Source organism: Paenibacillus sp. NPDC055715 (assembly GCF_053617595.1).
Map to the genome: position 1 here is coordinate 403,700 of NZ_JBSHGA010000001.1, position 56,697 is coordinate 460,396.

At 45.7% G+C, this 56,697-nt stretch carries 59 protein-coding genes, 3 tRNA genes and 4 pseudogenes (2 of these 66 only partly in view); 18 read left to right on the forward strand and 48 right to left on the reverse strand.

The window, feature by feature from the left end; genetic code table 11:
* From ACWGOO_RS01830 to hemE, 4 genes are all read right to left on the reverse strand, one after another.
* On the reverse strand, positions 1-173 hold the 5' portion of the coding sequence (locus ACWGOO_RS01830) for a CapA family protein (RefSeq protein ID WP_452480994.1). It extends 1,141 nt beyond the left edge of the window; 173 of the gene's 1,314 nt are visible here — the first part of the coding sequence; its start codon is at positions 171-173; its stop codon lies beyond the left edge, outside the window.
* 155 nt (positions 174-328) lie between these two features.
* On the reverse strand, positions 329-1,774 hold the full coding sequence (gene hemG, locus ACWGOO_RS01835; protein WP_452480996.1) for a protoporphyrinogen oxidase: 1,446 nt from the start codon (positions 1,772-1,774) through the stop codon (positions 329-331).
* Positions 1,775-1,781: 7 nt separating this feature from the next.
* Complete coding sequence (gene hemH, locus ACWGOO_RS01840) at positions 1,782-2,723, reverse strand: ferrochelatase (protein WP_452480998.1); 942 nt, start codon at positions 2,721-2,723, stop codon at positions 1,782-1,784.
* 31 nt (positions 2,724-2,754) lie between these two features.
* Entirely contained in the window at positions 2,755-3,801 is a 1,047-nt protein-coding gene (hemE, locus tag ACWGOO_RS01845) for a uroporphyrinogen decarboxylase (protein ID WP_452481000.1), read from the reverse strand.
* A 230-nt stretch (positions 3,802-4,031) separates the two neighbouring features.
* Between hemE and ACWGOO_RS01850 the strand changes: the two genes are divergently transcribed.
* On the forward strand, positions 4,032-5,252 hold the full coding sequence (locus tag ACWGOO_RS01850; RefSeq protein WP_452481002.1) for an MFS transporter: 1,221 nt from the start codon (positions 4,032-4,034) through the stop codon (positions 5,250-5,252).
* Positions 5,253-5,362: 110 nt separating this feature from the next.
* Here the strand turns inward: ACWGOO_RS01850 and ACWGOO_RS01855 are convergent, their stop codons facing one another.
* Complete coding sequence (locus ACWGOO_RS01855) at positions 5,363-6,007, reverse strand: O-methyltransferase (protein ID WP_452481004.1); 645 nt, start codon at positions 6,005-6,007, stop codon at positions 5,363-5,365.
* 156 nt (positions 6,008-6,163) lie between these two features.
* Between ACWGOO_RS01855 and ACWGOO_RS01860 the strand changes: the two genes are divergently transcribed.
* A complete protein-coding gene (locus ACWGOO_RS01860; RefSeq protein WP_452481006.1) occupies positions 6,164-7,318 on the forward strand; it encodes a THUMP domain-containing class I SAM-dependent RNA methyltransferase in 1,155 nt (384 codons plus the stop codon).
* A gap of 243 nt (positions 7,319-7,561) precedes the next feature.
* On the forward strand, positions 7,562-9,571 hold the full coding sequence (locus tag ACWGOO_RS01865) for an LTA synthase family protein (RefSeq protein WP_452481008.1): 2,010 nt from the start codon (positions 7,562-7,564) through the stop codon (positions 9,569-9,571).
* 154 nt (positions 9,572-9,725) lie between these two features.
* Here the strand turns inward: ACWGOO_RS01865 and ACWGOO_RS01870 are convergent, their stop codons facing one another.
* The 12 genes from ACWGOO_RS01870 to ACWGOO_RS01925 form a co-directional block, all read right to left on the reverse strand.
* Positions 9,726-9,995 carry a hypothetical protein gene (locus ACWGOO_RS01870; protein ID WP_452481010.1) on the reverse strand — a complete coding sequence of 90 codons (270 nt, stop codon included), beginning with the start codon at positions 9,993-9,995 and terminating at the stop codon, positions 9,726-9,728.
* A 92-nt stretch (positions 9,996-10,087) separates the two neighbouring features.
* A complete protein-coding gene (locus ACWGOO_RS01875; RefSeq protein ID WP_452481012.1) occupies positions 10,088-10,309 on the reverse strand; it encodes a DUF1450 domain-containing protein in 222 nt (73 codons plus the stop codon).
* A 23-nt stretch (positions 10,310-10,332) separates the two neighbouring features.
* Entirely contained in the window at positions 10,333-10,635 is a 303-nt protein-coding gene (locus ACWGOO_RS01880) for an iron-sulfur cluster assembly accessory protein (protein WP_452481014.1), read from the reverse strand.
* 379 nt (positions 10,636-11,014) lie between these two features.
* The gene (locus ACWGOO_RS01885) at positions 11,015-12,271 is read right to left on the reverse strand and encodes a M14 family zinc carboxypeptidase (protein WP_452481016.1); all 1,257 of its coding nucleotides are present in this window, start codon (positions 12,269-12,271) and stop codon (positions 11,015-11,017) included.
* Positions 12,272-12,388: 117 nt separating this feature from the next.
* Positions 12,389-13,198, reverse strand: a complete 810-nt coding sequence (gene racE / locus ACWGOO_RS01890; RefSeq protein ID WP_452481590.1) for a glutamate racemase — start codon at positions 13,196-13,198, stop codon at positions 12,389-12,391.
* Between the two features lie 204 nt (positions 13,199-13,402).
* Positions 13,403-13,726, reverse strand: coding sequence for a YtxH domain-containing protein (locus ACWGOO_RS01895; protein WP_452481018.1), 324 nt, complete (start codon positions 13,724-13,726; stop codon positions 13,403-13,405).
* Positions 13,727-13,823: 97 nt separating this feature from the next.
* Entirely contained in the window at positions 13,824-14,471 is a 648-nt protein-coding gene (locus ACWGOO_RS01900; protein WP_452481020.1) for a helix-turn-helix transcriptional regulator, read from the reverse strand.
* A gap of 8 nt (positions 14,472-14,479) precedes the next feature.
* Positions 14,480-14,920, reverse strand: a complete 441-nt coding sequence (locus tag ACWGOO_RS01905; RefSeq protein WP_452481022.1) for a DUF86 domain-containing protein — start codon at positions 14,918-14,920, stop codon at positions 14,480-14,482.
* A 24-nt stretch (positions 14,921-14,944) separates the two neighbouring features.
* Positions 14,945-15,232: a Dabb family protein gene (locus ACWGOO_RS01910; protein ID WP_452481024.1), complete on the reverse strand. Its 288-nt coding sequence runs from the start codon at positions 15,230-15,232 to the stop codon at positions 14,945-14,947.
* Between the two features lie 82 nt (positions 15,233-15,314).
* Positions 15,315-15,740 (reverse strand): phage holin family protein, encoded by a 426-nt coding sequence (locus ACWGOO_RS01915; RefSeq protein ID WP_452481026.1) that lies wholly within the window; start codon positions 15,738-15,740, stop codon positions 15,315-15,317.
* 323 nt (positions 15,741-16,063) lie between these two features.
* Entirely contained in the window at positions 16,064-17,200 is a 1,137-nt protein-coding gene (locus tag ACWGOO_RS01920; protein WP_452481028.1) for a polysaccharide deacetylase family protein, read from the reverse strand.
* 283 nt (positions 17,201-17,483) lie between these two features.
* A complete protein-coding gene (locus ACWGOO_RS01925; RefSeq protein WP_452481030.1) occupies positions 17,484-19,382 on the reverse strand; it encodes a 3'-5' exonuclease in 1,899 nt (632 codons plus the stop codon).
* A gap of 299 nt (positions 19,383-19,681) precedes the next feature.
* Here ACWGOO_RS01925 and ACWGOO_RS01930 point away from each other — a divergent pair, with 299 nt between their 5' ends.
* Positions 19,682-20,263 carry a helix-turn-helix domain-containing protein gene (locus tag ACWGOO_RS01930; protein ID WP_452481032.1) on the forward strand — a complete coding sequence of 194 codons (582 nt, stop codon included), beginning with the start codon at positions 19,682-19,684 and terminating at the stop codon, positions 20,261-20,263.
* Positions 20,264-20,439: 176 nt separating this feature from the next.
* Here ACWGOO_RS01930 and ACWGOO_RS01935 read toward each other — a convergent pair.
* From ACWGOO_RS01935 to ACWGOO_RS01950, 4 genes and pseudogenes are all read right to left on the reverse strand, one after another.
* A pseudogene (locus tag ACWGOO_RS01935) lies at positions 20,440-21,134 on the reverse strand (FGGY-family carbohydrate kinase); the annotation flags it as partial.
* Between the two features lie 313 nt (positions 21,135-21,447).
* On the reverse strand, positions 21,448-22,545 hold the full coding sequence (locus ACWGOO_RS01940; protein WP_452481034.1) for a substrate-binding domain-containing protein: 1,098 nt from the start codon (positions 22,543-22,545) through the stop codon (positions 21,448-21,450).
* Positions 22,546-22,607: 62 nt separating this feature from the next.
* A complete protein-coding gene (locus ACWGOO_RS01945; RefSeq protein WP_452481036.1) occupies positions 22,608-22,949 on the reverse strand; it encodes a hypothetical protein in 342 nt (113 codons plus the stop codon).
* Positions 22,949-23,089 carry a hypothetical protein gene (locus tag ACWGOO_RS01950; RefSeq protein ID WP_452481037.1) on the reverse strand — a complete coding sequence of 47 codons (141 nt, stop codon included), beginning with the start codon at positions 23,087-23,089 and terminating at the stop codon, positions 22,949-22,951. The genes ACWGOO_RS01945 and ACWGOO_RS01950 overlap by 1 nt, the downstream gene beginning before the upstream one ends.
* Positions 23,090-23,257: 168 nt before the next feature.
* Between ACWGOO_RS01950 and ACWGOO_RS01955 the strand changes: the two genes are divergently transcribed.
* Positions 23,258-23,461 (forward strand): hypothetical protein, encoded by a 204-nt coding sequence (locus ACWGOO_RS01955; protein WP_452481039.1) that lies wholly within the window; start codon positions 23,258-23,260, stop codon positions 23,459-23,461.
* A 131-nt stretch (positions 23,462-23,592) separates the two neighbouring features.
* On the opposite strand, the gene fabV is transcribed toward ACWGOO_RS01955, so the two are convergent.
* Together fabV and ACWGOO_RS01965 are read right to left on the reverse strand one after the other, a co-directional pair.
* Positions 23,593-24,765 carry an enoyl-ACP reductase FabV gene (gene fabV / locus ACWGOO_RS01960; protein ID WP_452481041.1) on the reverse strand — a complete coding sequence of 391 codons (1,173 nt, stop codon included), beginning with the start codon at positions 24,763-24,765 and terminating at the stop codon, positions 23,593-23,595.
* Between the two features lie 206 nt (positions 24,766-24,971).
* Positions 24,972-25,340: a hypothetical protein gene (locus ACWGOO_RS01965; protein ID WP_452481043.1), complete on the reverse strand. Its 369-nt coding sequence runs from the start codon at positions 25,338-25,340 to the stop codon at positions 24,972-24,974.
* Between the two features lies 1 nt (position 25,341).
* Between ACWGOO_RS01965 and ACWGOO_RS01970 the strand changes: the two genes are divergently transcribed.
* Positions 25,342-25,872, forward strand: coding sequence for a CGNR zinc finger domain-containing protein (locus ACWGOO_RS01970; RefSeq protein ID WP_452481591.1), 531 nt, complete (start codon positions 25,342-25,344; stop codon positions 25,870-25,872).
* A gap of 124 nt (positions 25,873-25,996) precedes the next feature.
* Here the strand turns inward: ACWGOO_RS01970 and ACWGOO_RS01975 are convergent.
* Positions 25,997-26,081: transfer RNA gene (locus ACWGOO_RS01975), tRNA-Leu, on the reverse strand.
* A gap of 179 nt (positions 26,082-26,260) precedes the next feature.
* Between ACWGOO_RS01975 and ACWGOO_RS01980 the strand changes: the two genes are divergently transcribed.
* Complete coding sequence (locus tag ACWGOO_RS01980; protein WP_452481592.1) at positions 26,261-26,404, forward strand: IS3 family transposase; 144 nt, start codon at positions 26,261-26,263, stop codon at positions 26,402-26,404.
* A 340-nt stretch (positions 26,405-26,744) separates the two neighbouring features.
* Here ACWGOO_RS01980 and ACWGOO_RS01985 read toward each other — a convergent pair whose 3' ends face one another.
* Both ACWGOO_RS01985 and ACWGOO_RS01990 read right to left on the reverse strand, forming a co-directional pair.
* Positions 26,745-27,248: a GNAT family N-acetyltransferase gene (locus ACWGOO_RS01985; protein ID WP_452481044.1), complete on the reverse strand. Its 504-nt coding sequence runs from the start codon at positions 27,246-27,248 to the stop codon at positions 26,745-26,747.
* An 85-nt stretch (positions 27,249-27,333) separates the two neighbouring features.
* Positions 27,334-27,849, reverse strand: a complete 516-nt coding sequence (locus ACWGOO_RS01990) for a hypothetical protein (RefSeq protein WP_452481593.1) — start codon at positions 27,847-27,849, stop codon at positions 27,334-27,336.
* Between the two features lie 340 nt (positions 27,850-28,189).
* Here ACWGOO_RS01990 and ACWGOO_RS01995 point away from each other — a divergent pair, with 340 nt between their 5' ends.
* The gene (locus ACWGOO_RS01995) at positions 28,190-28,468 is read left to right on the forward strand and encodes a hypothetical protein (RefSeq protein WP_452481046.1); all 279 of its coding nucleotides are present in this window, start codon (positions 28,190-28,192) and stop codon (positions 28,466-28,468) included.
* Here the strand turns inward: ACWGOO_RS01995 and nspC are convergent.
* From nspC to ACWGOO_RS02020, 5 genes are all read right to left on the reverse strand, one after another.
* Entirely contained in the window at positions 28,449-29,588 is a 1,140-nt protein-coding gene (gene nspC, locus ACWGOO_RS02000; protein WP_452481048.1) for a carboxynorspermidine decarboxylase, read from the reverse strand. The two genes, ACWGOO_RS01995 and nspC, sit on opposite strands and share 20 nt — an antisense overlap.
* A gap of 8 nt (positions 29,589-29,596) precedes the next feature.
* A complete protein-coding gene (locus ACWGOO_RS02005; RefSeq protein WP_452481050.1) occupies positions 29,597-30,796 on the reverse strand; it encodes a saccharopine dehydrogenase family protein in 1,200 nt (399 codons plus the stop codon).
* Between the two features lie 340 nt (positions 30,797-31,136).
* Positions 31,137-31,277 carry a hypothetical protein gene (locus tag ACWGOO_RS02010; RefSeq protein ID WP_452481052.1) on the reverse strand — a complete coding sequence of 47 codons (141 nt, stop codon included), beginning with the start codon at positions 31,275-31,277 and terminating at the stop codon, positions 31,137-31,139.
* 81 nt (positions 31,278-31,358) lie between these two features.
* Positions 31,359-33,239, reverse strand: coding sequence for a molecular chaperone HtpG (gene htpG, locus ACWGOO_RS02015; RefSeq protein ID WP_452481053.1), 1,881 nt, complete (start codon positions 33,237-33,239; stop codon positions 31,359-31,361).
* A gap of 176 nt (positions 33,240-33,415) precedes the next feature.
* On the reverse strand, positions 33,416-34,039 hold the full coding sequence (locus tag ACWGOO_RS02020; protein ID WP_452481055.1) for an SMI1/KNR4 family protein: 624 nt from the start codon (positions 34,037-34,039) through the stop codon (positions 33,416-33,418).
* 249 nt (positions 34,040-34,288) lie between these two features.
* Here ACWGOO_RS02020 and ACWGOO_RS02025 point away from each other — a divergent pair, with 249 nt between their 5' ends.
* Positions 34,289-35,419 carry a phosphodiester glycosidase family protein gene (locus ACWGOO_RS02025; protein WP_452481057.1) on the forward strand — a complete coding sequence of 377 codons (1,131 nt, stop codon included), beginning with the start codon at positions 34,289-34,291 and terminating at the stop codon, positions 35,417-35,419.
* A gap of 111 nt (positions 35,420-35,530) precedes the next feature.
* On the opposite strand, the gene ACWGOO_RS02030 is transcribed toward ACWGOO_RS02025, so the two are convergent.
* The 5 genes from ACWGOO_RS02030 to ACWGOO_RS02050 form a co-directional block, all read right to left on the reverse strand.
* The gene (locus ACWGOO_RS02030) at positions 35,531-35,635 is read right to left on the reverse strand and encodes a YjcZ family sporulation protein (protein ID WP_452481059.1); all 105 of its coding nucleotides are present in this window, start codon (positions 35,633-35,635) and stop codon (positions 35,531-35,533) included.
* Between the two features lie 288 nt (positions 35,636-35,923).
* Positions 35,924-37,063: a 5-methyltetrahydropteroyltriglutamate--homocysteine S-methyltransferase gene (locus ACWGOO_RS02035; protein WP_452481061.1), complete on the reverse strand. Its 1,140-nt coding sequence runs from the start codon at positions 37,061-37,063 to the stop codon at positions 35,924-35,926.
* A 122-nt stretch (positions 37,064-37,185) separates the two neighbouring features.
* Complete coding sequence (locus ACWGOO_RS02040) at positions 37,186-38,088, reverse strand: LysR family transcriptional regulator (protein WP_452481063.1); 903 nt, start codon at positions 38,086-38,088, stop codon at positions 37,186-37,188.
* A 159-nt stretch (positions 38,089-38,247) separates the two neighbouring features.
* Entirely contained in the window at positions 38,248-38,583 is a 336-nt protein-coding gene (locus ACWGOO_RS02045; protein WP_452481065.1) for a carboxymuconolactone decarboxylase family protein, read from the reverse strand.
* 49 nt (positions 38,584-38,632) lie between these two features.
* On the reverse strand, positions 38,633-39,019 hold the full coding sequence (locus ACWGOO_RS02050) for a tautomerase family protein (protein WP_452481067.1): 387 nt from the start codon (positions 39,017-39,019) through the stop codon (positions 38,633-38,635).
* 111 nt (positions 39,020-39,130) lie between these two features.
* Here ACWGOO_RS02050 and ACWGOO_RS02055 point away from each other — a divergent pair, with 111 nt between their 5' ends.
* Entirely contained in the window at positions 39,131-40,006 is an 876-nt protein-coding gene (locus tag ACWGOO_RS02055) for a LysR family transcriptional regulator (RefSeq protein ID WP_452481069.1), read from the forward strand.
* Positions 40,007-40,163: 157 nt separating this feature from the next.
* Here ACWGOO_RS02055 and ACWGOO_RS02060 read toward each other — a convergent pair whose 3' ends face one another.
* The 4 genes and pseudogenes from ACWGOO_RS02060 to ACWGOO_RS02075 form a co-directional block, all read right to left on the reverse strand.
* Entirely contained in the window at positions 40,164-42,080 is a 1,917-nt protein-coding gene (locus ACWGOO_RS02060) for a PTS fructose transporter subunit IIABC (protein WP_452481071.1), read from the reverse strand.
* Positions 42,081-42,148: 68 nt separating this feature from the next.
* Positions 42,149-43,060, reverse strand: a complete 912-nt coding sequence (pfkB, locus tag ACWGOO_RS02065) for a 1-phosphofructokinase (RefSeq protein ID WP_452481072.1) — start codon at positions 43,058-43,060, stop codon at positions 42,149-42,151.
* A 2-nt stretch (positions 43,061-43,062) separates the two neighbouring features.
* A complete protein-coding gene (locus ACWGOO_RS02070) occupies positions 43,063-43,809 on the reverse strand; it encodes a DeoR/GlpR family DNA-binding transcription regulator (protein ID WP_452481073.1) in 747 nt (248 codons plus the stop codon).
* 313 nt (positions 43,810-44,122) lie between these two features.
* A pseudogene (locus ACWGOO_RS02075) lies at positions 44,123-44,832 on the reverse strand (ankyrin repeat domain-containing protein); the annotation flags it as partial.
* Positions 44,833-45,034: 202 nt separating this feature from the next.
* Between ACWGOO_RS02075 and ACWGOO_RS02080 the strand changes: the two are divergent.
* The 4 genes from ACWGOO_RS02080 to ACWGOO_RS02095 all read left to right on the forward strand — a co-directional run bounded on the left by ACWGOO_RS02080 (position 45,035) and on the right by ACWGOO_RS02095 (position 47,679).
* The gene (locus ACWGOO_RS02080; protein WP_452481075.1) at positions 45,035-45,709 is read left to right on the forward strand and encodes a Crp/Fnr family transcriptional regulator; all 675 of its coding nucleotides are present in this window, start codon (positions 45,035-45,037) and stop codon (positions 45,707-45,709) included.
* Between the two features lie 76 nt (positions 45,710-45,785).
* The gene (locus tag ACWGOO_RS02085; RefSeq protein ID WP_452481076.1) at positions 45,786-46,436 is read left to right on the forward strand and encodes a peroxiredoxin-like family protein; all 651 of its coding nucleotides are present in this window, start codon (positions 45,786-45,788) and stop codon (positions 46,434-46,436) included.
* Positions 46,437-46,523: 87 nt separating this feature from the next.
* Complete coding sequence (locus ACWGOO_RS02090) at positions 46,524-47,336, forward strand: DNA alkylation repair protein (RefSeq protein ID WP_452481594.1); 813 nt, start codon at positions 46,524-46,526, stop codon at positions 47,334-47,336.
* A 130-nt stretch (positions 47,337-47,466) separates the two neighbouring features.
* The gene (locus ACWGOO_RS02095; protein WP_452481078.1) at positions 47,467-47,679 is read left to right on the forward strand and encodes a hypothetical protein; all 213 of its coding nucleotides are present in this window, start codon (positions 47,467-47,469) and stop codon (positions 47,677-47,679) included.
* 429 nt (positions 47,680-48,108) lie between these two features.
* Here the strand turns inward: ACWGOO_RS02095 and ACWGOO_RS02100 are convergent, their stop codons facing one another.
* Positions 48,109-49,803: a methyl-accepting chemotaxis protein gene (locus tag ACWGOO_RS02100; protein WP_452481080.1), complete on the reverse strand. Its 1,695-nt coding sequence runs from the start codon at positions 49,801-49,803 to the stop codon at positions 48,109-48,111.
* A gap of 761 nt (positions 49,804-50,564) precedes the next feature.
* Positions 50,565-51,950 carry a dihydrolipoyl dehydrogenase gene (gene lpdA / locus ACWGOO_RS02105; protein WP_452481082.1) on the reverse strand — a complete coding sequence of 462 codons (1,386 nt, stop codon included), beginning with the start codon at positions 51,948-51,950 and terminating at the stop codon, positions 50,565-50,567.
* A gap of 196 nt (positions 51,951-52,146) precedes the next feature.
* Between lpdA and ACWGOO_RS02110 the strand changes: the two genes are divergently transcribed.
* The gene (locus tag ACWGOO_RS02110) at positions 52,147-52,713 is read left to right on the forward strand and encodes a TetR/AcrR family transcriptional regulator (RefSeq protein ID WP_452481084.1); all 567 of its coding nucleotides are present in this window, start codon (positions 52,147-52,149) and stop codon (positions 52,711-52,713) included.
* Between the two features lie 144 nt (positions 52,714-52,857).
* Here ACWGOO_RS02110 and ACWGOO_RS02115 read toward each other — a convergent pair whose 3' ends face one another.
* A complete protein-coding gene (locus tag ACWGOO_RS02115; RefSeq protein ID WP_061828666.1) occupies positions 52,858-53,736 on the reverse strand; it encodes a radical SAM/SPASM domain-containing protein in 879 nt (292 codons plus the stop codon).
* Positions 53,737-53,936: 200 nt separating this feature from the next.
* Here ACWGOO_RS02115 and ACWGOO_RS02120 point away from each other — a divergent pair.
* Both ACWGOO_RS02120 and ACWGOO_RS02125 read left to right on the forward strand, forming a co-directional pair.
* Positions 53,937-54,158 (forward strand): annotated as a pseudogene (locus tag ACWGOO_RS02120) (MerR family transcriptional regulator); the annotation flags it as partial.
* Position 54,159: 1 nt separating this feature from the next.
* Positions 54,160-54,267: pseudogene (locus ACWGOO_RS02125) on the forward strand (Rpn family recombination-promoting nuclease/putative transposase); the annotation flags it as partial.
* Positions 54,268-54,363: 96 nt separating this feature from the next.
* Here ACWGOO_RS02125 and ACWGOO_RS02130 read toward each other — a convergent pair.
* The 3 genes from ACWGOO_RS02130 to nrdR all read right to left on the reverse strand — a co-directional run bounded on the left by ACWGOO_RS02130 (position 54,364) and on the right by nrdR (position 55,116).
* Positions 54,364-54,436 (reverse strand) — tRNA-Lys (locus ACWGOO_RS02130).
* A 9-nt stretch (positions 54,437-54,445) separates the two neighbouring features.
* Positions 54,446-54,521 (reverse strand) — tRNA-Ala (locus ACWGOO_RS02135).
* Between the two features lie 127 nt (positions 54,522-54,648).
* A complete protein-coding gene (gene nrdR / locus ACWGOO_RS02140; RefSeq protein WP_013309614.1) occupies positions 54,649-55,116 on the reverse strand; it encodes a transcriptional regulator NrdR in 468 nt (155 codons plus the stop codon).
* Positions 55,117-55,221: 105 nt separating this feature from the next.
* Here nrdR and ACWGOO_RS02145 point away from each other — a divergent pair, with 105 nt between their 5' ends.
* A complete protein-coding gene (locus ACWGOO_RS02145; protein WP_354453478.1) occupies positions 55,222-55,446 on the forward strand; it encodes an alpha/beta-type small acid-soluble spore protein in 225 nt (74 codons plus the stop codon).
* 132 nt (positions 55,447-55,578) lie between these two features.
* On the opposite strand, the gene ACWGOO_RS02150 is transcribed toward ACWGOO_RS02145, so the two are convergent.
* Both ACWGOO_RS02150 and coaE read right to left on the reverse strand, forming a co-directional pair.
* On the reverse strand, positions 55,579-56,142 hold the full coding sequence (locus ACWGOO_RS02150) for a lytic transglycosylase domain-containing protein (protein WP_452481089.1): 564 nt from the start codon (positions 56,140-56,142) through the stop codon (positions 55,579-55,581).
* On the reverse strand, positions 56,139-56,697 hold the 3' portion of the coding sequence (gene coaE, locus ACWGOO_RS02155) for a dephospho-CoA kinase (protein ID WP_452481091.1). 38 nt of this gene lie beyond the right edge of the window; 559 of the gene's 597 nt are visible here — the last part of the coding sequence; its start codon lies off the right edge, out of view; it ends in the stop codon at positions 56,139-56,141. Before coaE ends, ACWGOO_RS02150 begins: the two co-directional genes overlap by 4 nt.

Here is a 56,697-nt window from a genome sequence, read left to right on the forward strand (position 1 = left end):
CCATTGTTTTCTGCAAAAGAGCTACTCTTCCCGTGTTCAAATATGTAATAATAACCGAAAAGACCTGCGATCATAAGCAGCAGGACAAGATTCGTGATGATCCAAGCCTTGCCTATTTTTTGCTTCTTTGCTTTCTTTCGACCTTCATTTTTCTGTGATCTGGGAGGGTACATTCTTCACTCCTTCTATGCTGTTGCATATGCATTACTTTCTTAAATGATCCAACGGTTTTAACATCTTCTCCATTATATATTAAATTTCAGTATAAATAGAACCCCTCGCTTGGGATCGCGAAGGGTTCGTTACTCAACTTGCTCCAACCATTTAATTATGCCTGTACCTTAACCGCTTCCCGTTCCGCAGCTTGGACGGCGACAGAGGCCCATTCCTTAGCTTGACGGATACAATCCGGCAAGCCGATGGCATCATAGCCAACACCCAAAACATACACTCCCGGCATCGTTGTACGCAGTTCTTCTCGCAAATCGGCGATAGCCTGCGGGTGTCCTACCGGATATTGCGGCATGGAGTGGCGAAGACGGGTAATTTCCGTAAATAGCGGAGTCGCCGTAACGCCCATCATGTCCTGCAAATCCTTACGTACCAGCGCAGTCAGTTCATCATCGGGTAGCTCTACCGTTTCTTCGGCTCCGGCACGCCCCACATAACAGCGCAGCAGTACCTTATCGTCCGGGCTGGTATGCAGCCACTTGGCGGACGTCCACGTACATGCCGTTACACTGCGACCCTCTTTACGCGGAACCAGAAAACCGGAACCATCAAAGACATTCTTGATATCTTTTTTATTAAAAGCCATGACCACATTGGCCACGGACACATAATGAACGGCTTCCAGTGCTGCCACATTCACATATCCCCGCAACAGCGGCGCAGCGGCAAAATTCGGAGTCGTGACAAATAGATCGTCCGCCTTCAGCGTCTCCCCATTATCCAGTACAACATGGTAGACGCTTCCTTCACCGTCTGCTGTCTTTGTGAATTCTGTAACAGCAACGCCTGTGCGCAAATCACAGTCACGCAAGTCATTTAGTAACGCATGCACCAAACTTTGCAGCCCTTGACGAAAGGTCAAGAAGGCGCTTTTTTTCGTGCCTGTATGCGTCTCTGCCGGTTTTCTTCCGGTCATCATCCCGTGAATGAGGCTTCCATATTGCTGCTCTACTTCAGCAAATTGTGGAAAGGTCGCCTGCAAACTCAGCGCCTTCATATTGGCAGCATATATGCCAGCCAGCAGTGGCTCAGTTATATTTTCCAGCACTTCTTTGCCCAGTCGGCGCTCAATAAAATCTCCCAAGGCTTCATCACCCGATACGCGGCGGGGCGGAATGACAAAATCCATCATGGCCCGCAGCTTGCCGCCCAACGAGATCAGTCCGCTTCGCAGAAATGGTTTCAGCTCCGTCGGAATTCCCAGTACCAGACCGGGGGGCATCGGATGAAGCTGCCCTTCATGCAAAATGTATGTTTTTTTCGCCTCAGGATTCGTGCTTACCAGCTCGTGATCCAGCCCCAGCTCTTTCGCCAGGTCGATCATAGCCGTTTTACGGGCCAGAAAGGAATCCGGCCCTTTTTCAATCACAAACCCGTCTTTATGCAACGTTTCGATTTTCCCGCCCAGCACTGGGGCCTTTTCCACCAGCGTAATTCGTGGTGCGTAGCCCGCTTCTTTGTACATTTTATGTGTATAAAAAGCTGTGCTCAGTCCGGTCAATCCTCCACCTACAATCACAATGTTTCGTAGTTTTTGCTCCATTATGTCCTCATCCCTTTTTCCATCGGTCTATGACGACATCGCTAAGCGTTTCCATGTACAATGGATCACTGTTAAGCGAATCAATCCGCTGGAAACGCATATCCAATTCCTTCGCTAATGCTTGTGCCTCAATATCCAGATCGTACAGTACCTCTAGATGATCGGAAACGAAGCCGACTGGCGCAGCCAGTACATATTCAACCTGCTCTTCCTTGAGACTATGCATGGTATCCAGGATGTCAGGACCGAGCCAAGGCTCTGCTGTGCGGCCTGCGCTTTGCCACGTAAACTGCCAGTTGGTGATTCCTGCCTTGTCCGCAATAGCTTGCGATGTAGCCATCAATTGCTCTACATAAGGATCACCCATCACCAAAATCCGCTCAGGCAAACTATGCGCACTGAACAATACACGTACCTCGTTCCGATTCGCCCCTGCTTCTTCGAAAAGCGCCAGCTTTGCATTCACACGCTCGGTTAACGTCTTAATCAGCTTTGGATGAAGATGATAGCTTTCCACAAACGATATAGCCAGATCCAGTTCCTGTGCCTTGGCCTGCGCGCGCTTAATATAAGTGCCTACACTCATCACGGAATAATGCGGGGCCAGTATAACACCCACTGCGGTGTGGATACCGTCTTGAACCATGGCCTCCACGCCATCCTCAATGAACGGTTTGGCATGTTTGAGTCCCTGATAGCAGACAAATTCAATACCCGGGTTACGATTTTCCTGATTCAATGTTTCTTGCAGATTTTGAACCTGACGATCCGTATTTTGACGCAGCGGAAATACACCGCCCACAATGGCTTCATAACGGTCCTTTAATTCTTTCAATTGCTCCGGGGAAGGAGGGTTACCACGACGAATATGTGTATAGTAGGCCTCCACCTGATCCAAACTTTCCGGTGTCCCGTAGGACATAACCAGTACACCCACTTTGGTTTTCATCAGCACATCACCTCTTTACATTTCGGATTGATTACTTCTTTGTCAAAACGGAACGGGAATACTCATGTACATACTCCGTAAGTTCTCTCAGCTTATCTAACGAAGCTTCTGGAAATAAACCGTGACCCAGATTAAAAATATATCCCGGCTCCACAATTCCTTCATCCACAATCGTTTTCGCATACTGTTTGATTACATCCATCGGCGCTGTAAGCACGTAAGGATCCAGATTTCCCTGCACACCAAAACGATTACCTAAACGACGGCGTCCTTCAGGTATACTTACCCGCCAGTCCAGTCCGATCACATCGGCTTTTACCCCGCTCAGCAGCGGAAGCAACTCACCAGAGCTTACACCTGGAAAATAAATTTTGGGTACGTCCAGATCGGACAGCTCATGGAAAATACGTGTAATTGTCGGTAGCACAAACGTTTGAAAATCATGAGGCGCAAGCGCCCCTACCCAGCTGTCAAAGAGCTGAAATGCCTTGCCGCCGTTAGCGATATGAGCACGCATGTATGTAATAACCATGTCTCCAAGCTTGCCCATCAACCGATTCCATAATGCAGGCTCTCCGTACATCATGGCTTTGGTGCGGATATATCCTTTGGACGGTCTTCCTTCTATTAAATAACTCGCAATTGTAAAAGGAGCTCCAGCAAACGTAATCAGCGGTACCTCTAGCTCACGGTCCAAAATACGGATCGTTTCCAAAATGTGACCCAAATCTCGTTCTACATCAATCGGGCGCAGCTTGTCCACGTCCGCCGCTGTCCGGATCGGATTATCAATAACCGGACCGATATTTTTGACAATATCAAAATCAACCCCCAGCGAGGCTACCGGATTCATAATATCAGAATATAAAATAGCAGCGTCTACCCCGAGCTTGCGCACGGGCATTAAGGTCACTTCTGCCGCCAGCTCGGGCTGACGACAAATTTCCAGCAAGGTGTATTTCTCTTTAATTTTGCGATATTCAGGATCATACCTTCCAGCCTGCCGCATGTACCATACGGGAATATGATCCACAGCCTGCTTGCGGCAAGCGCGAATAAAAGTATCATTGTAGGTCATGACTTCAGCCTCCAGTTCGAATCATAAATAATATATTTTATTATGCCCTTTTTCAAGAGTTGTAACAACCGCCGCTCTCGAACAAACCATGACAAACCCATGACATTTGGATAAAGCTTCAATGAAGTGTGCTATACTAGAGAAATGGCTTTTTTAAAGCTCCGGGAAATTTTACATGGATAAGCATGATTACAACAGGATGAGAATGGCAGAAAGGAAGTGAAAGCACATTGAAAACGTGGGAGACGTGGAAAGTCAATCTCATTGTGCTTTGGTTCGGTCAGTTTCTGGTCAATGCGGGTATTACGATGATTACTCCGTTCCTCGCCCTGTATCTGGCTCAAGACCTTCATGTGAAGGGAGAGCACGATATTGGTCTATGGGCCGGGGGTATTTTTGCCGCTAACTTTTTGACCTCATTTATGTTCCAGCCTTTGTGGGGCAAGCTGGCTGACCGATATGGACGTAAAGTTATGCTGCTTCGCTCGGGCTTCGGTATGGCTCTGGTGGTCGGCTGCATGGGTTTGGTCACCCATCCGTGGCAACTGTTGGCGCTTCGTCTGCTGAACGGTACGATTTCAGGCTTCAATCCTGCTTCGATTTCTCTAGTGTCGGGTACTACACCCAAGGAACGGACCGGTTTCGCTATGGGGATGATGCAATCCGGCCAGATGGCGGGTACAATTCTTGGCCCTCTGCTCGGAGGATTTTTGGCTGACTGGATCGGATTCAGACCGATCTTTTATATTACAGGCGCTCTAATTTTTATAGCCTCACTCATCGCAATGTTTCTGGTTAAAGAAAATTTCAGCAAAGCCGAAGCTGCACGCATACCGCAAATTTCGGTTCTTGCCGGATTAAAGGAGCTAAGCCATACGCCCCAGCTTCCAGCTTTGTTCACCGTAACGTTCCTGCTCCAGTTTGCCATGATCAGTACGGTATCTTTGCTGCCGTTATATGTGCAAAAGCTGTATGGGTCGGCAGAAGGAATTGCGCTCATTGCCGGGTTTGTTACGGCCATTACCGGTGTGTCCAATATGGTCGCTGCGCCGCTGCTCGGAAGATTGAGTGACAAGATTGGGGCGCACCGCATTTTGACCATCGCGCTGCTCGGAACCGCGCTCATGCTCATTCCGCAGGCTTTTGTCAATCAGGTATGGCAGCTCGTCACGATCCGTTTTTTCATGGGCATATTTATGGGCGGACTGCTGCCGAGCGTAAACGCGCTGATTCGCACGTATACACCGGAAGGCATGGAAAGCCGTTCGTTCGGCTTCAATACCAGTTCGCTGGCGCTTGGTAATATGCTGGGCGCTGTTATTGGCGGGGTGCTGTCCGGGTTTATCGGCATCGAAGGACTGTTCATCATGTCAGGTGTCCTGCTGATCGTCAATATACTCTGGGTACGTATGAAGCTCTATGATCGTAAGCCTGCACCTGATTTCAGGTAAGATAACCTTTGGGTAAGATCAACCTTCCAGAGCAGACAAGAACCTCCACTCCACCATTTTGTGGACAAGGAGGTTCTTTTTGTATAGCTATATTTAAGTAGCATTACAGCCTATTTTACACGTGCCAATGCCAATCCGTCATAGGCTGGCAAAAGCGTACTGACTAGCCGCGGGTCCGTAGCTATCGTTTCGTTAAAGCGTCTCACGGCCTGTACGGCAGGACCGTTCTTGTCCGTATTGAGCGTCCGTCCGCGAAGGAAACAGTTATCTCCCGCAATAATGGCACCTGGATTCGCCAGAGCAATCGCATATTCCAGATACACCGGGTAATTTTCCTTATCGGCATCAATGAAGAAAAAATCGAAGGTCCTCCCCTCTTCCTGAAGCTCCTTCAGGCTGTCCGCTGCAGGTCCGATACGATATTCGACACGGTCACCGTAGCCGTTTTCCTCCATATGTCTGTGTGCCAATGCCGCATAGGCTTCTTTCAGCTCCAATGACACAATGCGTCCCTTTTCTCCCAGCCCACGGGCCAGACATAATCCGCTGTAACCGCCTAATGCGCCAATCTCCAATACCTGCTGTGCGCCAGAAACCTCAATCAGAAAGGTCAGTAGCTTCCCATAAGGATGAGCTACCGATACGTCAGGCATCCCCTCTGCAACAATGGCCTCCCTGATGCCGCGTAGCGCTTCATCCTCCTGTACCAGTTGGTCTACATATTGTTCAGGCGTCATATTGGGTGTAATTTCCACGTTTCATCTCTCCTTCTTACTTTATCATAACGCAGGTTGGACGCGGTGTCCTTCGTAAATTATTTACTTTAATTATTTGTCTCTTCGTATACAATAACCTATACTATAGGGATTGAACCAAGCTTATATGATTATGGGACGGAGTGAATACGTTTAATGACTCAACTGCAACTAATTGCAACTGCGCCGATGGGACTTGAAGCCGTCGTGGCTCGGGAGCTCAGAGAACTCGGATACGAGGACCTGACCGTCGAGAATGGCCGCGTCGTTTTTTCCGGTGATTATATGGATATATGCCGGTGTAACCTGTGGTTACGAACATCAGACCGCGTTCTTATTAAAATGGGTGAGTTTGCTGCAACCACCTTCGACGAGCTGTTCGAGGGCACCAAAGCTTTGCCATGGGAGGATTGGATTCCTATAGATGGTGAATTTCCTGTAGAGGGACGTTCGCACAAATCACAGCTTAGTAGCGTACCAGCCAGTCAGGGAATCGTCAAGAAGGCGATTGTGGAAAAGCTCAAGGAAACCTACCACACGGATTGGTTCGAGGAGGACGGCCCTCGTTACGTTATAGAGGTCATTCTCTTAAATGACCGTGCATTGCTAACGCTTGATACGACAGGTCCGGGGCTGCACAAGCGCGGCTACCGCAAGCTCGTGACGGAGGCTCCGCTCAAAGAGACGATGGCATCCGCTCTGATTCAGCTTAGCCGCTGGACCCCGGATCGACCGTTCTATGACCCTTGCTGCGGTTCCGGTACTCTGCTGGTAGAAGCAGCAATGCAGGCATGGAATATTGCCCCGGGATTGAGACGCACCTTTAACTCGGAAAACTGGCCTGTCATGGGTCGCGAGCTATGGGATCAAGCTCGCGATGAAGCGATGGATTTGACCCGCGATGACATTCCTTTCGAGATTGCAGGCAGCGATATTGATCCGGGCGCCATCGAAGTCGCTGAGGCTGCTGTAAAGGCAGCAGGCTTCGCTAAAGATATCTCATTAAAGGTAATGCCTGTAACGAAAGTCAGACTTGAAGGCCAGTATGGTGTGATGATAACCAATCCACCTTATGGTGAGAGATTGAGCGAACAATCCGAGGTGGAGAAGCTGATCCGGTCAATCGCACGCACGGCAGCGGAAATGAAGACATGGTCCTTCTTTGCCATCAGCTCTACCAAGCAATTCGAGCACCATTGGGGCCGTAAAGCCGATAAACGCCGCAAGCTGTTTAACGGCCGAATCGAATGCCAATACTATCAGTATCTGGGCCCTCTACCACCGCGCCGCAAGGATACCCCGCCGTCGTAGTCTTAAATAGATGATGCTCAGGCCAGAAAGCGAACCGTTCGTTCGTCTTCTGGCCTGATTTGTGCTGCCTGTAGAATAAAAATAGGTTGTACCTGCTGTACTGGAAGGGAAATGCTGTATTTCTCTACTTAATCATTGAAATGCGCGGGATGAGCGCTATAATAATTAAAGGCGATTTCGGTTTTAACATTACGTTAATATTTAGTTTATACTAGCCGAATATTTCTGCCGAAGGAGGATAAATTGTTGGTTATTCGCACGGCCAGTGCAAATCGCACTGGAAACATGTTCAGCAGAATGCTGCTGTCCCGATATTTCGGGTTTGGTCTGTTTATTGTACTTATGATTGGCAAGCTTGTTCTGATCCACTATAACCTCCATGCCCAAAATATTGACATGAATCCGCTAGATTATGTCATCGCTATCGGTTCGCTCTTGCTTGTGAGTTTTTGGACCTTATGGCTGTCACGGGGCGGGCGTTTGATCGCTCTTGTGGTGCTCGATATTTTGCTTACCGCACTCATTTATTCTGACATGGTTTATTATCGGTATTTTCAGGATTTCATTACGATTCCTGTCTTGCTTCAAGCCGGACAAGTTGGTTCCCTGGGTGGAAGTATCGTATCTCTGATGTACTGGTGGGATCTTTGCTTTTTTGCAGACTGGATTCTGTTCATTCCGTATGTGATGTTCGTAGCTTCCTTGCGGCGTCGGCATGCAACGAGTGATCCTTACATGGAAACGCCCCGCCGCTCATTCGCCAAAAGGTTTCTGCTTCGCTTCTCCAAAGGCGCGCTAGCCTTCCTGATCGGCTACATTTTCACCTTTGGACCGATTAAATATTATACGTCTACGTGGGCAACCGGCATTTTCGTCGGTAACTGGTGGTCGATGGCCCTGTACAATGTAACCGGACTGATCGGATTTCACGGGTACGACATTTACCGCTATAGCCAGGACCATCTGGGACTCCAGCCTACGCTGGCTCAGGCGGAGTCCGATAAGGATAAGGAATGGTTTAATCAGCATCAAAAGCTGCTCCAGGTGAAAAATGACCTGTCCGGTAAGTATAAAGGCAAAAATGTGATGGTCATTCAAGCTGAAGCATATATGAACTTTTTCATCGGCAAACAGATCAACGGTCAGGCCATTACGCCTAACTTTGACAAGCTGATGAAGGAAAGCATGTATTTTAACAATTATTATCACCAGACTGCGCAGGGCCGTACTTCGGACGCGGATTTCTCTACACATGCATCACTGCATCCGCTGCCTACAGGCTCAGTATTCATCCGTTATGCGGACCATAAATTCGATACGTTGCCTTCTATTCTAAAAGATACTGGCTACAGCCCTAATGCATTTCACGTATACGACAGCAGCTTCTGGAATCGCTACACGATGTATAAGGCGATGAACTATGACAAGTTCTACAGTAAAAAAGATTTTAAAATAGACGAGCCACTTGGTTGGTCGCTGGGAGACAAATCCTTTTTCCGGCAAACGCTCAATGATCTCACCACTGAGGTCAAACAGCCGTTCTACGCCTATATGGTCGGAATTTCGAGCCACCACCCGTACAATCTTTCACCTGACGCGGTGGATTTGAATGTTGGCGAGTTTGAAGGGACGATGTTCGGAGACTATCTGAAATCCGTGCATTATGTGGATGAAGCACTGGGCCAGCTGGTGGATCAGATGAAGAAAGACGGATTATGGGATAATACGATCCTCATGTTCTACGGGGATCACGACAACTCTATTAAAGATAAGGCACTGTATGAGAAATTTTTGGGTAAGCCACTCACAGATCTTGATATGCAGAAAATCATGAACCAGGTGCCTCTGCTTGTGCATCTTCCCGACGGAAGCCACGCGGGAACTTACACCGAACCGGCAGGACAGCTTGATCTGACACCTTCGGTGATGCATCTGCTTGGCATTTCAACGAAACCGTATCACTTTATGGGAAATGACCTGTTCAGCGGGAAGCCTCGTATGGTTGTGCTGCGCAGTGGTGCTTTCACTGATGGTCGTATGTACTACATCCCATCCGAGGATGGCACGTTCTCCAAAGGAACCTGTTACAACCTCACCACAGGCCAGCCTACGGATGTGAACGCCTGCGGACCGGGGTATACCGAAGCTCTCAATCGGTTGAACATTTCCGATCAGGTGATCACGTATGATCTCATTCGCCAATGGGAATCGCAAACCAAAGAAGTGACTACGACTCCTTCGACCTCCAAATAGTCTTTATAAAGGAAGGATGCTTACACGACACCCCTTCCGCATTCCCAGAAAGATGAATACAACAAGAAAAGCCCGATCAAGCAGCAATATGCTGATGATCGGGCTTTTTGTATTCTTGAGCTAGTAAACCGCGCTCATTTACATTTACGAATGCTTATGGGCGCAATACTTTTTTGGCCTGCTCCAGCCGTTGTGTCTCTTCACCAAGCATTTCCTCGGCAGCCTCTACCGCATCGTCGCCAAGGCTGTCCTTCGCCTGCTCTATGGCATGCTCCGCATGAGTACGAGACTGCTCCGCCTGCTCAATCAGTTGCTCAGCCGGATGTGACAATGCCTGAGAAACGGCATGGTGAAGCTTGTCCACCGAGTTTTGCGTTTGGGCCTCGACACTGTGATTGTCCAGATTAGAATCATATTGGGCCATGAATCACTCCTCCTTCTGGGCAGTGGTCTGCTCCATTAGCATGGATCAGAAGAAGGGGAACTATACAAAGCTGTGAATGCTGCATACTGGAATTATTTTATAAAACGCGCAACCTTCTCCAATACTTCGTCCTCTGTAGCTGCACTTATATAACGTCCGTTCACATATACAAACGCCCGCTTTCCACAAGGACCGCAATACGATTTGCAACCGATTTTGATCTCCGCATCCGGTGCCATCTTTTGCAGCTTGGGTAAGATTGTTTTCAAGCGAATATGATTGCATTCATCACATACGCGAATATCGTTGGCCATCTATCGTCCCTCCGTGCTCCGGCTTAGTGGTCGCCGTGATTACCTTGGGAAGGGTTAGTAATGACAAATCCTTCTTCGGGGAAGTATAAGTAATCAATTTTCACACCATCCAACAGCGGCTGGTCGTTTTCCAAAATAACATCAATACCTTTATCTGTAGATACGACGGTATCTGTTTCTTTAGGCGTGTCCAAATCCAGCCCGTAATGAGCATGGTCTCCATGGGAATGAGTAATAACAACGCGCAGGCTCTTCCCTTGGTTTTCTTCTTTATCCAATTCAAGCTTCAATACTTTAGCTGCATTGCGAGTAATTTTGCAATTCATCAGCTTCATCTCCTTCATATTAATCAAATGAAGTGTGGTCCATCGGAGTATGAATATCCATACCACACCATTTAACAGGTAAGTTCAACAACTATAAATACTAATAGCCTCTATACTAGAAAGGCAATATTCCTATTGTAAAGAAAATCGCGGAAAATCGCAATCACGAAATTCATAGCTTATATTCCTAACGGACACGTACGTGCTGCTTCTCAAGCGCATCGGGATATTTACGTTCAGCGCGGGTCACAAACCAGTTCATCAGCAGCAACGTTACCCCAATTTAACCCATTGAAAGGACATGTAAGAGGAACACTTGTAAAAACACGTGCTCCTCCTAATACGTGCTGATAAACCATGGCGTTTCAGGCTGACCCTTTTACCACGACAACACCGTTGCCATTAACATGCCCACCTCTGCCGCAATATCGTCATAATCATGCATAGGCAGCGGATTTACGCCTAGCCCGACTTCAACGGTAAAACCCGGTTTTCCAAATCGCTGTATAAACCAGTCCTTATATCCTGCATCGCTGCCCCCCAGCTTTACCGCCCGGTATCCTGTTGCAGCCGCCAGCCGTGATGCCCAGTCCCGGCTCTCCTTTGGCTCCAAATCCCGGTAATTCCAATAGATTTCCTGTCCCTGACTGTGTATGGACAACACCATATCAAACCGTTCCCGCTCCGTCAGATCGACAAGCGCTTTAGCCTCTGGCTCAGACAAAGGTGCAGGACCCGCATAATCTCTTCTGGATGGGCCTGTTTTACCGCGTCTGCGTACCTCTTCCTCCCAATAGGCCGGAAACTGATCGTTAAGGTCCACACCGCGAATATTCGCCTTCCATCCACGATAATCAGCGCGACCTTCATTCCACTTTCTTAAGTCATGATACAGGGGATGAGAGGGAAGGATACCTTGTTGAACCAGTTCCACCCCATCCGGATTAACCATGGGCACTACCCATAAGGAAGTACGGTTTAGCCAAGTGTGTGCAGAAACTCCATATATCCATGGAGGAGCCTCGCCTTGATCCTCTCGCTCATCGTGATGCTCCCCCCCTTCATCTCCATTCATACTGTCGACTCCTTGCGCATATCGCTCTACAAAACGCAGCAAACATGGTGTCGTCAGCCACTCATTAGCATGTACGGAGGCGTTGGCATGAATTTTCAGCGGTCCCCGTCCAATGTGTACATAGGGGATATCCTTCCCCATGACACTGGTGCCGATGCTGCCAACTTCAATAAACGGATACCTTTGAGCCAGTGCCGCAAGATCTTCTCTCAAGTCCTCGTACCCATACTCTCCACGCAAGCGTACAATCTGATCCTCATGGTTATCAGGGATAATAATTGTTTTTCCTCCCACAAAATCATGCTCCGCAAGTTCGGGATTGGCCTTCCGCAGTTCATCAAGCTCCACACCAAACTGCTTGGCAATCTGTCTGGCATGCTCAGCGGGCTGAATAACGTATTTACGATCCGTTGACGGACGAATGTACAGCACTTGACCACAAATCAGATAGGGCTGCGCGGCAGTCCATGGATTGTCCACCATCAATGTATCTGTCGATAATTTAAAAGCCGAGGCGACCCGATGCAAAGTATCTCCTTTTTGTACGATATATTCCCTCATCTTCTACGCCCCTTCCATCTGTCTTACTGCATGTTATGCAGACGCGGCGTGTCTTGATGAAGCGAATACCAAAACAGCCGATTTTTTTTTCCAATGACAAAAAAATCGGCTGTCTCGTCAATCCAGATTGGTGACCTGCCAAACAACAGGAGTTTGACGAATTTGCTCCCCAAGCCACTGCGCGGCAATGCGCTGGAACAATTCCGGATCACCGGAACAAAAAAGCTGATGCACCGGTGTCTCATCCCCGATCTCCAACTTGCCCTTGTTATACAAAATCGTACTCGTCTCACGAGCCGTTTCGTCTGCTGAGCTAATCAGCTTCACGTTGGGGCCCATCACTTCCTGAACCGTTTCCTTCAAAAAAGGATAATGCGTACAACCGAGAATCAAACAATCAATCGGGTACGCTTGAATCGGCCTCAACGACTCCTCTACGACTTCTGATGTCGTCTCTGAACGAAACAGTCCCTGTTCCACCAAAGGAACAAGCGCAGGGCAAGCGTGGCTCACCACGTCTACGTAGGGGGACAGCTGCTTCAGCGCAGCCGTATAGGCTCCACTTCGGATTGTACCGACAGTCCCAATCACCCCGACATACCCGGTGGCTGTTGCGCTAATTGCAGCACGTGCCCCAGGATGGATGACTCCAATCACCGGAATGGAGACCTTTTGGCTAATATAGTCCAATGCCGCGGCTGTTGCCGTGTTGCAGGCAATAATAATGACTTTCGGATCAAATTGAATCAGAAAATCGACCATTTGCTCTGTAAATTTCTTAACTTCTTCCGATGGCCGGGGTCCATACGGAGTGCGGGCAGTGTCTCCAAAATAAATGATTTTTTCCCGCGGAAGCTGACGCATGACTTCTTTAACAACCGTCAGACCTCCTACACCGGAATCCAATATTGCAATCGCTTGCTGCACGTACACACCGCTTCCTTTTTTGTTCAAGTATGAGTCGCTCCCTCTCGGGAAGCGAGCCGTTGCTACATACCTTATGTCGTATTCGTGTAAAAGGTACCCCAAAATATTACTCGAAAAGGGAAGAACGATCAACAAAGAGGCTTCATCCCAACAGGAAAAGCCTCAAAGCGGATCCATATTCAGTTATATTCATTTAGAAGCTGCCTACAGGGAATCCTTTTTCGTATCTTCTTGAACAGGAGCGGAAGAAATGCTGACTTCAGGAAGAACTTCGCCTTTTTTGCAAAATTGCCCGATTTCGTGAATGACCGCTGAGGCCGTATCCTTAATTTTATCGGTGTACTCAATAGAGATGTCTGTAATTTTCCCGGTCAGTTCCTGCCCCTTATCACTGACAAGACGTGCCTGATCTGTTATGTCCTGACGCAGATCACGACCTGACTTGGGGGCAAACAGCAGCGCAGCGAGCGAACCGGCAATGCTACCTGCCACCGCACCACGGATAAAGCTTTTGTGGTTTTCTTTCATCATCATCTCTCCCTTGTGCCCGGGCGAATGCCCATCTGTTAATGCATTATAAGCACGGAGAGCTTGTCATGACACAGCGAACGAGCCATGAAAGTTCCTACATTTTTCGGGACCGGATACGGTACAGGCAGCAACGTCCTCCATCCGCCAAGCAATCCTCACGGACAACTTCGGCATCAAGCAGTTCCTCGAACATTTGCTGCTCACATTCACAAGCCTTGCGGTAACGGCCTGCAATTTGAGAAATCGGACAATTGTATTCCACAATAGAGTAGCTCCCGTCCTCTTCTTCCCGCCACTCTGCCATATAACCGGAAGCGTTCTGAATGCCGGACAGTTTTTTTACACGTGAAGCCAGCATGGTCTCACCCTCTATCTGAGGGGCGTAACGCTTCATCATTTTGCGTTTTCTACCGTCAAACAAAGAATAAACAGCTTCCATTCCCTGTTCTTCATCCAGTTCCTCCAGCAGCTCCAGCAACAAATGATCATAATTGCGGGGAAACTGCTCACTTCCCTGCTCGCTCAGACTGTACAAAAACGTCGGACGTCCCATCGCCTGCCGCACTACTGTAGCGACGATAAGACCATCCTGCTCCATCAATTTGAGATGCCTGCGCACCCCCATTTCGGTAATGCCTAATTGAGCTGCCAAGCTTCCGACGCCCACAGGTCCCTTGGTTTTCAACAGTGTCATAATCATGCGCCTGGTGGGCATTTCGGGTACGATATACTTATCCGTCACTTTAGCCTTTACACTCCCTCGGGCTGCGGACCCAATTCCTTATTTAAGTAGTCATGCACACTGGATGCAAAACGCTCCAATAGCTCGGGCAGCTCAGGTGTAAGCGGATGAAGGCTCGTCCGGTCCCAACGAAAATACTCCTGAACCAAGGGTTTCCGCAAGGCTACCAGTTCCATCAGCGGATGAAACACGGTATCATCCAGTACGCCCTCTTCATGAATGATACCGATAATATCCTCATAGCTGCTGGCATCGCGCATAATAAATCCGTCAATGATATAACTTCCTACGTCCGTTACCGTCTCAATCGCCAAATGTAGACAGCGCTCCTGCACCAGCCCCTGCAACAAATCTCTGTTCCAAGTGGCCGTGATGCGGCGGAGCCCTGCAACAATGTCGGGAACGGCCCCTAGACGAAGCTCAATTTGCTCCCTGTTGACATAATACAAGGTCCTGCACCTCCCGTAACCGCTTCAAATTTCATAATCAACTGCGATTAATACATCCTTTACTTCATTCATGTGTACAATGATCTCCTGATGCACAGGGTGTACCTGATACGTTTGCAAGTCCCCCAGTGTTTCGAAAACAGCCGTAAGGGAAATATCATAAGATCGTTCCGAACGAATCACGTCCGTACCTACTTCGAGTGACAGAAGTTCTTTGATTTTGCCGTTCATGCTGCGTAAAATGGACGCCGTATGCTCAATGCTTTCAGGGGAGCGATCTTTCAATTTGAACAAAACAATATGTTTAATCATACGTATAGGCTCCTTATCTTTTAAAATGTTCTCTTCAAAATTTTATCATAACGCCCCACATACGGAAAGAAGCTTTATAATTCTAGCGATCTTTTCCACCATCTTTCCCACCAGACTCCTTGTCCTTCAGCAGAGCAAAAAAATTCTTGAGCTTCGGTGGGAGCGGCAAGCCCATGCGTGAGCAGTTTTCCGTAATCGAGATTAATTCATTGGATAAATAAAAATACGTCACCGCCCCTTTCATGATTTCAGTGCCCATCAGGAGGTCTACATGATGTGCCAAAGAAATCACCATCAGCATCAAAGCTTTTCTCGTCAATCCCCAAAACCCGGCTTTGCTGCTCAAGCCTTCCCCTGTCTTAATCGCGGCGGCAACCCCAGTCACATAATCAACAGCCATTGCAACCGTAAACAGCACCATCAACTGATTCCAGCCGCCAAATGCAAATGTAATAATGGCACCTGTGGTAGCACAAAACATACTAAACATAGCTGGGTTGATATTCATACCTGTTCCTCCTCTCGGGGCGGTTACTGCAATATATGCAGCGACGTGGCAACCCGTAAAGTCATATGACCTGAACAGGGATATGAATTCATAGATTCATATAAAACAAGCTGCAAACCTCATGATTTTTCGGGGCAAACACGACAAAAAAACACCTTAAAAACTAATAAATAGCTTTAAAGGTGCTTTTACTTCCTTATGGGCAATGTAACGCTTGTTTATCCAACACGCCTGATTTCTGCTTACCGCTTATAAAAAAAACAGCCCCCCTCTTCGAAAAATAAAGTAGGGTAGCCTGTTTTTCTGACAAGACAGCTATTCAATTAACGATGATCATTCCAAAAATTAAGTGGAGTGAGATTTCCATTCAACGGCTCGAACGAATAGCCTTCTTTCTGCAAAGCTGCCATGATTTGTGGGAGCACCTTGATCGTAGATGGCTTATCATGCATAAGAACGACTGGAGTTCTCCCTTGTTTTTTCAATCTTCTAATATCACTCAGAACAGTCTGTTCAAAATGCTCTGGATTTTTGGTATAACGCCAATCGTTGGAATCTACATTCCAATCCCAAATATGATAGCCCGCACCCGTCAGCTGATCACGGAATGCTTTCTTCAAATACGGTTTGCTGCCATAAGGCGTACGAATTAAAGAAGTGCGCTGTCCTGTTGCCTGGAATAAAATCCCATTATCCTGGTTCATTTCTGTAAGCGCCGCTGCCGAAGAAGCATAGATTTTCTTCACCTCGTGCGTCATCCCGTGCAAGCCCAAACCATGACCCGCCTCTACCATTCTCTTCATGACTGCACTATGTTGACGAATTTCCGGTCCCAGCATAAAGAAAGTCGCCTTAGCATTATATTTATCCAAAATATCCAACAGTTGTGAAGTATGGGCTGTAGGACCGTCATCAAAGCTCAAATAAATCGTACGGCTTGATGGGGAAGTGTTCCCCTTAGTTCCTGCATGGCTATCTTTGCCAGGCTTCACAGCTGCATACTGTTTAATTTCTGCGGTAAATTTGTTCAAAAATTGTGTATCAGACAAGCTCGCATTCGCGTTCTGAATCCGGTATAGATTGCTTGCAGGCATCGTGATGGTAAAACCGAAAGCATCCACCAATGTGCGAATCGGCACCATCGTACGTCCTCCACGCTCAAAAATATCACCCTTGGTCAGATCCAGCGTAAAGCTGCGATTATGTCCGGTCAACACCAATGTACTTCCGCTGGCCGAAGTGGCAATCCCCATCTTTTGACCTAATGTAACGACAGGTACATACAACTTGTCATTTTCCATCACTGGCTGAATCGTATTCGAATCCAGTAATACATCATTGACTCCCAGCAAAGGAGCCTTCGCTTGCGCACTTGCCGTATTCGTACGTATGCCCAACAGACCCAAACAACAAATTGCCATCAAACATACAACCGCCCATTTTACATTCAAAAATTTCATTACTACACCACCTGTGCTGTATTTTATATTGTGCGGGAGCTATCTCTAGCTTGTCTATGAAGTTATACAGCATGACGGTATAGACATGGCAATATAGACATTCACTAAACATATAGAACATAAACGCATCTCAACTGATTGAATCGGAACGCCTTTCCGTCCCCCTGTATATATTAATAGATTACCAGAGTATAGTAAGTAAACATAGTAAGACAATTTGACAACAATCTCGCAACACCCCCGCCCATCGAGGTTACAAAGTTGTGAACAAATTGAAGATCCCTCAACCTGATTGCTTGGGTGCGATATTCTTCGTTTTCCTCTTATGCATCTCATCCAGATATAAGGTATATTTGGACTCTCCGCTATATGTAAGAAACAACCATTCGAGCGCACGGGTCATGCCAATATATAGCAGAGAGACCTCTCTTTCTTCAACCTCTTCCCTCTTAAATGGCATGTTCTCAATCGCCACAATAAAGACAGCACGAAAATCCAGACCTTTAGCACTGTCGAGAGTAGATATTTTTACCGTCTCTTCTTCTCTTATAAAATTACGTTTGGATTCACGGCTTTCAGTCATCCAGGTATATGGCACCTGATGCTTCTGTAAGCTGCTTTTGATCTCATTAATATAAGAGATTTTGTAACTGTTCTGCACCCTATATAAAATAGCTATATCATTAAGCGGAATAGCCTTTTCTCGACGCAGAAATGTAATAGATTTAATAATAAAATCCATCTCCTCGCGAATATTTCGGCATCTGCGGAAGATAGGTTCAGGTCCCTCGCGCTTGGTTGACTGTGGGGGAATAATTTCTACTCCTTCAAGTGAGCCGCTTTGCACCTTGTTTTGTAGTTGTGAATGACTACGATAAAAATCCCAAGCAAACTGTACAATTTGGGCCGTATTTCGGTAATTAATAGAAAGGATTTTCGATCTCCCCCGAAAATCCAGACCCGTTTCCTGTGCAAGACTATTCTTCCTTTTAAAAATAGATTGTGCCCGATCCTCTACTAACAGCAGGGACTTCGTATCAGGATTGAGACAATGACTGACCAAACGCAGCCAATCTGGCTCAAAGTCCTGTCCTTCATCAATGAGTATAGCATCGTAGATCGGAACAATAGCTTCAGATTCGTCCAATTTCTCTAGCAACTCAGGTATCGCACTGTCCTTGATCCGCATATGACTGCCAAGCCATTCATGAAAGTTATATACTTCAATATTAGAAGACTCCCATTCACATTCTGCACTAGCAAAATCAAATAGATCTCTTGGCTCCCTCATTTTTTGACCAATCCACTGCTTGAGAGTCCGAGATAGGGGGATACCATAGCAAATAACAAGAATTTTCCAATCAGGATGGGCTTGAGCCAGCATCTTGGCCCGACTGACAAGAACCAGCGTTTTTCCACTACCTGCCACGCCACGAATAAGACGATGTCTGTCTCCCAATTGTTTAGCCATATTCTCCTGGTGCAGATCCATGGTTTTGATATTATGAAGAGATAGCAACAACTGATCCTGATAAGGTACAGGTTCCTTGAACTCTGCGCTAATCCGTACTTCGGGAAATAAATGAAACCGGATAGCCTGAATGTCCTCATCAGTAAGCGTATAACGACGTTTGCTTTGAATCGAGAACATACCAAACAGCTTTTCTATCAAAGTTTCACTGGAAAATCCTTCGTCGTCTGTATCAATCTCATCTCTGCACAGCACAAAAGAAGGATCTATTACATTGTATAGTCCTAATTTAATGAAATCCTCTTGCTTCAAACGTGTAAATACCGTACCGTATCCATAGGAAAACTTTAGATAACCAGATAAACCTTGAAGTAAGTTTTTGTCTTTCTTCAGTTGATCCGAAATAAGTCGGGCATTGTCCCGCGCCTGTTTCAGCGGACTTTTCACCGTTCGTGTCTCACCGGCTGAGGTATGTAGCATCCATTCGTCCTGATTAATTTGATGCAACGTGCTTTTCGTATAATCCTTTACTTCAAGAACAACGAGTCCAAGATCCGGGCCGATAATAACAAAATCAGGTCGTCGTCCCCGAATTTCCGGTTCATAATAAACAATATAATCACTAGGTAAATACCTCTTTAAGGTTTCAAACAGAAGTCGCTCTCCTGCTGTCGCATTCTTCGGTATATACTCTGGTACCATATAAGCCATGTGTTCTGTCTCTCCATTTCGCGGTTCTTCCACAGTAATGTATAGATTTCAACAGCATATTACATATATAGTATATCAAATATTTCCCAAAGGGCGAAGTATACCCAAAAAGGTACATATCCCCTCCATTCCCATAATTAAATATATCGGCCCCTTAAACAGCCCTTTTCATAGGTCGAATGGACCTTATTTTCCATAAACCGGTTAAGCCTATGGGATTAAAAGAAAATCAGGAGGGGAGTCACTTGCAAAGCCCCCTTCGGGTATAGTAGTATGTGGTTAAAAAAATCGGAGGATATATGCCTAAACAACAAGATAAACATTCCATTCAGGCGTGGTCTCTGATCAATCGCAAATATTTGGGAAAAGGTGTGCGCGTCAAACGTTTTCGCAAGCCGACACGCTGTCAAGTGCGCAATCGTGTTCTGCTAGCCGTTTTGATGGCTAATGACATTAAACTGTCTCAGCTTGCCGAGGAGCTTTCCATTTCCTCTCGCAGCGTCAGCGCGTGGGTTTATGAAGGCCGTATTCCCGGTAACACTAATCTGGAAAAAACGTGTAACACACTTGGTTATCCGCACCATATTCTGTTTAATGAAGAGGTTGTCCGGCGTTCACCGCTCATCTGTCAGCCATCACCGTCCCGTTTTATGAAACGGACTGTGACTCGTTCCCCGGTCAAAAACCGGATTTTGGCGGGTCTATGTATGGTTCATGATATTTCAGTGACCGATGTCAGTCATTGGATTGGCGTTCATCCCGGCACATTCCGAAAATGGTTGCACCAGGGTACCATTCCATCTCAAACCTTCCAGGATCAGGCGGAACAGTTTTTCCGTATTCCGAAATCCATTTTGTTTGCTGATGCCATGCTGAAATAGTGAGAATGTCCGTTAAGACTGAACCACTACAATTTACCTGAAAGTCTATGAAAGGAACGCATTACCATCTTTCATTTCACAAGGCTTTCGCTTGTTGCAAATCACGGAATATAACAACAAAGAGAGCACAGTTGCCGTTTTCTCGGCGTACTGTGCTTTTTTAGATACCTTACCTTTTAAGAATGAGTGCTTGCCGCTTCTGTAGAACGTCCGGCTTCTTTCTTAATCGCCTTTAGCTTCTTCATCACCGGATTGCCTCCACGTCCAAAGTAGTCGTGAAGACGGCTGTATTCCTCGTACAGCTTATCATAGACGGCCGTGTTCTCCGGGATTGGTTTGAAGCTCTCGTCCCGTACACGAGCCATATGGCGCGCTGCTTCGACGATATCGTCATACCCTTCGGCCTCTGCTCCCGCAGCCACTGCCGCGAACATCGCAGCGCCCAGCGCAGGGGTTTGAGTAGAAGCTGCCACTTTGATCTCCCGTCCAGTTACATCGGCATAAATTTGCATCAAGAGACGGCTTTTCTGCGGCAATCCACCGCATGCGTACAATACATCTACTGGCACGCCGTTGTGATGGAACGCATCGACGATTTTACATGTACCGAACGCTGTGGCTTCCAGCAATGTACGATACACTTGTACGCTGCCTCTTTGCGCTCCAGCCACTCATGGACGTTCACGCCTTCTGCCGCAGCCTGCTTCTTCACCTCACCAGGAACAGCACGCTCAACGAACCATGCGAAAATACCTCCTACCGCCGACTGACCAGCCTCATAGCCGTAATAGCCCGGGATAATTCCGTTTTCTACAACACCGCACATGCCTTCGACTTCTTTTTCTTCCTCACCGAGCAGCATATTACAAATAAGACACTCCTTTTACTATCATTTCTGAAATCTGCAATGGAAGTGCTAATGATCTCATATCCTTGGTTTCGCTTTCATTATAAACTTGTACGTATAAGTTAGTCGGTATTTTTTTATACATTTTTTCACTACATAACCGTTTATTTTTTCAGAAAAAACATAGCAAAAACAGCCCGTTTTCTGCAATCCAGAAAACAGGCTTGTCCTGTACGTCGAGTGAGCAAGCCGAAATGCTATTAGGTATCAGAACTACAAGCCTTCCAACTTGTCTTTACATGTGTCCAAATAAAAATTGGCTCATATTTATAGGTTCTTATACGTCACTGACAACAGGACCCGTAGATTCACGGATAATCAGCTCAGGCGGAATAATCCACTGGCGATCCTCTTCGCGGAAGCCCTTTTCTTCGATCATCGACAGTATCGTATCAGCGGCGCGAAGCCCCAGCTCCTCTTTCGGGTGCCGGATTGTAGTTAGCTTGATTTCCGTTGCCGTTGCCAAAAAAGAGTCATCAAACCCAACCAGCGACAAATCATCCGGAATGCTCAGACCCGCCGAACGCACAATGTCCAACAAACGCACAGCCAGCTCATCATTATAGGTTACCCATCCGGTAGGACGCTCTCCCGGCTCCATACTCAGCAGCGCAGACGCACGCTGTAACGGAACCTCATTTTTTCCTTCTGTCCGGTAAGTGGTCACTGCATTCGGATGCAGCGTAACCCCATATTTGCGGTGGGCGGCTACAAATCCTTTCATACGGAGAATTCCCTGCATATCATCTGTTTTGAAAAAACCGGCTAACCGCCGATGTCCCAGCTTAATCAGATGCTCCGCAGCTAAGAATCCACCCTTCGCATCATCCACACGCAGACATGGCGCATCCATTTCCTCATACCGAGCATTAATCATTAAATAAGGAATTTGACGGTTTTCCATGGTCAGGTAATAATTCAGATTGGGATTGCGCTCTCCACTTTTGGTCGGCTCAATAATGATTCCACTCAATGGCTGACTTAACAGCATTTCCAAACACTGCCGTTCCTGCTCGGGGTCATTACCTGTGCTTGACAGCAGCAGCTTATAGCCCTGACGACTTAATTTGGATTCAATTCCCTGCACAATCGATGGAGAAATATAATCAGATATATAGGTCGTAATGACCCCGATGGTCCGTGGGTCCTTGGGCTGCTTGCTGTCCCGTGTGGCGACAAAGGTGCCCTTGCCCTGCATGCGAAACAGCCAACCTTCCTGTACCAGCTCACCTAACGCCTGACGTACGGTTTGCCGACTAACTGCAAATTGCTCAGACATTTCATGTTCAGATGGAAGCTGGCTTTGAGGCTTCAGCTTGGATGAATGAATCCATGACAAAATTTCCTGTTTAACTTGTATATATTTGGGCGCCATAATTTCCTCCGTCACTTGCAATATCGTGTACCCTTTTGTATTTCACGATTATAGCATATCGTTCATTTGTACATACAAATGTTACAGGAGCAGGATATGAGCCGTGCGGAGTGCACGCGCAAGCTGCCCTCGGTTACGCCCAGCTCGGCAATCGTAGACGGGCTACCGACCTGAGTCAGCATGCACGCATCTGCTCTGACGTGCGCAAGGTTCGATATACCTCCAAAGCATCCACAGCTTGGCTGGCAGCCAGGTCCCTGTACAAGTCCGCCAGCAAAAGCAGAAGCTACACCCACTTTGGCCCCATGCAAAACTTGCTTGCGTCCCTCCGCAATAAAATCCATTTCAATTGGGTGAGAAATGTGGTGCTCTCCCCCCGATGCTGGACGGGAATGATCAATCATCAGCACTTTAACACCTGCCTGGCTACCCGCAGCGCCTCATCACTCACCTCAATAAACAATTCGACCTTTCCGTAAGGGTGGTCGGTGTTGTTTGCCTGTGCCTCATCGTTCCATTGCTTGATCTGCTCATTCATATTCATCTCATCTACCTCTTGAAAAGGAATATTTTGCACAAAAATGATCCATAATAATAAAAGATTCTCTTTGAAAACGATTTCTATTTGGTTGTACGCACAAGTTCTTGTTTAAGTCCAGATGAAAAGTACAAGTTGCTTTTCAAATCCTGATTTCGAAGGGAAAAAAAGCTTATGAAATTCAGAACAGACATCGCTTGCGCACTCGGTTTACTGGCAGGCACAACCTTTGGCAGTGGTATCACCTTTTTGTTCGGCTGGCAGGCCTATCGAGCTCTAACCTCTGTATCTGTCTTCGGCGTTGCCGGGGTCATGATTACCATCGCTGTTTTTCGTCTGCTTCATCACAAATCGGTTTCTACGTCAGATCCCCAATAGTTTCGACTGCTGAAATGAGAACACTATACATTTGCCTAACATATAAAAAAACGGGCATCACAAGCCATTTATTTCGCTTGTAAGTGCCCGTTTTTTTATGTTTTCCGTACAATTCACGGTCTGCTACGATACTACTGAATATCTGGATTTACATCCAATTCATAATCAATTTCATCGAACCCGAATCCAAACAACTGAAGGAAATCCAGACGATATTGTTCAAGGTCACCCCGTTCAGACACATTTTCTGTAGTGATCCCGGACCAAGCCTCTTGGACAGCCTGCTGCACATCGGCTCTCATTTCCAAGTTGTCCAGACGAATGCGCCCTTCCTCATCGGTTTCCACTGCCGCTCCACTATATAGCTTCTCGAACAAACGCTGCGCTTGCTCGATACAGCCCTCATGTAAACCCTTTTCTTTCATAACCTTAAACAGCAAAGAAATATACAGAGGCACAACTGGAATAGCCGAGCTGGACTGTGTAACCAAAGCTTTATTTACAGAAACGTAAGCTTTACCATGGTAACGCTCCAGTTGCTTCGTTAAGGTATGGGCTGTGGCCTCCAGGTCATTTTTGGCTTGGCCAATGGTTCCTTTACGGTAAATGGCCTCCGTGATCTCTGGACCAATATACGAGTAAGCCAGTGTGGTTATCCCTTCAGCCAGCAGATCAGCTTCTTCCAGCGCCTTTAGCCATAAGAACCAGTCTTCGCCCCCCATTACCGTTATCGTATTTTCGATTTCCTCCTCCGTAGCCGGCTCCAGCGTAATCTCCGATACGACACCTGTATTGGTATTCACCGTTTTATCAGAAAAAGGCTGCCCGAGGGGCTTGAGAACAGAGTTGAAAGTTTCACCCGTATCAGGGTGCGTCCGTCGTGGTGAGGCGACACTATACACAATCAGATCTACCTTGCCCAGCTTTTCCTTGACCAGTTTCAACGTCTCCTGCTTGATTTCATGGGAAAAAGCGTCTCCACTAATGCTTTCTGCTATGTAGCCAGCCGCTCTAGCCGATTTCTCAAAGGCTACAGTGTTGTACCATCCAGCCGAAGCTGTGCGTCCTTCTGAAGCGGGGCGTTCATAGGATACACCTATGGTATCAGCTCCCATACCAAAGCTGGCAGCAATGCGAGAAGCCAGCCCATAGCCGGTGGAAGCCCCGATCACAAGTACCTTCTTGGCTCCTTGTATTGAAGGATTTTCTTTGATGTAGTCGATTTGACGATTGACATGAGCCGCACATCCTCCCGGATGCGCAGTAGTACAGATAAAGCCACGGATTTTCGGTTTAATAATCATTGCAAGTGTCCCCCTACTTTGGTATTCATTTAATATAGATGGAATGGTTGTCCAGTCATAACTATATAGCAAATCAGCTTGAGGCTCAACCTTTTACGGGTGTAATACAGCAGTCAGCATCTCATTCAAGGTTGCTGCCACCTTCAAGCTGGGATCTAAATCGGGGTCTAGTATAGCCACATTCATGCCTACTATTTGAGGTGATTTCAGCAAGACTTTAAGAACATCCGTGAGCGTTCCGCACTGAAGCAGGTAATGCCCTCCTTTTTTGCCTCTTCTATAATGCTCGGCAGGATCTCTATTTCCTTAATGACAATCATCTGGATGCACATCCAGATGAACCAGTCCGTAATTCCCCTTTCGCGCCAGCGCCAAGGCGCTTCCCAGCAGCACACTGCAATCTGATCCCCAAATAAAGTCCCGTCGTTATATGTGTACTTCTTAGGATATGCAGGCTGAGACAGCCTTGTAACAGCATGTGCTCCGGTCGCTGTGTGAAGACCTAACTCTTCGAGGACAGCGGGAAGCTTCCAACAGCCTCGTTCTCTATCGTCTGGGTGCCTGCTAAAGGCCAAGATTGGTGAGAGCACTTTCACCTTCGATCTATTAAATAGTTATGATCCCTACTATGACGAGCCGGAACGGCTTGACAGTCCGGAACAATTAAATGACCTATTGCAAAAGCATGGAGTGTTATGCGATGAAACAGTAACTCTGAAGGAGCTAACAGCCGTGCATGCTTACCGCGATAGACTGCGCGATTTGATTATTAGTGGAAGTGATGAACAACTGGGAGAAGTTCTGACGGAGTTTGATTTGCGTTCCCCTCTACGTCCACGATTCAATGCACAGGGAGACGGCAGCTTTCGTTATGTTTACAATCCGCCTGACAAAAACATAGGCAGCTTGGCCGAGCGTATTCTGGCGGTCTGTTCGCATACGCTCGGAAGAGAGCTGACCCTGTACGGAAGACCAAGACTTAAAGTTTGCATTTCAGATCCTTGCCGTAAAATATTTTCCGATCATTCTAAAAACGGACTACAGCGGTTCTGTAGCAAACGGTGCTCCACCCGTTTTCATGTCAAGAAACACCGGGAATCACAATGAAATATAGGGTCAGGTAAATGACTAATGCCGCTCATCCCTTTTTATTACCACTACTACTATAGATAACATAAAAAAGGTTCGTAATTGCTCATGCAGCAATTACGAACCTTTTTTATGTTAATGATGCGGTCGAGAGGACTCGAACCTCCACGGGGGGTTAGCCCACACGGACCTGAACCGTGCGCGTCTGCCAATTCCGCCACGACCGCATAATACGTAATCAACCCGATGTTTATCTATGTAACAAGGCCATAAATAATGTCCAGCACATATAATCACCGTAATTAAGATTATATCGCCCATAGAGAATAAAAGCAAGCCATTTTTATGTTATATTTTCTATGCATAATTCCCGAAAACTTGCGAAAATAACTGGATATCTCTTACCATATATGGCAATATGAACGCATCAGGAACGGAGGTGCGGGCACGTATTAATGAATACATGGATGACTACAACACTGATCGGTATCCATGGAAATTAAAAAAGATGACTCCTGATGAATACAGGAACCATCTATTAACAGCATAATCTAACTCTTTTCTTTTTTGTGCCCACAAATAGGATCACAGTTCAGACCGTCTACGGACGGTCTTTTTTATTTTTAACATCACACTATCGTAACAAGATTACATACTGGGTTAAGCAGCAACATGATCAAATCCGATTGAAAGTATATCGGTCCAACACCCATTCAAGAGGAATCCATTGATCCAGAAACTCGTAAAAAGGAATTAGTAATGGTTTGGACAAGACACAACCATCATGAAGGTACGCTGTCTCAATGAAACAAGGCTCTGCTCCCGTATGATTACAACCAAAGCAGAACCTTTTACATTTTTTATAAAAACCGATTATATACGTTCTCTCATTATAGCCCATAAACCTCGGTATATAAAATTTGTCTAAACGGAGCAAAATCCTGTTCTGTCAGCGCATACGGATAGCTCATAATTTGAAGCCTCAGATCGGCCTGTCCTTCCCTCAAAGGAGGCTGTGCATACTCAAAATCGTTGAGATGGAATCCCAAGCGTTCATAAAAACCAATTCTTCTCCGAGTCCATTCATCCTCAGGTGGCTCAACCTCCAGCACTACCGGTTTACCGGACTGTGAAATAAATCTGTTCATGAGCTTTTTACCTAACCCACCACCACGTATCGCCTGATCTACCGCAATATGCTCTACAAACCGAAAATGTGTAAATTCCCAGCCTGCCAGAAAAGCGACCGTATGCCCATGTTGATCCTTTTCTGTGATTAAGCGATAAGAAGGATGAATAAGCAGAGCATTTTGCGACGCAAAGGTTCTGCATTCCGTTTCAGGAAAAGAGGCTTCCATAATCGCATACACTTGGGAGAATTCAAGTTCATTCATTTTATATTTTCAACTCCTTTAATTTAACTTCAATTTCTAATTTAATCCAATAATATTAAATCACTGAAATCAAAATTATGTCTTTTTAGACCTTCTGTAATTCCATAAGCGTCTGCAAAATATGCTCCAACAGCTCTGGGATATCCTCCATCTGATCTTCATTAATTTGTCTGGAAAATTGAAGCTCGATCTTGTTTTGGTATGTAGCTACCTTCTCCCCATAAACAAAGCAGAGCGTTTGGACTGGCCTAAGATCCGGCTTCCAAATGTGCGTCAATATATCTTCAATCTGACTGCATTGTGTTTCAACCTCACGAATCTCCATATAGAAGCTGAGCAGCAGCACACATCCGGGGATCTGATCTTCAATCTCCAAAATTTCCGCAGCCAAGTTGTTTAAATCTGCCTTTAAGCGAATTTCTGCTGTCACACCGAGTCGTTCCGTCAGCCTGAACTGTATAGCGAATTCGCGCGACATCACAGACATTTCCAATCGATCAATCCGCTGTGTGACTTCAATACGTGAATCCAGATTATCCAGATCATATACTGCATTTTCCATAGCTACTTTTAAATTATCAAAAATCGTCGGGTCGAACATGTTCATTTCACCTCTGCCTGTCATTCTATATGATTCATTCATCTAGCATTCAAATAGGTTTTCAATCAAACGAGTATATCATAAATGTAGGCAGCCAAGAAATATATTGATTTTCCAGCAAAAAAGCTTTCTAACAAAACCTATAATCAACTGAATAAGAGCCATATTGGGTGTTCATATGTCTTGTAAAATGTTATTTATTGTTGATTTTTGTAAAACATCATATTAGGAATGTAGCTGTATCATAGAAGAATATAAATGGCCAGTTCGTAATGACACCAAGGGACCCTACAGATTTCTGTAAATTCATGACCGACCGTGCCGGAGTAAGAAGCAGGGGATGCGGGAAAACTACGATGTGTATACAATTCAGGGAGATAGATATTCTGAAAACTTTTTAGATACAAATGTTGAAAAAGATAAGGAATACTACCTAGCTGTCTCTGCACTAGAGCTTCAACCTGAAGGACATATATTTGACTATAGAGTCTCTTCTGCTAACTACACCAAAAGCCGCGTCCCTATCTCAAGGGGCGCGGCTTTTGGAAGTTCAGTTATTCCATTCGGTACACTCAATCATTTAAAGCCCCATTTATTTCTTACGACAGACGGGAGCTAAAATCCTCGTAGGAAAACTGCCGGATTACCTTGATGCCTTCTTCGTCGTTGTAGCTGGCGATGGCTGGCAGGTTGACTCCGTTAAACATGTGGTTTTTGACCATCGTATAATGGGCCATATCGCAGAACACAAGCTTGTCTCCGGGCTTCAATGGCTCTTTAAAGGAATAGTCCCCAATCACATCTCCTGCCAAGCAAGTAAGTCCACCGAGTCTGTAGGTGTGTGCATACTCACCAGGCTTGCCTGCATCAATGATATTCGGGCGATATGGCATAGCCAGTACATCAGGCATATGACATTCAGCCGAAGTATCCAGAATGGCAATATCCATTCCGTTCTTCATCGTATCCAGGACGGTAGCAACCAGATAACCGGTATTCAAAGCGATAGCTTCGCCCGGCTCCAGGTAAACCTGTACACCATATTTATCCTGAAAATATTGGATGCAGCGTACCAGCGTGTCCAGATCATAGTCTTCTCTGGTGATATGATGACCGCCGCCAAAATTAAGCCATTTCATTTGCTTAATGTACGGCCCGAATTTCTCATCCACGACTTTAATGGTGCGCTCCAGCGTGTCAGAATTCTGTTCACACATCGTATGAAAATGAATACCGTCCACGCCATCCAGATCCTCAGGCTTAAAGTTAGCCAAGGTCACACCCATTCTGGAATTGTTGTAGCAAGGATCATACAGTGGCGTTTCGATTTCCGAATATTCCGGATTAACCCGAATGCCGATGTCGATTTTTTTGGAAGTTACGCCCTGCACTCTGCTTTTGAACCGTTTCAGTTGATCGAAGGAATTGAAAACGATATGGTCAACATACTCCAAAAGTTCATCAAATTCACTGTCCACATAAGCTGGTGCGTATACGTGAACCTCCTTGTCCATTTTTTCGCGACCGAGTCTCGCCTCGAACAACGAACTGGAAGTTACACCTTTTAAATATTTTCCAACCAGAGGAAAGGTCGAAAACATCGAAAATCCTTTCAGAGCGAGCAAAATATTGCAGCCTGTTCGCTCTTGAACAGAATTTAAAACCTCAAGGTTTTTCACAAGAAGTCTTTCGTCAACAAGGTAACAAGGTGATGGAAGTCCGCTAATATCAATATTCATGGCAGGCCTCAATCAAGCAACGTTGGCGTAAAGCTCTCTTGCCATGGCAATCCGTTTTTATTCAGTGCTTCCATGAATGGATCTGGATCAAATTCCTCAACGTTGTATACGCCTGGTTTTTTCCAGATACCTTTAATGATAAGCATTGCGCCGATCATGGCAGGAACGCCAGTCGTGTAGGAAATGGCTTGGGAGCCAACCTCTGCATAACATTCCTCATGATCACACACATTGTATACATAATACGTTTTCGGTTTTCCGTCTTTAACGCCTTGGATGATACATCCAATATTCGTTTTACCTTTGGTTCTAGGTCCGAGGGAAGCCGGGTCTGGCAAAATGGCTTTCAGGAATTGCAATGGAATGATTTGTTGTCCTTCATAATCAATAGGCTCAATGGAAGTCATGCCTACGTTTTGAAGCACGTTCAAATGATTCAGATAATTGTCCGAGAAAGTCATCCAGAAGCGGATTTTTTTCACGCCTTTAATATTCACTGCAAGAGATTCCAGTTCTTCATGATACAAAAGATATATGTTTTTCGGTCCGATTTCAGGAAGGTCGTATACCTTTTTCTCGGAAAGCGGCTCAGTTTCAATCCACTCTCCATTTTCAAAGTAACGGCCCTTCGCCGTAATTTCCCGAATATTAATTTCCGGATTAAAGTTAGTTGCAAAAGGATATCCGTGGTCCCCTGCATTCGCATCTACAATATCAATCGTATGAATTTCATCAAAATAATGCTTTTGAGCATAAGCCGTAAATACTCCAGTCACGCCTGGATCAAAACCGCTGCCCAGCAGAGCTGTAATGCCCGCTTTTTCGAATCTTTCTTTGTAGGCCCATTGCCAGCTGTATTCAAACTTCGGCGTATCCGGCGGTTCATAATTCGCCGTATCAACGTAATGAACGCCTGTCTCAAGGCAAGCATCCATAATCGTTAAATCCTGATAAGGGAGAGCCACATTGATAACTACATCCGGTTGAAAGCTTCGAATCAGGTCAATGACCATGTCGGTGTTGTCAGCATCCAGCTGAGCCGTTTGTATCTTCGTACGGCCTCCACCCAGCTTTTCTTTAAGCGCATCGCATTTCTTAACAGTTCTGCTCGCGATACAAATTTCTTCAAATACATCTGGGTTTTGGCAACATTTATGCACCACAACGCTGGCCACGCCACCGGCGCCAATAATCAATGCTTTTCCCAAAATAAATAACCTCCTTATTCCATACGCTAATCGCTAATCATTCCTGCAAACAAAATGATTATAAAGACATCCTACCAAATAATCAAGAAAAACGATAATTTGCAATGTGAAAATTCACACCACTATGTCACAAAAATTTTACAATTCCCAAATTCAGGAATGAAAACGCCATGATGTGAAGAGAACAAAAGTGCTTTCCAAGGCACTTCGAGGAAGTCAGTACACGTTTTCGGAAGTTTTTTTGCATTCCAAGAAACAGCCTTAAACAGTTAATATTATATTATTTCCAGTAAAATGATTGGATGATACTGTAAGGCTTCATCTACGATATCAGCCGCACTCAGATCGCGTAGATCGAATCACTGGCCGCCGGATGGGGCGTATTGTGCATCACTACCGTCAGCATGCTATCGATTCCCTCTTCCGTTCCCTCGCCTCGGATTAAATTTTGGAACTCCAGGTTGTCTCGACCCAGACTCATGTAATCTCCCTCCTCTTTTTATCATAAATAAAGCCGCCCCCGGTGCGGGAACGGCTTGTGCAAAACTAAAACAAAACCTTGTTAAACCATGATTTTGCAAATATCGTTGGTAAACTCAACCGGGTCTTGCAGTGGCAAGCCTTCGATCAACAGGGCCTGATTATACAGCAATGCCGTATAGAGATTGACCTTCTCCTTGTCCTCGGCAAAAGCCTCTTTCAAAGAGTTGAACACCGCATGGTTGATGTTGATCTCCAGCACTTTATTCGCTTTTACATCAGCGTTGTTCGGCATGGCGTTCAAGATTTTCTCCATCTCAATCGTCACTTCGCCGTCTGCGGACAGACACACCGGATGCGTCTTCAAGCGCTTGGAGGCTTTAACACTCGATACCTTGCCTTCCAGCAAACCATTCATATACTCGAACAGCTCTTTGTTGTCGTTTTGTTCCGCTTCTGTTTCTTTCTCGTTCTCGTCAGCCTCAATACCCAGATCGCCACTCGATACGGATTTGAATTCTTTCTCCTTGTAGCTCAAGAGCATTTTAATAGCGAACTCATCAATATCATCGGTGAAGTACAGAATTTCGTAGCCTTTGTCGGCCACCATTTCGGTCTGCGGCAACTTCTCAATACGCTCGTTGGACTCTCCGGAAGCATAGTAAATATACTTCTGATCCTCAGGCATACGCGATACATATTCGTCCAGTGTAACCTGCTTTTTCTCTGTAGAAGAGTAGAACATGAGCAGATCCTGAAGTGTCTCCTTATGGCTGCCATAATCGTTGTAGACGCCAAATTTCAATTGTCTGCCAAATGATTTGTAGAATTGATCATACTTTTCCCGGTCATTTTTGAGCAGGGTCAGCAGTTGGCCTTTGATTTTGCTTTCGATATTTTTGGCAATCAGCTTCAATTGACGGTCATGCTGCAACATTTCTCTGGAAATGTTCAGCGACAAACTTTCGGAGTCCACCATACCTTTAACAAAGCTAAAATAATCCGGCAGCAGGTCAGCTGATTTTTCCATGATCAGCACGCCGTTGGCATACAGCTCCAGCCCTTTTTCATACTCCTTGGAATAAAAATCAAAAGGAATATTTTCTGGAATGAACAAAATAGCCTGGTACACCACCGCACCGTCCGCGCTGACGTGGATATGCTGGAGTGGCTTGTCATAGCCATAGCGTTTTTCCGCATAGAAATTTTGATAATCTTCGTCGGTTAGCTCGCTTTTGTTCTTTCTCCAGATTGGAACCATGCTGTTAATACGCTGTTCTTCTTCGTAATCTTCAAACTCGTTGTCACTGCCCTCTTTCAGACGTTTGCCTGTAACATCCATCTTGATCGGATAACGGATAAAGTCGGAGTATTTCTTGATCAGAGCTTTTAGACGATACTCGTCCAAATATTCGTCGTAGGACTCATCCTCGGTGTTTGCTTTGATTTTCAAAACAATCACAGAGCCGACCTCGTCTTTTTCAGCGGGTTCAATGGTATACCCGTCTGCACCTGTGGATTCCCACTTATAAGCGGTATCACTGCCCAGTGCTTTCGTGGTCACTGTAACGACATCCGCCACCATGAACGCCGAATAGAAACCGACCCCGAACTGCCCAATGATATCATGTCCATCCTTGGATTCATTCTCATTTTTGAACGCCAGCGAGCCGCTTTTAGCAATGACACCCAAGTTATTTTCCAGCTCTTCCTTCGTCATACCAATCCCGGTATCGCGAAGGGTCAGTGTTCTGTTCTCCTTGTCGGCCGTTACTTTGATATAGTAATTTTCTTTGTCAAAGACCAGTTGATCATCCGTCAGCGCTTTGTAATAAATTTTGTCAATCGCATCACTTGCGTTGGAGATCAGCTCTCTTAAAAAAATTTCCTTTTGCGTGTAAATCGAGTTAATCATCATTTCGAGCAGACGTTTGGACTCAGCCTGAAACTGTTTTTTCTCCATTCTGATATCTCCTTTCGAGTATAAACCTTATGTAAGGCTGCACATGGGGGAATCGGCCAAACGGAAAGCCTGTTAGCACTTCCCCCATTCGAGTGCCAGCCTACCTTTTTTTATAACATTCCTCATTTTTTATGTCAATACGATAGATGCATGATGTAGTCCCACTCTCGAAATTGTTAGTGCCTGATCTGCTTAAACATAACGTTAAACATCTCGACGGAAGATGGGAACAGCCCTTGTACATGGGGAATCAGGTTATCCCTAATGCGTAAATCGTCCTCCTCCAGATGTTGCAAATCCTCATGAAAGAACCATACGATGGGATAGTCCCCATCCTTATGTCTGCTTCCTGCATTCCAACAAACGGGGCCCTGATCGTCCTCAGCAATTGCAAAGGGAATATAGCCTGCCGATAGCAAGGGCGACCATTCGCGGAGCAAATCATGAAATCCCTTCAAGCCTTGGCCCACAGGCAGTCGCGGAAACTCAATAAAGGTACAATCGCTCCAGTATACTCCAGGAATGAATTCATTATCGAATTGTAAAGACACATAATGATAGGACATGATGAAACTTCTCAGCAAGGGAGGAAGCTCGAAAAGGTAGGTCTCCTCAAGATCCCGAACCTCCTGCTCTGTGATCTGCGAAAGAAGAGGCTTCCACTTGATCCAGCCTTTCTCATCGACATTGCCGTCACGCATCTCGAAGGGTACATTTTCTACCAAATCCATAAAAAAAGCTTCATCCATATGTGCAAATAACTTCTTCATGGATGTGCGAATATCCGCCTTCTTGTCCATGTCCCCGCACCTCTTTCCTTTCTATATCAGAACTGCATCATATGCCATTACACATTCTTCCAAGTTCAGCTTAACAGATTTTGCTATTATCCTCATTTGCAAAATATTCGTATTACCCAGCGCAGTGGCTCATGGTTACGCCAGATGATCCAGCGCCCTGTCTCGCACACACATTTACAACTTATAAACCCGATATAAGTACAAGCACCTCGTAAAGTGTCAAGACTACATAAGGAGATTGATCTATTCATGAAAAGAATCACTGCACTTGTTATCCTGTCCCTGCTAATCCTTGTAACCCCGATCTACGCTGCTGCACCAGCGCCTATGCTGGTCTATGTGGACCAGAGTAACCATTCGTTCATCCCTCTCCACCTCCTGAACAGCTATGAAGGGGTCACCATCAACAAGACGGCAACGGACAAAAAGATTGAGATTGCCCAAGGCGATACCCGTATCACCTTATTTGCAGGCCAATCTACGGCCAAAGTTAATGACCAGACCGTGCGTATGCAAAGCGTTCCTTTTACCAACAACGGTTCCACCTTCGTTCCCTTGCAGTTCATCAGCCAGCACCTAAACCTGCAAGTCTCATGGCAAAAGGAAACCTCATCCGTACAGATCAAGCAAGGCACAACGTCCGTCACGCTTCCGGTACTCACGGGCAAGCTACCCAACAGCACCAAACCGATCACGATGGCTCACAAAAGCTTCAAGGTCGGATCACACACCTTCTCCGCTAAGGTGGTCACCATCTCCATGCTTCATCCCAAGGTGAATCTGGACGTGGCGCTGGCAGGCAATACCATCGGCAAAGTGGAGAACTTAAGCGGTCTCGCCAAACGCAATCAAGCGGTTGTAGCCATAAACGGTACCTACTTTGACGCGTATACCCAAAGCTCTTACAAAACGCCTTACGGCTATCTGGTCAGCCACGGGAATTTGTTGAAAAAAAGCTCTGGCGACCAACGAACCGTCTTTACGTACGATGCTAACCATTTGGCCGAGCTGGTTTCAGGTCCTGCCTTTGAGCAGCGTTTAAGCCAAGGCAACGTCGAAGGCGCCCTTCAAGCCGGACCACGCTTGGTGACGAACGGAAAGGTTTCCCTGAATGTCAAAGCTGAAGGCTTCAAGGACCCTAAAATATTAACAGGCAGCGGGGCCAGAAGCGCACTCGGGATTACACGGGATCATAAGCTGATTCTCCTGGCCACAAGCGGAGCCACCATGTCACAGCTCGCTCAAATCATGAAGCAGGAAGGCGCTTATCAGGCCATGAATTTGGACGGCGGTGCTTCCAGTGGGCTGTATTACAACGGCTCCTATCTCACCACACCCGGTCGCCAAATCAGCAATGCGATTATTATAAAATATCAATAGGCTTAAAGGCTGTCTTCGCGGATGTGTGAGTCGTGGGGACACAAAAAAACCTTCCCTCACTATGTAGTGAAAGAAGGCTGCTTTGCAGATTTAAGCGATGCTAATCTGCTATTAGATCAGAAAAGATTTAGAGATAATAACCAACAAAATGAACAATACCAGAATCGCGCCTGTGGATGTAAAAGCTCCACCGACACCATGACAAACTCCACCCATGTCTGAATCCCTCCTTGCTTTAAAGCATACTCTTATCGTATGAAGAAAAGCGGTTTACGACAGGGCGCATTGGCAACGTTTATTTGGCATGGTAGGACTTCTTAGAAAATGGACTGATACACTTCGGATGGATCGATAATCACTCGGGGTGACAACTGGCACAGAATGTCGCCGGTTATGCTAAAGGACAAAAATCTAACATCATTGATTGCTGATGCCCTCTTTTCACTAATGTCCAAGGCTAACGATGAATGGCACCTTCACCTAATCTAAACTCTCCCTAAACCCTTACTTCCAAATCTCGTCCGCAATCTCTTTAATGAAAGCAAGCTTCTTCCACTGTTGCTCTTCCGTCAAAATATTGCCCTCTTCCGTAGAAGCAAAGCCGCATTGTGGACTGAGGCAGATGTGGTTGATATCCACAAATTGAGTGGCTTCCTTAATGCGGTTAATGACCGTCTGCTTGTCTTCCAGCTCACCCGTTTTGGAAGAAACGAGGCCCAATACGACCTGCTGTTGGTCTTTCAGATGCTTGAGCGGTGTGAAATCGCCTGCACGGTCGGTATCGAATTCGAGGTAGTAGCCGTCGATGTTGTCGATGCCGAAAAGGGTTTCGGCAACTGGCTCATAGCCGCCGGAGGATGCCCAGGTGGAGTGATAGTTTCCACGGCATACGTGGGTCGTAACCACTAGGTCGGCTGGAAGATCATTCACGGTTTCCTGATTCACACGAGCGAACAGCTTTTTGGTTTCTTCCACATCGCCGTCCTCTTGTTGGCGGGCTTCCCAATAGTTTTTATCGCAGAGCATGCCCCATGTGCAATCATCCAGTTGCAAGCTACGGCAGCCCTCATTATAGAATGCTTGAATCACGGATATGTAAGCTTTGGCTATATCCGTCACCAGCTCATCCAGATTGCTGTAATAGGTATCGGTGGTTTCTTTGTTCTCTCCACGGAGCAGCTCGGCCAGGAACTGTGCTGGTGCCGGAATGGTTTGGCGTGCAATGGCATCCTCACCTGCTACTTGTTTCAAGAATTTGAAGTCTTCAATGAAAGGGTGACGGGAGTGACCGATTTTACCGGACAAGCGTGCGGTTTCCGCTCTGGTTTCCACGCCTTGGAATTGGTAACCGTTCGAAAGCTCTCCCTTTTCCACGCCATCCAGACCCCACATAAAATCAAGATGCCACCAGGAGCGTCTGAATTCACCATCCGTCACAGCTTTAAGTCCTACGGATTTCTGCTTTTCTACCAGCTTGATAATTTCGTTATCTTCAATTTTTCTCAGTTCGTCCGCAGAGGTTTCGTTGTTTTGAAATTGAATTCTAGCGTCTTTAATCGCTTGCGGACGCAGAAAGCTGCCGACCATATCATGTCTGAAAGGGGTCACTTTACGTTGGGATGCATGTTCATGGATGCTGCTCATTAGGGTTATCTCCTTTTTACTTCTGTAGTGAAGTTCCTGTAAGAAAGATAACATACATGTTCAGTTATAATGTAACTCCAATAAACTATAGCTAGTTATAGCCTAAGGCTATACCAAACATTTTATTCGCCTATCGCCTCATGCAGCGCTCCTACATAGACGGAAGCCAGCTTGGAGAGCGAAGCATTTTTATGACAAATCCATCCCACATTAATAGACTCCTCACATTTTAAAGGTACGGAAATAATCTCGTTACCATTCAGATCTGCACTGATCACCCCGGTAGAAATGGTATACCCGTTCAAGCCAATCAGCAGATTGAAAAGGGTCGCCCGGTCATGGACACGAATGCTTTTGGGATGTGACAACGTGCTGAGAATTTCCTCGGAGAAGTGAAAGGAATTGTACTCCCCTTGCTCAAAGGACAGGTATGGATAAGGATGAAGCTGGTCGATGGTCACAATGGACTGCCGGGATAACGGATTATTCGTGCTGATAAAAATATGCGGCTTGGCGGTAAACAGGCTGTTAAATTGCAGGTTCGCATCTTTTAGCAGCTTATTAATCACCTTGGCGTTAAATTCGTTCAAATACAAAATTCCAATTTCGCTGCGCAAGCTTTTGACATCCTGTATGATTTCATGGGTTTTTGTCTCCCGCAAAGCCAGTTCATACTCATCCTGACCATATTGATTCACCAGATTCACAAATGCATTTACAGCGAAAGCGTAATGCTGCGTGGACACGGAAAAATGCTGCGGTGAAGGCTTGGCATCCAGATAGCGACTCTCCAGCAGCTCCGCCTGTTCGACGACCTGACGTGCATAACCGAGGAATTCCACGCCTTCATTGGACAAAGAGATACCTTTATTGGTACGATCAAAAATCGTGATATGAATTTCTTCCTCCAGATCCCGAATCGCGTTCGACAGACTGGGCTGGGAAATAAACAACCGCTTCGCCGCCTCATTCATGGAGCCGCGATTAGCAACCTCGATTACATATTTTAATTGTTGTAAGGTCAATGCATGATGTCCTCTCGATTTATGTTTTCTCTATTATATAACACATGGATACGACATGATTCATGTGATGGAAACACCCAAGAGAAAATAAAAAACACTTTCGGAGTCTTTGTGCTTAGCGGTCTTTTAGGTTATGAAATTCGGGGATAATTCGAACGCCTAACTCTCTTTTTCTTTCCAAAATTCGTCTTTTGCGATCTGAATAGCTAGGGCTGCTCGGGGCCATCCTACATAAAAGGCAAGCTGTGTGATAACCTCGACCAGTTCTGATTCCGTCACTCCGTTCTCCTTGGCCAGATTCAGATGATAGGGAAGTTGGTTCGCATGCTCACCCGCTACCAATGCGGAAACTGTAATGAGACTCCGTTCTCTGAGAGATAGCTCACCTCTTCTCCATACATCTCCAAAAAGAACATCCTCCGTATAGCTCACAAAAGCGGGTGCAAAATCACCAACCTTTTCCCGAACGCTCGACGTGATTAATTTATGCTTCATTTATTCAACACTTCCCTTCGTTCCTGTTGTGCATATGTGCAGTTTCCAGCTACAAAATCATCTGGGCAAGTCCGTTACCAAAGGACCAATCCTCTAATTCCGTTTCCACCAGTGTTACAAATACATTACCCGGCCTGATCTTGCATTCGGTGAATAAGTTTTCGGCTAACCTTTGGTAGAAGCTCTTTTTTTGTTCCGTACTTCTGCCTGATCCGAGCGTAATTTGGATATAGAGCAGCTTGCCCGTTCTGGGGACATGTAAATAATCCGGACTGTAATAAAACTCGCTCTGCTTATGAGCATGAAAAACCTGAAAATAATCTTTTGCTGGCACCTGAAAATGCTCAATCAAGGCATTCAAAATACAGTGGCTAATGCAGGGCAGTTCTTGCTCTGTGTATTGCTGCTCCATGTAACCTACGCGTACAAATGGCATGTTTATCTCTCCTGTCCGTTGGGATAAATTAATTGTACTCTATTTATTTTCATCTATATAATTGAAAATAGTCATAAATATATTCATTTTAATCGATGGAGATGAGTGTTCATGGATCTGAAAGAGCTAACCACGTTTCGCACTATTATTGAAGAAGGAACCTTCTCAAAAGCTGCCGCCAAATTAAACTACGCGCAGTCTACAGTAACCAGCCAAGTTCAGAGACTGGAGAAAGAGCTGGGATTTCAGCTTTTTAAACGAGGTTGGGATGCAGAATTAACGGCCTCAGGCAAAGTGTATGCAGAAGAGGTAAATGGGCTTATTCAGCATTGGAATTATGTATTGGATCAGGCCAAGTCTCTGAAAAAGGAGGAAATCGGCACCCTCCACATCGGTGTGATCGAAACAGTGGCGGCTTCCGTACTGCCCGCGGTTCTGCTTCAGTTTCGCGAGCATAAGCCGAATATGACGTGCCATTTTACAGTTGGAAACACGGATACGCTCTCGAACGCTTTGATGGACAACACGCTTGATTTTGCAATTTGCGGGGAACCTCACTCGGTTCCTGCCCTGCGCTTTGAACCTGTGTATCACGATCAAATCGCCTTTATTGTATCCCGTGATCACCCCTTCGCTGCAAAAAGCGAGCTTCATCTCGAAAACCTGTATGAGTACCCGCTTATCGCTGGAGGGAAGAACTGCCTGTACCATATCCGGCTGGAAAAAGAGCTTTCCCGCTTTCCGTCGATGCCGTTTTTTTATACCGTAAGCCAAATCTCGTCGATACCTTCATTTGTAAAAACGATTCCTTCGGTTGGAGTGGTTCTATCGTCATTACCTCTGCCGGATGACCTAGTCACCTTACCGCTCCAGCTAACAGACCCTAATATTCCTATGGGACTATTACAGAACAACCAGCATCAGCAATATATGTCCTCAGCCCGAAAGCTGTTTATGCAACTGGTTAAGGAGCTTTGTAGGCGATAGCTCAGACCAGGCGCGAATCGTTTCAGGCCGCAGCAGATACCTTTGCATAAAGAAAAAGCCGCCAAACACTCAGAAACCTGGTGTTTAGCGGCTTTACTATTATGAAAACCAGAGAGAGTGTGTCCCTCTTCTTATTTCTATATTTTTGTGATGCCAGTTATTTCGATTCGAGCGGTTTTTTCCACATTCCCAGAATGAGTGCGGAAATCACGGAACCAATCGCCACTGCAAGTAAGAATAGCAAAGCATGATTGGCAAGGGCCGCTACAAAAATCCCACCATGTGGAGCTGGAAGATTGATTTTCCAAAACTGCGTCAGACCACCAGCAATCGCTGAACCTAAAATACAAGAGGTTAAGACGCGCAGGGGATCAGCAGCTGCGAATGGGATTGCTCCTTCCGTAATAAAGGACAAACCGAGTACATAGTTCGTCAAACCAGACTTGCGTTCTTGCTCAGTAAATTTATTTTTGAAAAACGTCGAAGCCAAAGCGATCGCCAGCGGAGGTACCATACCGCCCGCCATAACAGCAGCCATCATAGCCCCGTTTGTGTTACCGCTGGAAGTAAAGACACCGATAGAAAATGCATAAGCTGCTTTGTTGAAAGGTCCACCCATGTCAATCGACATCATTCCACCCAGAATCAGACCCAGAATCACTGCATTACCCGTACCCAAATTATTCAGAACATTGACAAGCCACGTATTAATACCACCGAAAATCGGATCGAACAGGTAGAACATAATTGCGCCTGTAATTAGTAGTCCAAATACCGGGTATAACAAGATTGGTTTTAAACCATCCAGCGCTTTTGGCAGACCTTTAAGAGCTTTACGCAGGAAAATAACTACATAACCAGCCATGAAACCTGCTGCTAGGCCGCCAAGGAAACCTGCGTTAGAGTTTACAGCCATCAGACCGCCAACCATACCCGGCATCAATGCCGGACGATCCCCAATACTCATCGCGATAAATCCGGCCAGTATCGGAATCAGGAAGTGGAACGCACCTGTTCCGCCACCAATCGTTTGTAACAGCTTGACGATCGGATTCTCTGCTCCCGCCACCTGTTCGAACAGGAAGGAGATAGCCAGCAAAATCCCGCCGCCTACAACAAACGGCAACATATGAGAGATACCGTTCATTAGATCTTTGTAAATTTTACTGCCGACGCTGGTTTTTTCTGCTTTCGTCTCCTCCGCGTTCCCCTTACCTTCGCTTCGGTAAATTGGAGCATCACCGTTTAGCGCTTTGCGGATCAGTTCTTCAGATTTACGAATACCGTCACTTACCGGTCTTTGCAATACAGGCTTACCGTCAAATCTAGCCATTTCAACCTTTTTGTCAGCTGCGACGATTACACCTTTGGCACGACGAATTTCATCCGCTGTCAGTACGTTTTGCGCACCTTCCGAGCCATTCGTTTCTACCCTTATATTCACGCCCATCTCTTTCGCTTTCTTAATGAGAGCGTCTTCAGCCATAAACGTGTGAGCAATACCTGTAGGGCAGGCGGTAACAGCAACCACGAACTCGTCAGAATTCGGATTACCAACGATAACGTGCGGCGTTTGCTGTGCTTTGGCAGCCTCTTTTGCTTTTTTAGCTGCTTCCTCTTCCTCTTGCTTGGCATCAAACAGCTCCGATACTTCGTTCGGTGTTTGCGTCTTCATCAGCTTGTCGATGAAATCGGTATCAATTAGCAGTCGGGAAAGAGCTGCCAGTGTACGAAGATGTGTATTCGCTGCCCCCTCTGGAGCTGCAATCATGAAAAACACGTTCGCAGGCTCGCCATCCAGCGATTCAAATTCTACGCCTTTACTGCTTTTGGCGAAAACCACGGTCGCTTCATTCACAGCTTTGGTCTTGGCATGCGGCATTGCAATGCCGCCACCAATTCCTGTGCTGGATTCTGCTTCGCGTTTGTAAATCATCTCTTTGAACAATGCGCGGTCATTAATGCGACCACTTGCTTCGAGACTGGCAATGAGTTCCTCAATCGCCCCGTCTTTTGTCGTAGCCTGTAAATCCATAATCATCGTTTCTTTAATCATCAGGTCTGTTATTCTCATTTTTCACACTCTCCTAAGTTCTGCCAGCGTGTGGACACACGCATAATAAGCTCATGATGTAGCAGGGACTACCATTTTGAAATCGCAACTTGCGGCCGTAATTGTTCAATTTTCTCTCTAGTAGCCAGATCATCGGAGAACGCGGTTGCGCTTCCAGATGCCACTCCTGCACGGAATGCTTCGATCGGATCGCCAAGAAGAGCCAGCGTACCCACGAATCCAGCAATCATTGAATCACCTGCGCCTACAGAATTTTTAACCGTTCCTGCCGGTACATTTGCGTGATACACTTCGTCTGCCGTAATCAACAAAGCTCCTTCTCCTGCCATGGAAATCAGTACATTCTTTGCACCTGCTTCCAGCAGCTTACGGCCGTAAGTGACGATCTCCTCCTTTGAATTAATGGTTACACCAAATAACTCGGCCAGCTCATGGTGATTCGGCTTGACGAGCAGCGGCTTATGAACCAGTGCCTTCATCAGCGCTTCACCTGTAGTGTCGATGACGAATTCAGCCCCAGTCTTCTGGCATACGCTAATCAGCCGATCATAGAAGTCTCCTCCAAGTGACGGCGGGATACTTCCCGACAAGACGACAATGTCATTTTTCTGGAGACCTGACAGCTTCTGCACCAGCGCATCTGCTTCATGCTCACAAATCGCAGGTCCCAAACCGTTAATTTCCGTCTCATAACCATGCTTGAGCTTAATATTGATCCGGGTGTCATCTTCGATGATTACAAAATCAGTTTGAATGGATTCTTCCCGCAATGTATCGTTGATAAACCTGCCTGTGAATCCACCGAGAAAGCCAATCGCCGTGCTGTCTGCTCCCAATTGGTACAGTATCCGGGATACATTAATCCCCTTGCCACCCGGCAATTTCAAATCTCGTTTCATCCGGTTCAAATCCCCAAGCTTCAAATCGTCAACTTCCACGATGTAATCAATAGAAGGGTTCAGCGTTACTGTATATATCATTGTTATCCCTCGATTATTTTAGTTTTCTGAGCAATGGATAAGCGTGAGCGTTCAGGTACCGATTCGCTAATAAGAATAGCTTCCTTTAGTTCGAACAGTTTGGCGAAGGTAACTTCACCAATTTTGCTGGAATCGGCCAACACATAAGTTTTGCCGGACAGCTGATGGGCGCGCCGTTTGATCAGCGCCTCTTCGGGATCAGGAGTCGTATACCCCATTGCCACATCTACCCCGTTCGTTCCCAGAAAGCACTTGTCGAATCGGAAATTGTCCAAATTCTGTAGGGCAATACTCCCGATTACGGCTTTGGTATGAATTTTCATCATCCCTCCCAGTAGGTAGCTTCTGATTCGCTTGCTTACCAGTGCTTCTACGTGGGATAGGCCATTTGTCACGACCGTCACGTCTTTAGCTTCAATGTAAGGAATCATCGCCATCGTTGTTGTTCCCGCATCCAGATAAATACATTCGCCATCCAAAATTTCTTTGGCGGCTATACGGGCGACTACATTTTTTTGTTGAACGTTTTTGAATGCTTTTTCTTCCATGCCAGGTTCCTGACTTTTCTGATTCAGCAAAGTTGCCCCGCCATGAATCCGCTTTAGCAACTGACGGCCTTCAAGATCTATCAAATCACGCCGAATCGTTGACTCAGAAGCCCCCAACAGATCAGCTAATTCCTGCAATTTTACAACACCACGTTCTTGTAAGCGCTGTATTATTAACTTGTATCTTTCTTCCGTCAGCATCTTCATTCCCCCAACTGTTCATATCGTACCACAAAGCTCGTAAAAAACAATCATTTTTATTCAAAAAAATTCAAAAAACTTCATCTCAACTTCTTTTTTTTACAAAATGGTGAATTCCTGCCCCAATCATAATGGTTGCGTTTACATTGTAAGTAAGGGTCATCCATTTTTATGTAAATTCATTCTTCTTATCATAGGAATTTAGAAGTAAACGTTCAAAAACGTTCCGACGATTCAATCAGTACTATTGTACCCGCAAAAATAAACCTCTATCTGCCGCTGCCCTGAACCTTATTCAGCTTACTCGCAACAATTCCTGATGCTCCTCGTCATAATAACCCAAACACTTCTGCTTTGGATTCCACACCAACACGATATCCGAGTAATTGTCTACTTTTAGAGACAGACGCAACAGCTTTTGCCGTCCCAGCTTCATCTCAACAGTATCTATGAATGAGAAAAACTCACAAATTGAATATCAAAATCATTTTCAGGCAGATCTACACGAAGCTGGTCCCCCGTCAGAAAGGCTATCAGCTTCTTCGGAAGCTTGTAGCTTTTTAAAGCATGTCGTTTATTTTCCAGGTTCTGAAATGCTGGAGACTCCACGGACATTAAATAATCTGCCATCTCCGCGTTTTTATTAGATATGGCAATCGTATACGCCTGTTCTACCAGATACTTCACCATCGCAAAATTATTGTTGCGTGCTGCCACTGTTAAAGGCGTGGCTTTATAAGGATATACCGTATTAGGGTTATTGAAATTAATATCTACACCATGCCCAAAAAGGAAAGCTACCGTTTTTAAGTCATGCTTGCTAACCGCGTTGCGCAGCGTTGCTCCACCATGTTGCTTTATATCCAGTGGACTTAACATCGTATATTTGCTGAGTAGGATCTCTTGTTCTATACCCCATCCTTCCGTCAGCGCTTGGCGTAACGCGGATATATTGCCTTGAACGATATGCATCGCTATCTCAGGAAGAACCTCGAAATTACCTATATCTATTAATTTGATCATCGTTATTCCCTCACTCTTTATGTATCTACTATTCATGTATATCTATTTTATACCAACCTCTCCTTTACATAAATCCACCTGATTCCCCAAAATTCATTATTCACTCTAATGCAAACAAGTGAGTAATAGAGGCCAAAATGCTTTAGAAAAGCTATAATTATATTATGATTCTGTATACCCTAAGCAACGAAAAGGAGAACATATGAATAGCATTCAATACCTGTCCCAATTTAATTTGCTTCATAGTCTCTCATTAGAAGATTTAATTGAAATGGATCAAATGACCTCCATTACGACCATACCGAAAAATACATTTATTCAAACCCCGGATTCCTTTTCCGAGGGACTTTATTTTGTGAAAAAGGGAAAGGTGCGTCTGTACAAGCTGAATGCTGACGGGAAGCAATTTACTTTGGATATCCTCAGCGAAGGAAATGTATTTGGTGACATGGACATCATCTCATTAGGAACACGGGATATGTATATAGAAACCATAGAAGAATGCGATATCTGTTTGATGGATAAAAACCGATTCGAACATTTTTTATTGCAACATCCGCGATTCATGATGAACTTGATTAAAGTGTTAAGCGATCGAATCTCGGGCATGAGCCGTTTGGCCCAACATCTGGCTTTGGGGAATTTACAGGATAAAATTTTGTATGTTCTTATAAAGCTGTCCGATCAGTTCGCTCTCCAAAGTCAAGATGAGTATTATAAAATCAATTTTCCTCTATCCCATCAAGAAATCGCTCATTTAGTCGGAGCAACCCGAGAAGCTGTAACTGCTACTTTACAGGAGCTTGTAAAAGAAAAGGTCATTAAGACCGGCTTTAAGACGATTTATATCCATCGCGAAAAGCTGCTGGAGTTGTAAGCTACATTACATCTATAGTCCAGAGAAAAGAAGTATCGTATACCTACTAGAAAATATACGATATGGAGTGAATAAAATGGCCAATCAAAATTTGCAAAGGGAACTGAATGCAGCCAAAGCCCATATGGAAAAAATGCTCCCACAAAAGATGGTGGATGTATTTGAGAAAACGATCCAGAAAATTGGTGATTCGAATACCGCGAATGGACTCAGCCTCGGGACCAAAGCGCCTGATTTTAGCTTACCCGACTATACAGGCCGAGTTATAACACTATCTGAAGAAACGACAAAGGGACCTGTTGTTCTTATCTTTTACAGAGGACATTGGTGTCCGTTCTGCAATCTGGAGCTCCAAGCCTACCAACGGTACATGAATGAGATGACGTCACTCCATGCTCAACTGATTGCCGTGAGTCCGCAAACTCCTGAACATTCAATGAGCATGCAACAGAAGAACGAATTGAGCTTTCATGTTTTAAGTGACCTGCATAATCAAACAGCAGAAAAATACAATCTTAAATTTAAACTCCCTGAATATGCACATGAAATTTACAGATCATTAGACATTTCACTGGATACATTTAATGGCGACAGTGCCTGGGAGCTGCCTGTACCCGCTACATATGTAATTGATTCAGAAGGTATTATTCGTGCTGGATTTGCTGAGGCTGACTATAAAAAACGAATGGAGCCTGCAGATGTATTACAAATTCTACGCTCTCTCTAGAATTACCATTAAAAAATAATTCTTATCTATCTGCACTGATGGGGGCAATATATGATTCCTAAAAAACAATTCCTAATTCCAGATTCGATATTACAACGAAAAGGGGCTCGCAAGGGAACAGACATTCCTGATGATGTGCTTCATCTACTACAGCAAGGACAGCTTCAGACGGTGAATCTCACCGAATGGCTAGCTGTCGACCATGCTTTACTGCTACAAAATGCACTTGATGAGTTTGGATTGCAGCGATCATCCGATATCTTCCTGTCCGAATTGGATCATTATAAGGAAAAGAAGATCATGAAAATAATCCCTGCGATTGCGCAAGCATGGCTGAACTTGTTCAAGCAACAAACACATCAAGAACATACTCGAATCTTTAAAGTCATGGCCTCCCATCCTTCAGACAGCATTCGCTGCTGGGCTGCCTATATCGTCGGAATTGACCCCCGTTTAAGTGTTGAGCAAAAATTAACAGGCATTCACCCCTTTGCAGCGGACCCCCATTTCGGAGTGCGTGAAATTGCCTGGATGGCTGTAAGAGGGCCCGTAGCCATGCAACTGCCGGAATCGCTCATGCTTTTAAACGATTGGGTGCGGGATCAAGATGCTAATATACGTCGTTTTGCCATCGAATTGACCCGGCCACAAGGTGTCTGGGCCAAGCACATTCCTGAACTGAAAGAACACCCAGAGCTGGCACTTCCACTTTTGGAAGCTGTTCAATCCGACCCGGTCAAATATGTCCAGGACTCCGTAAGCAATTGGCTGAATGATGCCAGTAAAACCAAGCCGAAATGGGTGCTTCAAGTTTGTGATGCGTGGCTGAAGGCTTCGGATACAAAAGAAACGAAACGAATTGTCACAAGAGCCACAAGAAGCTTGATACAAAAGCAGTAATTAGAGACTTTCCCCATCCAATTCATATCCAGATGATAGACATAAACTATGAGATACATCTGGAATATTAGGAATGGAGGAATTCCTATGTCTATTATTCGAAACTATCTGAAAGCAGGCAGCATCGTTTATGGAAACATTTGTCACAACGAATATTAATGTCGCTCCAATCGTCAATCGTTACACAGCTACTGTGGTGCTGGGAGACATTTTAGGGGGAGCGATCATCATCCCGGTACAAAGTTTTACGAATAATAGTGGTATTTCAGTCGCGGGAAAAGGGCTTGCCGTTCCCACCAGTAGCGGATACTATAATGTATTTGTAAGTGGGACGTTGCAGTGACAACTACCATAAGGGACTGAGCTGACTCATCATAAAATAACCATAAAAAAACCGCCAAACACAGGGTTTCCCCTCGTATTTAGCGGTTTATTTTTCTTTATCGGAAATGTATACACGTTCTGCACGAATCAGGATATAGGCCTATTTTTTAAAGTTGTATTCAGCTTTATTTTTTGTGGGCCAATAAGAGATTGACCATAGTGTCGAGCTGAAGCTCCAGCGAATAAGAGTTCTGAACCATACATATAGAACACAGTCTGGACGTTTTCTCTATCTGTTAGACATTCACTCATGTAATACAGCGATGAAGCCTTGTCTTCCTGTTTGAATAGCTCTACGATCTACGAATTGCTCAAATGACCCGGTTTCACGAAGCTTATCCTCGATGGATACAGACTGTTCTTTCAGTCACATAACTAGAATAAATTTCTAAATCTTGAAGTTCTCCACCAAAATCTGCAGCTTCTCGGCCAGTGAGGAGAGAAGCGCTGCGGAGGATTCCACTTCTTGCATGGCAGCAAGCTGTTGCTCCGAAGCGGCGGACAAGGACTCCGCCCCTTCAGCCGTATGATTGGAGACCGTTACGATATTCTGAATGGCTTCAACGAGCCCTTCGGAGATCAGCGCCAACTCCCGGACTGTAGCTGATATTTGCTCGCTTTGGGAAGACATATCGGAGACGGAGACTTCGATCTCGTAGAAGGAGCGTCCGGCCGATATGATCAGTTCCTTGCCCTGCAGCATTTCGTCCGTGGAACGTTTCATAGTTTCTCCCGCCTTGTCCATCTGGGAGATAATTAGAATGACCAGCTCGCTGATTTGTCTAGCGGATATGGAAGATCGTTCGGCCAGCTTGCGGACAGAGTCGGCAACAACGGCAAAGCCTCGGCCTTCTTCTCCGGCGCGTGCAGCTTCTATCGCCGCATTCAGTGACAGCAAGTTGGTCTCCTCGGCGATGCTGGTGATGGTGCCGACGATGTTTTCAATCTCTTTGGAATGGCTGCCAAGCGTATCAATAATGCTTGAGAGATCGCCGATGCTTTCGCTCACAATTCCCATTTGGGAGGTGGTGGAATCCATTGATTCCCGGCCAAGACGCGCTTTTTGGACATTATCCGCGGCTTTGTTCATCGCGATGTCCGCATTGCCAGCAATATCGCTAATGAATCGTGATATATCCTGAACGGCTTTATAGCTTTCTTCCAGGTTCTCCAGTTGGGTATGCGCCCCATCAGCCAGCTCAATCGTAACATTTACGCTGTGCTCTCCGGCACGGTTTGTTGCCTGAGCGCTGGCAGAAAGCTCCTGGGAGGAAGAAGCGACCAGCGTGGAGGTGTCATTGACCTGAGTAATCAACTTGCGCAGGTTCATTGTCATATCGTTGAAGTCGCGGGCCAGATTCCCGATTTCATCCTTACTTTTGAAGAGTAGCGGTTCTTGGGTAAGGTCGCCCTTGGTAATGGTGTTCACAGAGGTTGACAGCTTGGTAAGTGGACTTACCATACGGCGAATCAATAGGTAAGCGACAAGCATAGCCACGATGAAGATGGAGCCCGCAATAATGAAGGGCTGAACAATAATATCCATCGTCCGTTCCTGAATTAAAGAGCCGTCAAAATTGATGGCCATCAGTGCAATAATAGGTTTGCTGGGATCATGGTCCTGATAAATGGGGCCATATCCGGTTTTGAGCGAGGTTCCTTCATATGTATAAACCTTGGAGTATGCAGAATGCTTCATAGAAGTTATCATTTCCTTGTCTTCGTCCGCGAAGTAGAAGGAATCGCCAGCTTGATAGCCTCTTTGCTTGAAGTTGGAGTCGGCGGCGAGAATTTTTCCATCCAGAGAGAGAATGAAGGCCTCTTTAAAAATAGGTTTATGTGCCACGATCCAGCCGATCCGGTCTTCAACGGCTGCAAGTTTGCTCTTATCTCCACTGACTAGAGCTGATATATCCTTAGGATCTATAAGCCCGGTCGTAATATTGGCGCAGCCCACCAGCTCAATCCCTGCGGCTTCATCCACTTGATGGTAAGCGGTATGATACCCGAAGTATCCAATGGAGGATCCTACGAGAAACAATATGACGAGCATCATCCAAGTTAATTTTGTTGCCAGCTTCATTATTTGAACCACCAATCCTGACTCTAATAAATTTCAGTGACAACCAGTTGTCACTGAAATTTATTATAGCCTATCAACACTTGTTGAAATATGGCATTACGGTGTCGGAATATGTCGTTTTCGTGTCGGAATATGTCGTTTATGTGAGAAAGGTCATTGTTTTTATCACTCAATCTACACAACAAACCTAAAAGCATTGAATCATAGCTTCACCTTCAAAGATGCTGCAACTACATTCCCAACGAATTCTAATGTAGATATGATAAAAGCCGCCAAACACAGCATAATCATCATGGCCGTTATTTTGACTCTTCCGTGCATAAATAAATCTCCTTCCGCGTTATACCAATATTGATAATTCGGTATCAATATAACGTGTGGAGGGCGTCTGCTGAAGGGCATATTTTAGCATCGTTTGGGGTATATCCTGATCTTGCACCCTGACATGATGCTGCCACTCTTTTTTGAATCGTACGGGAGATAATCCCTTGTATTTCTTGAAGCTGCGGCTTAATGAATGAGCATCCGGATACCTCACACTCTCCGCAGTTCCTCCCCTTCACCCATTTTCTTATGACGAACATCCATTACTTGTATAAAAACATGATTCCAGAGCAAGATGTGATCATTTAATTGCATTGCTTTTGTCCAGCCTCCGATCCAAACTATCCACGTACCTGATCGCATTTACATATCAAACTATAACTCATTATAGTTGATAATTATTCTCACAGGCAATGAAGTGATTTTGTACGGAGCCTCTACTTTGTACTGTCCATTTTTCTAACCGCGTTCTCCGCAGCCTCCATGATTACTTCTCCCAGTGTAGGATGGGGATGAATAGTTAGAGCCAAGTCTTCTACGGTTGCTCCCATCTCGATAGCCAGAGCAAGCTCCGAAATGAGCGTTGATGCTTCGACACCCACGATTTGTGCACCCAGCACGACTCCCGAGTCCTGTTTTGCTACGATTTTGATATACCCCTCTGCTGCTCTCAATGCCAATGCCCTGCCATTAATCGTAAAAGAAGCTCTGCCAATGACAATGGGTAAGGATTTTTCCTTTGCTTCGGTTTCACTTAGGCCAACGCTGGCCAGCTCCGGTTCAGAAAAGACAACCAGCGGCATAGCTTTATAGTCCACTTTAGCAGCTTGACCTGCAATCGCCTCTGCCGCAATCTTCGCTTCATAGGAAGCCTTATGGGCAAGCGCTGGACCTGCCGTAATATCTCCAATGGCAAAAATATGCGGAATAGCTGTTCTACACTGTTCGTCCGTCTCGATCAGCCCCCTGCTCGTCACTGGCAAGCCAATGTGCTCCAGTCCTAACCTGCCATCTGTATTGGGTTTTCTGCCTACAGTAACTAATACAAATTCTGCGGTAACATGATGCTGTTCCTGATCTTTTGAATAATGCAGCGTAATGGTATCCGCATTCTGCACGACGTTTTCGGCTGTCGCCCCAGTTACGATGTTTACACCATCTGTTTTCAACTGCTTGACAACAGGCGCCACAAGATCCGCTTCAAACCCCGGTAGTATCCGCCCCCCTCCCTCCAGAATCGTTACCTTTGTTCCAAATTTGGCATACATCTGTCCAAGCTCGACGCCGATATATCCACCGCCTATCACGACTAGACTGGTCGGAGCCTCTGGGAGCGAAAGCGCCTCTGTAGAGGATAAAATACGTCCGCCGAACGGAAAGGCTCTCAGCTCGATTGGACGGGAACCAGTTGCCAATATGGCATACTTAAAGGAAATGGTTTGTTCCGCTCCATTTTGCTTGATAATGGCTGTATGCTCGTCAACCAAGCTTGCCTCCCCTTCCAGAATACTCACACCTGCTGTTTTCATTAAATAGCCGACTCCGCCTGCCTGCTTATTCACAATCCCCTGTTTGAAAGCTTGAGCATTCATGAATGACGCTGCTGCATCTGTTTGATTTAACTGCTTGAGTACCTCATAGCGATGTGCTTCGGCAATCAAAGCTTTGGATGGTATGCAGCCCACATGCGTACAGACTCCACCTAGCTGACTGCGTTCGACAATCGTTGTCTTCATTCCAAGCTGAGAAGAACGCAATGCCGCCACATAACCTCCCGGACCTGATCCAATGACCAGTGTATCTATAGATTCAAGCTTGCTCATAACCAAATACCCCCTGTTAAAATAGTCTGATTTAAATATGATGACCATAATATATTATAGTCATCATATTTAAAATACGTCAATAGTCGTGATCATCCATGCTGAAGTTGTCGTAGCAAGAAGACAAATTGACACTTTTTATTATGATGGTTATAATATTTTGAAGTTAGCATTATGAAACCGTGGAGTGAGTACAATGCCTTATCCAAAAGGCCATAAGATGAAAGTGCGGTGGAAGATCGTTGAAAGTGCTGCCCAGGCTTTTCGCGCCAACGGTATCCACGATGTAAGCGTGCCTTTTATTATGAAAGGCGCCGGATTAACTCACGGCGGGTTTTATTCACACTTTGACAACAAAGAACAGCTAGTCGCCGAAGCCTGTCGCTATGCCGTTAGTGATACCCTCGCACTTCTTCAGAAGGCCGTTGACCAAGAAAAGCAAGATCCCAAAATTAATGTTGTCATAGACTACTATTTAAGCACCCATCACCGTGATCGAACAGAAATGGGCTGTATTATTCCTGCCCTGTCTGTAGAAATAGCCCGTTCTTCCGAAGAAATCCGGCAGATATTCACGCAGGAGCTGGTACGAATGATTACGTTTATCTCCAATTTGGCGGGAATAGATCTGTCCAAAGCTAGGGCATTGTTCAGCAGCATGGTCGGTTCTCTTGTGCTTGCACGTTCAGTTAATGATCCTGAACTGAGCGACAACCTTCTCTCGGCAGGCAAACAACACGCCAAAGCACTGGCTAAAAGTTGAATGTGAATAGGTTATATGTACGCAAAAAAAGCCGCTAAACACCAAGAAATCCTTAATGTCTAGCGGCCTTTTCCTATGGGTTTAAACTCAAAACGGGGGTAGCGATTTGTCAGAGATTCGAAATCTGCACTCGCCAAATGTCTATTATGTTCCAAATCGTTTACGGTACCCGCATTTGCGGCACAGCTCTTCCACCGCTTCTCTCTTGGAGAACCCGAAGTACAAGCGGTTTGCGCGCTCCCCTTCAACAATGTCAGAAAAAGATTGCTCATGCACGTTACCTAAGTTAATTACGCCTTCCCCATCCAAACAGCAAGGGACAACCGTTCCATCCACCAATACCGCCGCCTGGCTGCGAAGCGCATGGCAAAAGCCTTTGCCATCATCCTCCGGGGCACTGAGACTCGGCCATTCAAATTCGTGATCCTGATTCAAATAAACGTTTGGTGCGATTTTGACCCCACTGCCCGGTATAACTTTTTCCTCAATCCGGTAGTCTAACCCAAACTCTTGCTCCAGTCGCTCAAGTGTCTCCCGGTTGCGCTGACGCTGCACATTAGTCAAATTATCTTGAGTCAGGTTCCAGAGACGGAACGAAATAATGACGTTATGCTTCACAGCTTCCCTTACAAACGTAAAAATATTGCCCAAATACCCTTCCCGATCTACCGAACCTTCATGCCCGTCAAAGCTGTGAAGCGAAAAATTCATCTGCCGTAGCGCGGGTTGGCCCAACAGCTTATGTCCGGTTTTGGGCAGCAAAGTGCCGTTGGTGGTAATATTCACTTTCAATCCTTTTTCATGAGCGCTCTCCAGCAAAAGATCAATTTTCGGATGGAGCAGCGGCTCTCCTTTTACATGCAGATAAATGTAGTCTGTATGCGGCTTGACCTGATCAAGCACATTCCGAAAGACTTCCGGATCAATAAATTTTTTGACACGCTGTGTTTGAGGGCAAAAGCTGCAAGCGAGATTACAGATACTTGTAATTTCAATATATACCTTTTTGAAAGTCTTCAACATGATTTCCCCATTCCAGCTACTATCCTGAACATCTGCTTATGCTCACTAATCTTATGATTATAACGGGTTATCACTGACAGGTAAATCATTTATGTTCGTTCATTTGCTCATCCTTTGCTGTCGTCAATTTGCTATTGACCTTAGGTCTGGCCCAAGGTTTATAGTGAAGTTATTCAACTACACCATAAGGAGTCTTGTCATTGAAAGAACACATTACGATCAGCCAGCTTTCACAGCTTATGAATGTATCTGTACATCAACTGCGATATTTTGAAGAAAAGGGGATCCTGTATCCGTCATACACAGAAAAAAATCAATATCGAATGTACGGACTTCATGAAATTTATCAGCTTTCCCATATTTTATTGCTGCGTAAATTAAATGTCTCTGTGGGTCAGATTGAAAAATGCATGACTTCCTACGCTGGATACACTGGAGTTTCCAAGCCAAGATCGGGAAGCGCGGCGCTTGTACGAGGAACGACAAAAATTTCTGCATGACGAGGCTTCGGCTCTTGAATGGGCTATGGAAAATTAGGGCCTTCTTTGACCAAACGTGTGACCACGAAGGAAAACGAAGTTAAATTCAAAACAAAAAAAACGACATTTCTGCCGTTTTTTTAAAGGATGGACTCTCAGGGACTCGAACCCTGGACCAATTGATTAAGAGTCAACTGCTCTACCAACTGAGCTAAGAGTCCATATTATTATGGTGGAGCCTAGGGGGATCGAACCCCTGACCTCATCGCTGCCAGCGATGCGCTCTCCCAGCTGAGCTAAGGCCCCGTTTTATATAATTTCAATCATCTGTTTGAATCGACTCCTATATCATATAAAATTTTTACCCCTGTGTCAATACTTTTATAAAAAAATATAATCACCTTCCCACCATAAACCAAGATACAGTCAGCGATCAGTCGCTGGCTGTATCTTTGGATAACAGTGTTTTCAGTTCTTTCATAAACATGTTGATGTCTTTGAACTGCCGATATACGGATGCAAAGCGAACATAGGCAACTTCATCAACAGGATAGAGCTGTTCCATGACCAGCTCGCCGATCTGCTGGCTATCCACCTCTGTAGCGGCTGTGTTGCGGATGGCGTTTTCCACCTGAGATACGATCATATCCAGTTGCTCGACGGATACGGGACGCTTCTCGCAGGCCCGAATGAGACCGCGCAGCATTTTATCACGGCTGAACTCTTCACGGCTGCCATCCTTTTTAATGACCATCAGGGGAGTCTCCTCCACCATTTCAAAGGTGGTAAAACGCCTGGCACATTGCTCGCATTCGCGGCGGCGGCGGATGGACTTGTTGTCATTCGCAGGCCGCGAGTCCAGCACTTTTGTTCCATTGTAGGCACAATACGGACATTTCATAAATTCATCACTTCCTTTTCCCAATAAATTCCCTATACTTTTTCGTAATAATTTTGTCGAAACGGTTCATAATATGTTTACCATGTCGCGAGGAGGTGAACAACAATGGCACAAGGAAACAATGGCAACTCCAACAACCTGGTAGTTAACAGATCCTCCGGCGCTCTGGAGCAAATGAAATATGAAATCGCTCAAGAGCTGGGTATCAGCATTCCTCAAGATGGATACCAAGGTAACATGACTTCCTATGAGAACGGTTCGATCGGGGGCTACATCACAAAACGCCTCGTAACGATCGCCGAACAACAATTGGCAGGTCAATACCAATAATCGCGGTAACGCAGAAGTAACAAGAAAAAGTGTACGGATGGGCTGCTAAAAACAGCCTGTCCTGCGCTTTTTTCATTTTAATGCCATCAGGCTGATGTGTCATGACATATTTACACGCAGCCTCGTCATCCATTAAAACTGATTATAAATTTTCGTGTATTGCCTGTAGTAGTAAATAACCCGCTGTACATAATGTCGTGTTTCGCCAAAAGGGATTTGCTTGATGGATTCTTCTTTCCCATCCCATACACCCTTGTCCAGCCACTCCTGTACTTTACCGGGGCCTGCGTTGTAAGCCGCAACGATAGCTACCGGATTGTCCTTAAATTTCACCGACAGATTATGCACATACCAGGTTCCCAGTTCAATGTTGGTGCCCGGCTCGTGCTTGACGCTATCCAGCGGAACCTTTTGGATTTGGGCGCTGTCCATAATCCAATTCGCAGTATCGGGCATGATCTGCATGAGTCCCAGTGCACCCTTGTGCGACTGTTTGCTGGTCTTAAAGTTCGTCTCAACACGGATAATGGACGCTACTAAAAACGGGTCCACTTCATATGTCTGCGAATATTGCCGGATCTCATCCTTATAATGAATCGGATAGAACCACGACATCCAGTTTGAATTAAAAAACAGAATCAAGACAAATCCGACAAACAAAGTCAGCAGGACTCTTTTTTTGCGCAAAATATTCATGCAAGTCCCTTTCGCTGCCAGAATTGATCAATTTGCTGTTTGGTTTCAGCCTGTGTTCCGCTATTGTCGATGACGATATCGGCCAGACTTCTTTTGTGTTCAATATCCATTTGCGCGGACAACCGAAGTCCGGCTTGTTCCTCGGTCAATCCATCTCTGAGCATCAGACGTTGGAGCTGCACATCGCGTGGTACGTATACCACCATAATTTCATCGTACAAACTCTCCAGCCCGGACTCGAACAGTAACGGGATATCCGCCAAAACAAGCTTGTCCGAATGTTCCCGCTCGAAAGATTCCATACGCGTACGCATTTCCTCACGAATTGCAGGATGTGTAATATCGTTAAGCACCTGCCGCTGGGCAGGATCTCCGAATACAATCTCGCCCAGTTTTTTGCGGTGCAGGGTTCCGTCACTGTTCATCACAGCTTGTCCAAAATGCTGTATGACCGCCGCCAGCACCGGATGCCCCGGAAGCATCACTTCCCGGGCAATGGCATCTGCGTCGATCAGCAGCGCACCCTTGGCGACCAGTAGAGCCGACACGGTGCTT

What these genes read in the sequence shown, in the direction of transcription:
- nrdR (WP_013309614.1), bottom strand. Translation starts at nt 55,116, where the DNA reads ATGAAATGTCCGTATTGTGCCTACAATGGAACAAAAGTGCTGGACTCG.
- ACWGOO_RS01880 (WP_452481014.1), bottom strand. Translation starts at nt 10,635, where the DNA reads ATGAATTGCAAAATTACTCGCAATGCAGCTAAAGTATTGAAGCTTGAA.
- ACWGOO_RS01920 (WP_452481028.1), bottom strand. Translation starts at nt 17,200, where the DNA reads ATGAAATTTTTGAATGTAAAATGGGCGGTTGTATGTTTGATGGCAATT.
- ACWGOO_RS01995 (WP_452481046.1), top strand. Translation starts at nt 28,190, where the DNA reads ATGCGGGAAAACTACGATGTGTATACAATTCAGGGAGATAGATATTCT.
- ACWGOO_RS02115 (WP_061828666.1), bottom strand. Translation starts at nt 53,736, where the DNA reads ATGTTGAAGACTTTCAAAAAGGTATATATTGAAATTACAAGTATCTGT.
- ACWGOO_RS01915 (WP_452481026.1), bottom strand. Translation starts at nt 15,740, where the DNA reads ATGAATATCAACCCAGCTATGTTTAGTATGTTTTGTGCTACCACAGGT.
- hemG (WP_452480996.1), bottom strand. Translation starts at nt 1,774, where the DNA reads ATGGAGCAAAAACTACGAAACATTGTGATTGTAGGTGGAGGATTGACC.
- ACWGOO_RS02035 (WP_452481061.1), bottom strand. Translation starts at nt 37,063, where the DNA reads ATGAGCAGCATCCATGAACATGCATCCCAACGTAAAGTGACCCCTTTC.
- ACWGOO_RS01860 (WP_452481006.1), top strand. Translation starts at nt 6,164, where the DNA reads ATGACTCAACTGCAACTAATTGCAACTGCGCCGATGGGACTTGAAGCC.
- ACWGOO_RS01930 (WP_452481032.1), top strand. Translation starts at nt 19,682, where the DNA reads ATGCCTAAACAACAAGATAAACATTCCATTCAGGCGTGGTCTCTGATC.
- ACWGOO_RS02070 (WP_452481073.1), bottom strand. Translation starts at nt 43,809, where the DNA reads ATGCTGACGGAAGAAAGATACAAGTTAATAATACAGCGCTTACAAGAA.
- ACWGOO_RS01940 (WP_452481034.1), bottom strand. Translation starts at nt 22,545, where the DNA reads ATGGCGCCCAAATATATACAAGTTAAACAGGAAATTTTGTCATGGATT.
- ACWGOO_RS01945 (WP_452481036.1), bottom strand. Translation starts at nt 22,949, where the DNA reads ATGATTGATCATTCCCGTCCAGCATCGGGGGGAGAGCACCACATTTCT.
- ACWGOO_RS02145 (WP_354453478.1), top strand. Translation starts at nt 55,222, where the DNA reads ATGGCACAAGGAAACAATGGCAACTCCAACAACCTGGTAGTTAACAGA.
- ACWGOO_RS02055 (WP_452481069.1), top strand. Translation starts at nt 39,131, where the DNA reads ATGGATCTGAAAGAGCTAACCACGTTTCGCACTATTATTGAAGAAGGA.
- hemE (WP_452481000.1), bottom strand. Translation starts at nt 3,801, where the DNA reads ATGACCTACAATGATACTTTTATTCGCGCTTGCCGCAAGCAGGCTGTG.
- ACWGOO_RS02110 (WP_452481084.1), top strand. Translation starts at nt 52,147, where the DNA reads ATGCCTTATCCAAAAGGCCATAAGATGAAAGTGCGGTGGAAGATCGTT.
- ACWGOO_RS02100 (WP_452481080.1), bottom strand. Translation starts at nt 49,803, where the DNA reads ATGAAGCTGGCAACAAAATTAACTTGGATGATGCTCGTCATATTGTTT.
- ACWGOO_RS02030 (WP_452481059.1), bottom strand. Translation starts at nt 35,635, where the DNA reads ATGGGTGGAGTTTGTCATGGTGTCGGTGGAGCTTTTACATCCACAGGC.
- ACWGOO_RS01870 (WP_452481010.1), bottom strand. Translation starts at nt 9,995, where the DNA reads ATGGCCCAATATGATTCTAATCTGGACAATCACAGTGTCGAGGCCCAA.
- ACWGOO_RS01885 (WP_452481016.1), bottom strand. Translation starts at nt 12,271, where the DNA reads ATGAGGGAATATATCGTACAAAAAGGAGATACTTTGCATCGGGTCGCC.
- hemH (WP_452480998.1), bottom strand. Translation starts at nt 2,723, where the DNA reads ATGAAAACCAAAGTGGGTGTACTGGTTATGTCCTACGGGACACCGGAA.
- ACWGOO_RS01985 (WP_452481044.1), bottom strand. Translation starts at nt 27,248, where the DNA reads ATGAATGAACTTGAATTCTCCCAAGTGTATGCGATTATGGAAGCCTCT.
- ACWGOO_RS02020 (WP_452481055.1), bottom strand. Translation starts at nt 34,039, where the DNA reads ATGGACAAGAAGGCGGATATTCGCACATCCATGAAGAAGTTATTTGCA.
- ACWGOO_RS01895 (WP_452481018.1), bottom strand. Translation starts at nt 13,726, where the DNA reads ATGAAAGAAAACCACAAAAGCTTTATCCGTGGTGCGGTGGCAGGTAGC.
- ACWGOO_RS02050 (WP_452481067.1), bottom strand. Translation starts at nt 39,019, where the DNA reads ATGCCATTTGTACGCGTAGGTTACATGGAGCAGCAATACACAGAGCAA.
- ACWGOO_RS02010 (WP_452481052.1), bottom strand. Translation starts at nt 31,277, where the DNA reads ATGAGTCTGGGTCGAGACAACCTGGAGTTCCAAAATTTAATCCGAGGC.
- fabV (WP_452481041.1), bottom strand. Translation starts at nt 24,765, where the DNA reads ATGATTATTAAACCGAAAATCCGTGGCTTTATCTGTACTACTGCGCAT.
- ACWGOO_RS02025 (WP_452481057.1), top strand. Translation starts at nt 34,289, where the DNA reads ATGAAAAGAATCACTGCACTTGTTATCCTGTCCCTGCTAATCCTTGTA.
- pfkB (WP_452481072.1), bottom strand. Translation starts at nt 43,060, where the DNA reads ATGATATATACAGTAACGCTGAACCCTTCTATTGATTACATCGTGGAA.
- ACWGOO_RS01990 (WP_452481593.1), bottom strand. Translation starts at nt 27,849, where the DNA reads ATGTTCGACCCGACGATTTTTGATAATTTAAAAGTAGCTATGGAAAAT.
- ACWGOO_RS02080 (WP_452481075.1), top strand. Translation starts at nt 45,035, where the DNA reads ATGAATAGCATTCAATACCTGTCCCAATTTAATTTGCTTCATAGTCTC.
- htpG (WP_452481053.1), bottom strand. Translation starts at nt 33,239, where the DNA reads ATGGAGAAAAAACAGTTTCAGGCTGAGTCCAAACGTCTGCTCGAAATG.
- ACWGOO_RS01950 (WP_452481037.1), bottom strand. Translation starts at nt 23,089, where the DNA reads ATGAATATGAATGAGCAGATCAAGCAATGGAACGATGAGGCACAGGCA.
- lpdA (WP_452481082.1), bottom strand. Translation starts at nt 51,950, where the DNA reads ATGAGCAAGCTTGAATCTATAGATACACTGGTCATTGGATCAGGTCCG.
- ACWGOO_RS02060 (WP_452481071.1), bottom strand. Translation starts at nt 42,080, where the DNA reads ATGAGAATAACAGACCTGATGATTAAAGAAACGATGATTATGGATTTA.
- ACWGOO_RS01925 (WP_452481030.1), bottom strand. Translation starts at nt 19,382, where the DNA reads ATGGCTTATATGGTACCAGAGTATATACCGAAGAATGCGACAGCAGGA.
- ACWGOO_RS02095 (WP_452481078.1), top strand. Translation starts at nt 47,467, where the DNA reads ATGGAAACATTTGTCACAACGAATATTAATGTCGCTCCAATCGTCAAT.
- ACWGOO_RS02085 (WP_452481076.1), top strand. Translation starts at nt 45,786, where the DNA reads ATGGCCAATCAAAATTTGCAAAGGGAACTGAATGCAGCCAAAGCCCAT.
- ACWGOO_RS01955 (WP_452481039.1), top strand. Translation starts at nt 23,258, where the DNA reads ATGAAATTCAGAACAGACATCGCTTGCGCACTCGGTTTACTGGCAGGC.
- ACWGOO_RS02045 (WP_452481065.1), bottom strand. Translation starts at nt 38,583, where the DNA reads ATGAAGCATAAATTAATCACGTCGAGCGTTCGGGAAAAGGTTGGTGAT.
- ACWGOO_RS01910 (WP_452481024.1), bottom strand. Translation starts at nt 15,232, where the DNA reads ATGATTAAACATATTGTTTTGTTCAAATTGAAAGATCGCTCCCCTGAA.
- nspC (WP_452481048.1), bottom strand. Translation starts at nt 29,588, where the DNA reads ATGAATATTGATATTAGCGGACTTCCATCACCTTGTTACCTTGTTGAC.
- ACWGOO_RS01875 (WP_452481012.1), bottom strand. Translation starts at nt 10,309, where the DNA reads ATGGCCAACGATATTCGCGTATGTGATGAATGCAATCATATTCGCTTG.
- ACWGOO_RS02150 (WP_452481089.1), bottom strand. Translation starts at nt 56,142, where the DNA reads ATGAATATTTTGCGCAAAAAAAGAGTCCTGCTGACTTTGTTTGTCGGA.